This window comes from Empedobacter sedimenti, from assembly GCF_030005555.1.
Lineage (GTDB): Bacteria > Bacteroidota > Bacteroidia > Flavobacteriales > Weeksellaceae > Empedobacter > Empedobacter sedimenti.
In genome coordinates this window covers 1-57,671 of sequence record NZ_JASCQG010000009.1, presented here as the reverse complement: position 1 = coordinate 57,671, position 57,671 = coordinate 1, and the positions used below count along the sequence as shown (strand labels likewise).

56 protein-coding genes and 1 riboswitch are annotated in these 57,671 nt (G+C 32.6%); of the genes, 14 read left to right on the top strand and 42 right to left on the bottom strand.

Annotation, left to right across the window (positions count from 1 at the left end; genetic code table 11):
• Positions 1-148: 148 nt before the first annotated feature.
• Complete coding sequence (locus QHG34_RS09740) at positions 149-1,399, top strand: site-specific integrase (protein WP_282629992.1); 1,251 nt, start codon at positions 149-151, stop codon at positions 1,397-1,399.
• Between the two features lie 110 nt (positions 1,400-1,509).
• Here the strand turns inward: QHG34_RS09740 and QHG34_RS09735 are convergent, their stop codons facing one another.
• The 4 genes from QHG34_RS09735 to QHG34_RS09720 form a co-directional block, all read right to left on the bottom strand.
• Entirely contained in the window at positions 1,510-1,791 is a 282-nt protein-coding gene (locus QHG34_RS09735; RefSeq protein ID WP_282629991.1) for a helix-turn-helix domain-containing protein, read from the bottom strand.
• On the bottom strand, positions 1,788-2,084 hold the full coding sequence (locus tag QHG34_RS09730) for a helix-turn-helix domain-containing protein (RefSeq protein WP_282629990.1): 297 nt from the start codon (positions 2,082-2,084) through the stop codon (positions 1,788-1,790). Before QHG34_RS09730 ends, QHG34_RS09735 begins: the two co-directional genes overlap by 4 nt.
• A 100-nt stretch (positions 2,085-2,184) precedes the next feature.
• Positions 2,185-2,619: a hypothetical protein gene (locus QHG34_RS09725; RefSeq protein ID WP_282629989.1), complete on the bottom strand. Its 435-nt coding sequence runs from the start codon at positions 2,617-2,619 to the stop codon at positions 2,185-2,187.
• A 456-nt stretch (positions 2,620-3,075) separates the two neighbouring features.
• Positions 3,076-3,570, bottom strand: a complete 495-nt coding sequence (locus tag QHG34_RS09720; RefSeq protein WP_282629988.1) for a DUF3408 domain-containing protein — start codon at positions 3,568-3,570, stop codon at positions 3,076-3,078.
• A 547-nt stretch (positions 3,571-4,117) separates the two neighbouring features.
• Here QHG34_RS09720 and mobA point away from each other — a divergent pair.
• The 9 genes from mobA (at position 4,118) to QHG34_RS09675 (ending at position 14,610) form a co-directional block, all read left to right on the top strand.
• Entirely contained in the window at positions 4,118-4,552 is a 435-nt protein-coding gene (gene mobA, locus QHG34_RS09715) for a conjugal transfer protein MobA (RefSeq protein ID WP_282629987.1), read from the top strand.
• A 4-nt stretch (positions 4,553-4,556) separates the two neighbouring features.
• Positions 4,557-5,822: a conjugal transfer protein MobB gene (gene mobB / locus QHG34_RS09710; protein WP_282629986.1), complete on the top strand. Its 1,266-nt coding sequence runs from the start codon at positions 4,557-4,559 to the stop codon at positions 5,820-5,822.
• A 354-nt stretch (positions 5,823-6,176) separates the two neighbouring features.
• Positions 6,177-7,787 (top strand): hypothetical protein, encoded by a 1,611-nt coding sequence (locus QHG34_RS09705; protein WP_282629985.1) that lies wholly within the window; start codon positions 6,177-6,179, stop codon positions 7,785-7,787.
• A gap of 10 nt (positions 7,788-7,797) precedes the next feature.
• Complete coding sequence (locus tag QHG34_RS09700) at positions 7,798-8,751, top strand: hypothetical protein (RefSeq protein ID WP_282629984.1); 954 nt, start codon at positions 7,798-7,800, stop codon at positions 8,749-8,751.
• A gap of 24 nt (positions 8,752-8,775) precedes the next feature.
• A complete protein-coding gene (locus tag QHG34_RS09695) occupies positions 8,776-11,313 on the top strand; it encodes an Hsp70 family protein (protein ID WP_282629983.1) in 2,538 nt (845 codons plus the stop codon).
• Positions 11,314-11,323: 10 nt separating this feature from the next.
• The gene (locus QHG34_RS09690; RefSeq protein WP_282629982.1) at positions 11,324-12,001 is read left to right on the top strand and encodes a hypothetical protein; all 678 of its coding nucleotides are present in this window, start codon (positions 11,324-11,326) and stop codon (positions 11,999-12,001) included.
• Positions 12,002-12,289: a DUF6804 family protein gene (locus QHG34_RS09685; protein ID WP_282629980.1), complete on the top strand. Its 288-nt coding sequence runs from the start codon at positions 12,002-12,004 to the stop codon at positions 12,287-12,289. It abuts the gene before it with no gap.
• On the top strand, positions 12,286-14,091 hold the full coding sequence (locus QHG34_RS09680; RefSeq protein WP_282629978.1) for a protein kinase domain-containing protein: 1,806 nt from the start codon (positions 12,286-12,288) through the stop codon (positions 14,089-14,091). Before QHG34_RS09685 ends, QHG34_RS09680 begins: the two co-directional genes overlap by 4 nt.
• Positions 14,092-14,103: 12 nt before the next feature.
• Complete coding sequence (locus tag QHG34_RS09675) at positions 14,104-14,610, top strand: tellurite resistance TerB family protein (protein WP_282629977.1); 507 nt, start codon at positions 14,104-14,106, stop codon at positions 14,608-14,610.
• Between the two features lie 225 nt (positions 14,611-14,835).
• Here QHG34_RS09675 and QHG34_RS09670 read toward each other — a convergent pair whose 3' ends face one another.
• From QHG34_RS09670 to QHG34_RS09510, 33 genes are all read right to left on the bottom strand, one after another.
• Positions 14,836-15,855, bottom strand: coding sequence for a phenylalanine--tRNA ligase subunit alpha (locus tag QHG34_RS09670; RefSeq protein ID WP_282629976.1), 1,020 nt, complete (start codon positions 15,853-15,855; stop codon positions 14,836-14,838).
• 149 nt (positions 15,856-16,004) lie between these two features.
• Positions 16,005-17,141: a DegT/DnrJ/EryC1/StrS family aminotransferase gene (locus tag QHG34_RS09665; RefSeq protein WP_282629975.1), complete on the bottom strand. Its 1,137-nt coding sequence runs from the start codon at positions 17,139-17,141 to the stop codon at positions 16,005-16,007.
• A gap of 78 nt (positions 17,142-17,219) precedes the next feature.
• Positions 17,220-17,771 (bottom strand): sugar transferase, encoded by a 552-nt coding sequence (locus QHG34_RS09660; protein ID WP_282629974.1) that lies wholly within the window; start codon positions 17,769-17,771, stop codon positions 17,220-17,222.
• 3 nt (positions 17,772-17,774) lie between these two features.
• A complete protein-coding gene (locus QHG34_RS09655; protein ID WP_282629972.1) occupies positions 17,775-18,677 on the bottom strand; it encodes an NAD-dependent epimerase/dehydratase family protein in 903 nt (300 codons plus the stop codon).
• Positions 18,674-19,882 carry a glycosyltransferase family 4 protein gene (locus tag QHG34_RS09650; protein ID WP_282629971.1) on the bottom strand — a complete coding sequence of 403 codons (1,209 nt, stop codon included), beginning with the start codon at positions 19,880-19,882 and terminating at the stop codon, positions 18,674-18,676. Before QHG34_RS09650 ends, QHG34_RS09655 begins: the two co-directional genes overlap by 4 nt.
• 5 nt (positions 19,883-19,887) lie before the next feature.
• Complete coding sequence (gene wecB, locus QHG34_RS09645; protein WP_282629970.1) at positions 19,888-21,027, bottom strand: non-hydrolyzing UDP-N-acetylglucosamine 2-epimerase; 1,140 nt, start codon at positions 21,025-21,027, stop codon at positions 19,888-19,890.
• Positions 21,028-21,042: 15 nt separating this feature from the next.
• Positions 21,043-22,161, bottom strand: a complete 1,119-nt coding sequence (locus QHG34_RS09640; protein WP_282629969.1) for a polysaccharide biosynthesis C-terminal domain-containing protein — start codon at positions 22,159-22,161, stop codon at positions 21,043-21,045.
• 2 nt (positions 22,162-22,163) lie between these two features.
• Complete coding sequence (locus QHG34_RS09635; protein WP_282629968.1) at positions 22,164-22,580, bottom strand: WxcM-like domain-containing protein; 417 nt, start codon at positions 22,578-22,580, stop codon at positions 22,164-22,166.
• Positions 22,581-22,595: 15 nt separating this feature from the next.
• The gene (locus tag QHG34_RS09630) at positions 22,596-23,630 is read right to left on the bottom strand and encodes a polysaccharide biosynthesis protein (RefSeq protein ID WP_282629967.1); all 1,035 of its coding nucleotides are present in this window, start codon (positions 23,628-23,630) and stop codon (positions 22,596-22,598) included.
• On the bottom strand, positions 23,630-24,913 hold the full coding sequence (locus QHG34_RS09625; protein ID WP_282629965.1) for a lipopolysaccharide biosynthesis protein: 1,284 nt from the start codon (positions 24,911-24,913) through the stop codon (positions 23,630-23,632). Before QHG34_RS09625 ends, QHG34_RS09630 begins: the two co-directional genes overlap by 1 nt.
• Entirely contained in the window at positions 24,903-26,057 is a 1,155-nt protein-coding gene (locus QHG34_RS09620; RefSeq protein WP_282629964.1) for a hypothetical protein, read from the bottom strand. Before QHG34_RS09620 ends, QHG34_RS09625 begins: the two co-directional genes overlap by 11 nt.
• Positions 26,058-26,253: 196 nt before the next feature.
• Positions 26,254-27,492, bottom strand: coding sequence for an O-antigen polymerase (locus tag QHG34_RS09615; protein WP_282629962.1), 1,239 nt, complete (start codon positions 27,490-27,492; stop codon positions 26,254-26,256).
• Positions 27,493-27,699: 207 nt separating this feature from the next.
• Complete coding sequence (locus tag QHG34_RS09610; RefSeq protein WP_282629961.1) at positions 27,700-28,803, bottom strand: N-acetyl sugar amidotransferase; 1,104 nt, start codon at positions 28,801-28,803, stop codon at positions 27,700-27,702.
• A 28-nt stretch (positions 28,804-28,831) separates the two neighbouring features.
• On the bottom strand, positions 28,832-29,581 hold the full coding sequence (locus QHG34_RS09605; RefSeq protein WP_282629960.1) for an SDR family oxidoreductase: 750 nt from the start codon (positions 29,579-29,581) through the stop codon (positions 28,832-28,834).
• Positions 29,566-30,480 carry a Gfo/Idh/MocA family protein gene (locus QHG34_RS09600; protein WP_282629959.1) on the bottom strand — a complete coding sequence of 305 codons (915 nt, stop codon included), beginning with the start codon at positions 30,478-30,480 and terminating at the stop codon, positions 29,566-29,568. Before QHG34_RS09600 ends, QHG34_RS09605 begins: the two co-directional genes overlap by 16 nt.
• Before the next feature lie 3 nt (positions 30,481-30,483).
• Positions 30,484-31,209, bottom strand: coding sequence for an acylneuraminate cytidylyltransferase family protein (locus tag QHG34_RS09595; RefSeq protein ID WP_282629958.1), 726 nt, complete (start codon positions 31,207-31,209; stop codon positions 30,484-30,486).
• 5 nt (positions 31,210-31,214) lie between these two features.
• Positions 31,215-32,264 (bottom strand): nucleotidyltransferase family protein, encoded by a 1,050-nt coding sequence (locus QHG34_RS09590; RefSeq protein WP_282629956.1) that lies wholly within the window; start codon positions 32,262-32,264, stop codon positions 31,215-31,217.
• Positions 32,261-33,415 (bottom strand): UDP-N-acetylglucosamine 2-epimerase, encoded by a 1,155-nt coding sequence (gene neuC / locus QHG34_RS09585; protein ID WP_282629955.1) that lies wholly within the window; start codon positions 33,413-33,415, stop codon positions 32,261-32,263. The genes QHG34_RS09590 and neuC overlap by 4 nt, the downstream gene beginning before the upstream one ends.
• Positions 33,412-34,422 carry an N-acetylneuraminate synthase gene (gene neuB, locus QHG34_RS09580; protein WP_282629954.1) on the bottom strand — a complete coding sequence of 337 codons (1,011 nt, stop codon included), beginning with the start codon at positions 34,420-34,422 and terminating at the stop codon, positions 33,412-33,414. The genes neuC and neuB overlap by 4 nt, the downstream gene beginning before the upstream one ends.
• Positions 34,422-35,039 carry an acetyltransferase gene (locus QHG34_RS09575; protein ID WP_282629953.1) on the bottom strand — a complete coding sequence of 206 codons (618 nt, stop codon included), beginning with the start codon at positions 35,037-35,039 and terminating at the stop codon, positions 34,422-34,424. Before QHG34_RS09575 ends, neuB begins: the two co-directional genes overlap by 1 nt.
• A gap of 3 nt (positions 35,040-35,042) precedes the next feature.
• Entirely contained in the window at positions 35,043-36,185 is a 1,143-nt protein-coding gene (locus QHG34_RS09570; protein ID WP_282629952.1) for a LegC family aminotransferase, read from the bottom strand.
• A gap of 3 nt (positions 36,186-36,188) precedes the next feature.
• Positions 36,189-37,376 (bottom strand): UDP-N-acetylglucosamine 4,6-dehydratase, encoded by a 1,188-nt coding sequence (locus QHG34_RS09565; RefSeq protein WP_282629951.1) that lies wholly within the window; start codon positions 37,374-37,376, stop codon positions 36,189-36,191.
• A 1-nt stretch (position 37,377) separates the two neighbouring features.
• Positions 37,378-38,238 carry a glucose-1-phosphate thymidylyltransferase RfbA gene (gene rfbA / locus QHG34_RS09560; RefSeq protein ID WP_282629950.1) on the bottom strand — a complete coding sequence of 287 codons (861 nt, stop codon included), beginning with the start codon at positions 38,236-38,238 and terminating at the stop codon, positions 37,378-37,380.
• A gap of 20 nt (positions 38,239-38,258) precedes the next feature.
• Positions 38,259-38,807, bottom strand: a complete 549-nt coding sequence (gene rfbC, locus QHG34_RS09555; protein ID WP_282629949.1) for a dTDP-4-dehydrorhamnose 3,5-epimerase — start codon at positions 38,805-38,807, stop codon at positions 38,259-38,261.
• Complete coding sequence (locus QHG34_RS09550) at positions 38,807-40,108, bottom strand: nucleotide sugar dehydrogenase (RefSeq protein WP_282629948.1); 1,302 nt, start codon at positions 40,106-40,108, stop codon at positions 38,807-38,809. Before QHG34_RS09550 ends, rfbC begins: the two co-directional genes overlap by 1 nt.
• The gene (locus QHG34_RS09545; RefSeq protein WP_282629947.1) at positions 40,108-41,121 is read right to left on the bottom strand and encodes an NAD-dependent epimerase/dehydratase family protein; all 1,014 of its coding nucleotides are present in this window, start codon (positions 41,119-41,121) and stop codon (positions 40,108-40,110) included. The genes QHG34_RS09550 and QHG34_RS09545 overlap by 1 nt, the downstream gene beginning before the upstream one ends.
• Position 41,122: 1 nt before the next feature.
• Complete coding sequence (locus tag QHG34_RS09540) at positions 41,123-41,542, bottom strand: adenylyltransferase/cytidyltransferase family protein (protein WP_282629946.1); 420 nt, start codon at positions 41,540-41,542, stop codon at positions 41,123-41,125.
• Positions 41,543-41,644: 102 nt separating this feature from the next.
• Positions 41,645-42,637 carry a mannose-1-phosphate guanylyltransferase gene (locus QHG34_RS09535; protein ID WP_282629945.1) on the bottom strand — a complete coding sequence of 331 codons (993 nt, stop codon included), beginning with the start codon at positions 42,635-42,637 and terminating at the stop codon, positions 41,645-41,647.
• Positions 42,638-42,770: 133 nt separating this feature from the next.
• The gene (gene pyk / locus QHG34_RS09530; RefSeq protein WP_282629944.1) at positions 42,771-44,213 is read right to left on the bottom strand and encodes a pyruvate kinase; all 1,443 of its coding nucleotides are present in this window, start codon (positions 44,211-44,213) and stop codon (positions 42,771-42,773) included.
• Between the two features lie 31 nt (positions 44,214-44,244).
• Entirely contained in the window at positions 44,245-44,703 is a 459-nt protein-coding gene (locus QHG34_RS09525; protein ID WP_282629943.1) for an IPExxxVDY family protein, read from the bottom strand.
• A gap of 4 nt (positions 44,704-44,707) precedes the next feature.
• Positions 44,708-45,460, bottom strand: coding sequence for a ribonuclease III (rnc, locus tag QHG34_RS09520; RefSeq protein ID WP_282629942.1), 753 nt, complete (start codon positions 45,458-45,460; stop codon positions 44,708-44,710).
• Positions 45,460-46,713: a beta-ketoacyl-ACP synthase II gene (gene fabF / locus QHG34_RS09515; protein ID WP_282629941.1), complete on the bottom strand. Its 1,254-nt coding sequence runs from the start codon at positions 46,711-46,713 to the stop codon at positions 45,460-45,462. Before fabF ends, rnc begins: the two co-directional genes overlap by 1 nt.
• A 16-nt stretch (positions 46,714-46,729) precedes the next feature.
• Positions 46,730-46,966: an acyl carrier protein gene (locus QHG34_RS09510; protein WP_038336002.1), complete on the bottom strand. Its 237-nt coding sequence runs from the start codon at positions 46,964-46,966 to the stop codon at positions 46,730-46,732.
• Between the two features lie 228 nt (positions 46,967-47,194).
• Here QHG34_RS09510 and pckA point away from each other — a divergent pair, with 228 nt between their 5' ends.
• The 4 genes from pckA to QHG34_RS09490 all read left to right on the top strand — a co-directional run bounded on the left by pckA (position 47,195) and on the right by QHG34_RS09490 (position 51,123).
• A complete protein-coding gene (gene pckA / locus QHG34_RS09505) occupies positions 47,195-48,766 on the top strand; it encodes a phosphoenolpyruvate carboxykinase (ATP) (RefSeq protein WP_282629940.1) in 1,572 nt (523 codons plus the stop codon).
• A 106-nt stretch (positions 48,767-48,872) separates the two neighbouring features.
• On the top strand, positions 48,873-49,409 hold the full coding sequence (locus tag QHG34_RS09500; protein ID WP_282629939.1) for a GNAT family N-acetyltransferase: 537 nt from the start codon (positions 48,873-48,875) through the stop codon (positions 49,407-49,409).
• A gap of 72 nt (positions 49,410-49,481) precedes the next feature.
• Positions 49,482-50,174 (top strand): hypothetical protein, encoded by a 693-nt coding sequence (locus tag QHG34_RS09495; RefSeq protein ID WP_282629938.1) that lies wholly within the window; start codon positions 49,482-49,484, stop codon positions 50,172-50,174.
• 7 nt (positions 50,175-50,181) lie between these two features.
• On the top strand, positions 50,182-51,123 hold the full coding sequence (locus QHG34_RS09490) for a hypothetical protein (protein WP_282629937.1): 942 nt from the start codon (positions 50,182-50,184) through the stop codon (positions 51,121-51,123).
• A 94-nt stretch (positions 51,124-51,217) separates the two neighbouring features.
• Here QHG34_RS09490 and QHG34_RS09485 read toward each other — a convergent pair whose 3' ends face one another.
• From QHG34_RS09485 to QHG34_RS09465, 5 genes are all read right to left on the bottom strand, one after another.
• Positions 51,218-52,087: a DUF4465 domain-containing protein gene (locus QHG34_RS09485; protein ID WP_282629936.1), complete on the bottom strand. Its 870-nt coding sequence runs from the start codon at positions 52,085-52,087 to the stop codon at positions 51,218-51,220.
• Between the two features lie 80 nt (positions 52,088-52,167).
• Positions 52,168-53,304, bottom strand: coding sequence for a PKD-like domain-containing protein (locus QHG34_RS09480; protein ID WP_282629935.1), 1,137 nt, complete (start codon positions 53,302-53,304; stop codon positions 52,168-52,170).
• 9 nt (positions 53,305-53,313) lie between these two features.
• Positions 53,314-54,450 carry a YncE family protein gene (locus QHG34_RS09475; protein ID WP_282629934.1) on the bottom strand — a complete coding sequence of 379 codons (1,137 nt, stop codon included), beginning with the start codon at positions 54,448-54,450 and terminating at the stop codon, positions 53,314-53,316.
• Positions 54,447-56,444: a TonB-dependent receptor gene (locus QHG34_RS09470; RefSeq protein WP_282629933.1), complete on the bottom strand. Its 1,998-nt coding sequence runs from the start codon at positions 56,442-56,444 to the stop codon at positions 54,447-54,449. Before QHG34_RS09470 ends, QHG34_RS09475 begins: the two co-directional genes overlap by 4 nt.
• Positions 56,445-56,538: 94 nt before the next feature.
• Positions 56,539-56,723: riboswitch (cobalamin riboswitch) on the bottom strand.
• Positions 56,724-56,802: 79 nt separating this feature from the next.
• A complete protein-coding gene (locus QHG34_RS09465; RefSeq protein WP_282629932.1) occupies positions 56,803-57,249 on the bottom strand; it encodes a cytochrome c oxidase assembly factor Coa1 family protein in 447 nt (148 codons plus the stop codon).
• Positions 57,250-57,671 lie beyond the last annotated feature (422 nt).

Sequence of the window (57,671 nt, the reverse complement as noted above, 5' to 3'; positions counted from 1 at the left end):
GAGGTTTGGCAAAAGTAGGGTTACTAAAACGTTACTTTTAAAAACAGAAGATAATATCATTAAAATACTGTATTTCAGCTTTCTGCATAGTTTTTCATATTGTTCCGTAGCTCACATAGGTTTAATTTTATCATTAAGAATTGTGAGTATGGAAACGACAAAAAAATCAACGTTTAAGGTATTGTTCTACCTTAAAAAGAATGCCCCGAAGAAAAACGGAAAGGTAACGGTTATGTGCAGAATTACCGTAAACGGTAAGCAGTCTGCATTCAGCACCAAGTTGGATATTTCCGCAACAAATTGGGATTTGAAGTATGGCAGGGTTTTAGGAAAGAGCCGAGAAGCCCAAGAGGTAAACGACAAGCTTGATAAAATCCGTTTAGGTATTGAGGAATGCTATTCAAAAATCCTAAAGAATGAGGGAGCGGTAAACAGTGCCAAACTTAAAAATGCTTTTCTCGGTATGGAAAGTGGAGAACTGACCTTTTTCAAGTTCTATGAACAGTTCCTTTCCGATTATGAGAAAAAAGTAAACAGTGGACTTCGTGTAAATGGCACACGTAGTAAGTACAAAATACTTTTAAAACACCTGCGAAATTTTGCACTGACAAAATACGGTTACTCTGACTTATCATTCAATGACCTTACATCTGATTTTGTGCAGGATTTTGATTATTACCTGCGTGACGACCAAAGCTTAACACACAACACTATTTGGCTTTATATGATTGGATTTACCACGCTTTGCCGATTGGCAATGAGCAGAAAGCATCTTGCTTTTAATCCGTTCAGCGAATACAAGAATACCAAAAAGGACAAAGACAGAGGTTATCTGCTACGAAATGAGTTAGAACATCTTGTAACGTTTAACTGCGAGAAAAAGAAAGATGAATTGGTTAAAGATTTGTTTGTTTTCAGTTGCTTTACAGGGCTTTCCTATTCCGATATGAAAGGGCTTAGAAACAGTAATCTTCAGGATTTCTTTGATGGTAACCAGTGGATTATTGTACGCAGAAAGAAAACGGCAACATCATCAAACGTGATGCTCTTGGATATTCCAAAAATGATTATCGAAAAGTATGCAGGATTTGCAAAGGACGGAAAGGTATTTCCCGTACCATCAAATACAGTTTGTAATGACAGTCTAAAGCGAATATCCCAACAAATCGACTGCCTAAAAGAAAAGAAAGTTACCTTTCATCTGGCACGGCACACTTTTGCTACGCTGTTTTTAAGCGAGGGTGTTCCGCTCGAAAGTTTAAGCAAAATGCTAGGACATAAGAATATTGCCACCACACAGATTTATGCAAAAATTCTCAACGAGAAAGTTGGTAAGGATATGCAAAAGGTATCGCATAAATTTAAGGGTATGGAGCAGTCTTTCGTGGCAAGCCTGTAACATTAGATCACAATTCCTTAAAACAATACAGCCCACCGTTTTTTAAGCAGTGGGCTGTTTTTTTCATTGACCGATACGGTTACAGTTTCAAAGCATTCTTTTTTTAACGGCTAACGCTGATAACCATCTTCCAACACCTTGATAATATCGCTTTCACGGAAAAGAATTTTCCGTTCGAGTTTGATAAACGGTATAAGTCCGTCATCTCTGTACTGTTGCAATGTCCGTTTGCTGATATGCAACATCTCGCAGACCTGTTCACCTGGCAGGTAGATTTCCCCTTTCAATAAAGGGTGGAAATATTCCCTGATATACAGCAGTTCATTTTTGATGCCTACCACAGCTTCGAGCAGGGCAAGCATATCTTCGTTTGAATCTCCAATCTGTTTCATTTCTTTTGCTTTTTTAATGGTGGCTCTCCCTGCATCAGTAATTCCACTTCGGACAATCTGAAATACGTTTTCCGATTGATTTGCGTTGCTCCAAGAATACCTTTTGCCCTGTACGTTTGTAAAGTTCTTTTACTAACATTTAGCAATTGGCAGGCTTCCTGCTGGTCGAGCCATTTCGTTGCCTGTTGCAATGCTCTGTAGGGTGCAGTGATTTCCTTAATCAATAGAGAAACTTCCTTTACTTCCCTATGCAGTGCTTTTAAAATCTGAATGTCTAAAACCGTTATTTCCATATCTGCATCATTTAAACTTCGAAAATAAAAGCTATTCACATAGGTTATTGTAATGTTGCGTTCAGTGGCGGTATTTGGCGTTCAGTTGCCAAATACTCGGCTATAATCCTAACTTTGGTTTGCTATTTTTCGTGCGAGCCTGTTGCGTTTTGATTGTATTACCTATTCTCAAAGCAGGCTTTTTATTGACTTGTACGGCTTTACTCTTGTCAGCGTTTTTGTAATCCGTACGGATAACCGTTTTTGATGCACCTATCACGCTTTCGGGTTCGGTAGGTAGTTTTGGCGGTTCAGTAAGTTTGCTCCCGAACAGCTTGCCCCAATTTAGTAAGCCTTTTGCTTCCCTGAACTGGCGTTTGAAATTGGCGATAAAATTGGAAATCGGGTCGCCCTGCTTATCAACCTGTATCAGGGAGCTACTCTCTTTTTTCTTTATTTGTTCTTTCTCTTTCCGCTCTTTGTCGGTTGCTATTTTTTGTTCCATAGGTTCAAAATTTTGCCCAATATAGAAAACAGGGCAATGCTTTGCTTTCATTTGGCATTATGTGGCAGTCTTTGGCTTGTGTTGGCACAATATAAATGGAAACCAATCCTCAAAACACTTTAAATTTTTCTCGCAAAGCCCCTTCACATTTAAAAAGTTTTGTACGGATAAGGGAAAGCATACCAAAAACACCCAATACTTATCCCATACGTGTTTTTAGTAACCTTTCATTTATTGGAATGGGATTAAAAAAAGAACAAAAGGTAGCAAAGATAAGGCGTACAGCCACCGCACCACCCCACCAAAAGCTTACGGCATAATGGCAGGGCAAATATGGTGGTTTCCCCGAGTTATTGTGTTTGCCCAGCCACCCTTCGGGACTTATTCCGTTTCCTTTTGGTCTTTCCTGTCCGCCTTGTTAGAATGGCTTTCTTTTTTTTCTGTTTTTTTGTTTTGGAAAATAATTTTAAAAGGGAGCAACACACCACAGCCGACACCGCACCACTATCAAAACAACGGTTTGTGCTTATCGTTGTAGATTTCGCTAATCAATTCCCCGAACTCCTGAAAATGGTATTCGATAATGTTATCTAAATACGCATAAATCGTCAGTTTATCAATTCCCATAATGCTTGTAAGCCTGTTAAATGTTTCGTGGTGTTCCTGCCGAACATAGACAGATTTTCCTTTGCTTGCCGTTGTGGTCGGGATTTTGAAAAACTGTCCGCAGTAGTCCTCTTTGGTCAGCCTCTTTGGCTTGGAGGTCGTTTTTGGGGTATTTCTCACAATGGGTTTTGGCTGTTCCGCTTCGGTTTCCGCAGGTTCGTTCCCTGCTATTACCTGCATAAGGGCTTCCTCGTCTACTTCGGGTTTGGCAAAATCTGCCCGATGTGTTACAGCCTGTTGTTCCGTCAAAGGTTGTTTCTTTTCATCAGTTAGGAAATTTTCAATAGAAAAATCCTCTTTTTCGGGTTGCTGATTTTTGTTTTCTTCGTGTATCATATTTCTCAATTTTAATGTTATATCTAATTAGCTGTTTCCCTAGTTAAGTATTCAGCTGTATATACTGTTGTATATATGTAACCACCTATTTATCTACGCACCTGCATACCCTTAATTGGCTAGCTCATTAACTCAAAAAACTTTAATTCGTCTGCATTCAATCACGCAGATTAGCTGTCGGGATTTATGCTGTTTAGTTACTTTAATAAGGATATAACCAATCAGCCAGCTAACCATACACAAAGGAAATAAAAGCAGTCGCAATCTGCATTAAGGCGGCACTATTTGGCGTTCATTGGCTTTATTTGGCGTAATTGTAAGTGACTGTTATTCAAATAGTCTTATCGAACTTTGTAATCGGAAGCAATGGATTTTCCCTGCTAACTCCAATCCGTTTGCAAAACGGATTTTCTGAACTCCTGTTCAGAGCAAGTTATCTCTTGAGGTCCTCGAAATGAATTTCGGCACCTCAAAAGCACTTGCCCTTGCAGGGAGCTGGAAACGGCTCCGAAGTCGCCCGTTTGTTTAAAAATTAAAATGGATTATTATGGAAGAGAAAGACAGAAAACAGATTAAAAAAACAGGAAGAAAACCGAAGATTGACCCTGCGGTACATCGGTATTCCTTTAACCTGAATGATGAGGACAATGCCAAGTTTCTTGCACTTTTTGACCATTCGGGAATGAAAATAACGGCACATTTTATTACAGCCTGTATCTTTCAAAAGACGGTAAAGACCGTGAAAATTGATATGGATGCGGTAGAATACCACGCAGGATTGACCAAATTTTTCGGTCAATTTCGAGGAATAGCAACCAATTACAATCAGATTGTAAGGCTTTTGAACACCAATTTTTCGGATAAAAAAGCATCTGCATACCTCTATAAATTGGAAAAACAAACCGCAGAAATGAAAGATCTGTTGCTAAAGGTTTTAATTCTTACCGATGAATTTGAAAAAAAATACCTGAACAAAGAGTGAAATTATGATTGCAAAAATCGGAAAGGGAAGCAATATGTACGGAGCAATTTTGTACAATCAGCAGAAAGTGGATAATGAGAATGGAGCGGTTCTGTTGCTGAATAAAATACCTGACACAATGAACGGCAGGTATTCTGTAGCTTATTTTAATAAATGCTTTGAACCGTACCTGTCTGCCAATATCAAAACAGAAAAGACGGTTCGGCATATATCGCTGAACCCAGATCCTGCGGATAAGGTCAGCGATGAGCAGTTTACCGATATGGCACAGGATTATATGGAGCGTATGGGCTACGGCAATCAGCCGTATATCGTTTTCAAGCATACGGATATTGACAGAACACACATACACATCGTTTCGACCTGCGTGGGAATTGACGGCAAGAAAATCCCCGATGATTACGACCATCCTCGCTCAATGGCTATTTGTCGGGATTTGGAAACTAAATATAACCTGAACAAAGCCATCGAGCAGGAGCAGAAACAAGTCAACAAAGTTTTTAAGCCTGTAAATCATAAAAATGGAGACATCAAAAGTCAGATTGCTTCGGTAGTACGGCATCTACCCAAGTATTATAGTTATTCTACTATGGGTAGTTACAATGCGTTACTCTCTCTATTCAACATCACAGCAGAAGAAGTCAAAGGCGAGCGGAACGGTCAAACCGTAAACGGATTGGTTTATGTGGCATTAGATGAAAACGGCAACAAGACAAGCAATCCGTTCAAAGCATCACTTTTCGGAAAAGATGCAGGAGTAACACAGCTTCAAAAACATTTTGGGCAGTCCAAAGAAAAAATGAAAACCAATCCTGTAAGGTCTGTCCTAAAGAATACCATTGAATTAGCGATACATACCACAAACAGCGAAACGGAGTTTAAAAAGCAACTTGTAGAGCAAGGTATTAATACGGTTGTCCGCAGGAACGAAAGCGGGCGAATTTACGGAATGACTTTTATCGACCACGAAAGTAGAACCGTTTGGAACGCTTCACAGTTGGACAGAAACCTGTCGGCAAATGTATTTAACGAATGGTGGCACAACGGCAACAAACCCGAACTAAAAATACAGGACAGCCTTGTTTCCAATATGAACACACTAGACCACCAACCGACCAAAGACCTTTTCGAGTTTATCTCACAGGAAAATTCGGAGAGTTCAGATTTGGGATTGTTCAGCCTACTACCAGATAGACAGGGCGAGGATTACGAAGAAGAGCAATTTGCTAACCAAATGAAAAAGAAAAGGAAGAAAGGGAGAAGAATGTAGGATAGCCTTTGAGTACCTTACAGATAAAATCCGAAAGGTATTTTTCATATATTTGCAGAAGAACAAAAAAAGTTTTAATGAGTTAAGCAAAAGAAAAATAGATATATAAAATTATAGCGTTTCGCTTTATAAATTCCTGTATCTGAAAGGTCGAAAATTTCAAATAGCACGGGAAAGTAAAAGTGGAAACGCCTACGGTAAAGCGTGGGCGTTCCTTTTTGCTTTGTGCTATCGGTATTCGACCACCGCAGATACGAACAAAAGGAATTAGCTCACGTTATTTTTTGCTCTTTACGGAAACCCGTAAAGAAGTTAAATAAAATGCATTTAAATTGCCAGACCGTAGAAATTATAATGAAATCAATACTAAACAATCCTTACCGAATTACAGGGTTACTCGTTGGAGCAACAGCAAGAGAACAAGACCGACAGGTAAGACGGCTTAAACAATATATAGAAGCCGAACAAGAACCTGATGAAGATTATAGCTTCCCAATACTTGGGGAACTACCCCGAACAATTGCAGATGTAGAAAATGCAGTATCAAAATTGAATTTGGACAGCGATAAAATGTCTGCATCACTCTTTTGGTTTTATAAAGGAAATGCTATAACTGATGAACCTGCTTTTGAAGCCCTAAAAGACGGCGACATTGAAATTGCTAATCAGATTTGGGATAAATTAATAACTGACACCAAAGAAGACGGAAAAAGATTTTGGAAACCAGTAACCGAAAAAAACTATTCTGCTTTTCATAATTGTGCTGTTCTCAACATAGTCAGACCAAATGGAAATCTTAATAACGCAATCGCAGGAGGAATATTTTTTCTCGAAAGTGATTTGGTTCATAATTTCGTTTCAAATGTAGCAGACTCCACCTATAAACCAAGTAAAAAAGATTTACAACTTTCGTTTCTCAATCAACTTTTTTCGGACATAGAATATAGTAAGAAAATCTCGGTAATTAAATTTGTTGAAATAGTAAGCAAACTACAATTTTCTGCAAAACAAGATTTCCTGAAAAGTTTTGTACAGAAACCCATTGAACAGGTAGAGAGATTGATTGAAGAATCCAAAACCAAACGAAAAGCTAATAAAGCCAATGCGATAAGTGATGGGAATACCTTATATCAACAAAGCATTGAAAATGTCAAGCAACTGAAATCCATTTTGGGTGCTTCTGATATTAAGTTTTCTTCTGTTTCAGACAAAGTTGCAGACGAAATACTACAATGTGGAATAGACTATTTCAAACATTACAGAGATAGCAATACCGACCCAAGTAGTGCAACAATGGATTTATTCCGAAAAGCGAAATCTTTAGCTTTGGGAAGTGTCGTCAGTCAAAGAATACAGGAAAATACTGAAAGTTTGCAAGAATGGATTAACGACAAACCCGAAAGAGAGAAACAGAAAAAGATTGCGGATGATTTATCTTTTGTCACTTCCAAGCTCGAACGATTTCAAAATCTTTCAGATACCGTTTCAAATGCCAAAGACCTTGTTGATAGCTGTAAACCACGATTAATTAGTATAAAAAACACACTCGGCTCTACGGATGATTTTTATCTAAAAATTAGTGGTGCGGTGGCTAACAATGCTTTAGGAATGTTAATTTCTGTAATTAATGAACAGCAAAACAGTATTGAAGTTCAATTAAGACAATTTACAACACTCCGCTCAACTATTCGCACCGCACTTGAAGTATCTAATAATATTGGTTCTTTAGATATGTCACCTGAACAGAGGTCGCATTATAATCAAAACCACTCAACACTTAAGTCTATTGCTTCACAATTAAGTGTAAGCAGTTCAAGTTACAGCTCATCATCAAGCAGTTCAGGGTCGTACAGACCAAAAACAACGACTTCAAGCAGTTCAAGCAATAATGAGGGTTGTGCTCCGTGGGTGTATTGGGTTGTCGGAATTATAATTTTAATAATATTAATAAGAGCTTGTGATTAAAACAATTGAAATGAGAAAATATCTACTAACATCAATATTCTGTTTAGTTGGCATAATGCTTTTTGCCCAAAACGGAAACATTACCAAAGATGATTTGGACAAGGAACTGAAACCTTTGAAAATTCAAATGGAGAATTTTCAGAAAGAAAACAGTTTATTAAAGACCAATATTCAAAATCTTCAAAGCGAAAACACCAAATTGAAGACGGAAATTGGCAATTTGAATACATTATTTTCAGATGCTACCGCCAGTATTGATAGTTTGAAAAACCAAACGGAAATAAACAGAAAATCTATTACAGAAACGGCTGATAAACTTGGTATTGAAATTAAAGAAACAAACGATAATAGCCAAAATAAAATATCCGAAATATCACAATCATTAAGTAAGAAGTCACTCTACGGAATTATCGGAGTGCTTTTGGCAATTCTTGTTTCAGGGATTATCTATTGGCTATTAAGCAGAAGACAGAAAACTGATAAGAGCGAAGTGATAGAACAATTGAGCCAAACCAAAACATCTATTGAAGAAAGTTTGGTGAAAGAATTCGGTAAACAAACCGACTTAATAGAAAGTCAATTACAGCTACTTGAAAAGCAAAAAGCCGAAGCTCCTGCCAATCCAAATGCCGAACCTGACCATTCATTAGCCCTGAAAGTAGCAAGTGAAATTAATTTGATTGAAAGAAATATCAATCTTATGGATGCAGGAACAAAAGGATTAAAGCAATTGTCACGTTCCGTAGGAAAACTCAAAGACAACCTTGCTGCTAACAGCTATGAAATGCCTGAATTATTAGGTAAGCAATTCCATCAAGGAATGAAAGTAATTGTAGCGAGTTCAATTCCTGATGAAAATTTGGAAAAAGGCTCTGAAATCATCACAAAAGTACTGATTCCACAAGTAAATTATAATGAAAAAATGATACAAACCGCACAGATTGAAGTTTCTGTCGGGATTTAATACTCTATAAAAGCATAATCAATAATGAGAAATAAAATAGACTACGGTATAGATTTAGGAACGACCAATTCGGCAATTGCAAGAATGGAAAACGGAATACCGACCATTAAAAAATCAGATACCTTAAAAGATACAGTTCCGTCTTGTGTCCATTTCAACAAAAGACAGGATATTTTAGTAGGCGATACGGCTTTCAATGTGATGAAAAATGATAACACGAGAGCCTTGAAAACATTTGAAAAAGGGAAAACCAATACTTTTATTGAGTTCAAAAGAACAATGGGAACAACACATACTTATGAGTGTTCCAATATGAAAAAGGATTTCTCTTCAGAAGAGCTATCGAGTGAAGTATTGAAGAAATTAAAATCATTCATACAGGATGAAAATATTTCATCAATCGTGATTACCGTACCTGCAAAGTTCCTAAATCCGCAAAATGAAGCAACAATGCAAGCCGCTAAATTAGCAGGCTTCCAACATATCCAGTTATTGCAAGAGCCTGTTGCAGCAGCAACGGCTTATGGTTTAGATGCCAAAGCTAAAGACGGTTATTGGTTAGTGTTCGATTTAGGAGGAGGAACGTTTGATGCAGCATTAGTAAAATCAGAAGAGGGAATATTATCTGTAAAAGATACAGACGGAGACAATTGGTTAGGAGGAAAAAACTTAGATGAAGCCATTGTTGACCAAATCATTATTCCAAACCTACAAGAAAATTATTCTATTGATAGTGTTTTAGAAGATGTTACTAAAAGAGAAATTTTAAGAAATGCGGTTAAGCCTTTTGCCGAAGAAGCTAAAATTCAATTGTCATTCAAAGATTCGCATAACGTATTATCAAATCTTGGGGACTTGCCTTTTGAGGATGATAATGGAGAAGAACCCGAAATAGATGTAGAAGTTAGTCAAAAGGATATGGAAAGTGTGTTAGCTCCAATTTTTCAAAAAGCTATTGACATTACAAAAGAACTTTTAAAAAGGAACAATTTAAAAGGTTCGGATTTAGGTGCATTGATTTTGGTAGGAGGTCCGACTTATTCGCCTATTTTAAGAAGAATGCTTAAAGAGCAGATTACCGACAATGTAGATACCTCTGTTGACCCAATGACAGTTGTTGCCCGTGGTGCAGCTTTGTTTGCTTCTACTATCTCTGTTTCTGATGAAGTAAAGGAAGCTACAAGAGATAAAACAAAACTTCAATTAGAAATAAATTATGAAGCTACGAGTGTAGAATTGGATGAAATGATTAACCTGAAAGTTTTGAAAGACAAAACAGAGGGGCAAATTCCCGATAAAATATATGCTGATGTAGTGAGAGGAGACGGAGCTTGGAGTAGTGGTAAAAAGCTTATTGGAGAAAAAGCAACCATTCTTGATGTATTATTGGTAGAGGGAAAATCTAATGCCTTTGAAATCAATGTTTATGATGAAACAGGAAACAAGTTAGATTGTCAGCCTAACCAATTTACAATTATACAAGGAATTGGAGGTTTGGACAAAATGCAGGTTTTGCCTTATCATATCGGTATCGGAAAATGGTTTGAAACCGAACAAAAGGATTTATTCCAACCTGCGAAAGGTTTAGAGAAAAATAAACAAATCGGAAAAGGGATTGTGGGTGTTATTGATAACCTATATACCCGTAGCGATATAAGAGCAGGAATGCGAACAGATATTATAAGAATTCCGATATATCAAGGAGATTATAACGCAGAGGGAACAAATCCGCTTTTAAATAATTTTGTAAACGAAGTGGTTATCACAGGAGAAACCTTGCCAAAAGTTTTACCAAAAGGAAGTCCTGTAAATATTACGATTAGAGTTGACGGCTCATCTTTAATGAAATTTAGTGCAGAATTTCCGACTATTGAGCATCTTGAAGAATTAGAGGTAGAAATCAAAAATACAGAAGCTCCCGAAGAAGTATTTTTGACTAAAGAGATTAGTAAAGCCAAACGAACTGCCCAAAAAGTAAATGCTGATGATGTTTCTCAAAAGCTCGAAACATTAGAGGAACAACTTGAAAATGAAAAAGGAAGTGCAGACGGAAAAATGAAAATTCTTGACGGATTACGTAAAGAGCTTTTGAAATTAGACGGAGCAGAAAAAGCAACGGAGTGGCCTAAAGTAGAGCAAGACCTGAAAGATGCGTTTTATAAGTTGGAAGATTTAATTGAAAAAATCAGACACAATAGTGATGACGGAGATTTGAATTTGGAAAGCGTAAATGCTCATATTCAGGAGTACAGAACAAAAATCGAATACATCATTAAAGAGAAAAATGCTAAAGATGCTAAAGAACTTACAAGAGAAATCGGGCAATTAGATTTTGAACTTCGTAATGCTGTTACTGGGAATGCTATGGATGTTCAGTTTTTACGCCACCTGAATGATAGCTTTGGAACTTACCATTGGAAAGATACAACGAAAGCTCGTCAACTATTAAATCAAGGATTACAAATGGCTACAAATGGCAGAACTTCGGGAATTCGACAGATACTCGTTGAACTGATTTCTTTGATGCCTGAAAACGAAAAACCTAAAGAAACATTGGGCTAAACTTGAAGCTATGAGAAAAATTATCATCCCAACTTTGGTATCTGCATTGCTTTTGATTTCTTGTGAATCCGAACAGGCTAAAAAAGAACGGTTGGCACGTGAAGAAAAACAACGTATTGAGTATGAACAACAACGTGCCGAAGAAGAAAAAGCCGAAAATATCCGTTTGGAACAAGAGCGAATTGAACAGGCTCAACAAGCAGAAGCAGACCGTATAGAAAGAGAAATCCAATTAGAAAAAGAGCGAGTAGAGCAAGAGAATTACAATAAGTATATCTCTAATTCGCTAAACACAGGAGCAACTCCCTATGCAAGATATTATGGAGGTAATTCGTCTTGTAATGATTACGGATGCTCACAAATAAAAGTCAGAACAAGTAACTCTGATGTTTTGGTTACTATCAAGAAGAATGATAAGGTTGTAAGACACGCTTTCATTCAGGCTGGCGATAGTTACACATTCTCATTTCCAAATGGAACATATCAGGCTTTTTTCTATTACGGAAAAGGGTGGAATCCCGAAAAGGAAATGAAAAACGGAGAATTAAAAGGAGGTTTTATTGCTAATGAAGATTTTGGGAAAGATGACCCGCAATATTTAAGCAATAATGTATTGGAATATGAGCTGATTATGCAACAAAACGGAAATTTCAGTACCAGACCAAGCAATCCCGAAGAAGCCTTATAGATGATTAAAGTAATAAAAATAGCATTAGCCGTTCTTTTACTCGGTTGCTTGTTAGATATGCCTTATGGCTATTACCAATTAGTGCGTTTCGGTGCATTGATAGGTTTTGCATTATTAGCTTACCAAGCAAACAAAGAGGGACAGAAAACCGAAATGATTATTTACGGTGCTTTAGCTTTATTATTTCAACCGTTTATCAAGATTGCTTTAGGAAGAGAAATATGGAATATTGTGGATGTAATAGTAGCGGTTGGGTTGATGATTAGTTTAAAAGGAAAAAATAAATGACAAAATACAAAGGCATATTACCAAAAGGGTTTTCTGTTGATGAAAAGTATAATATTATGCTTTTCATCAAACAAGGAACTAATGCCGAAACCTATCGTGCAAAAGGTAAAGACGGGAAATTATACTTCTTGAAACTATTCAATTATTCAAAATTACACCGTTCAGCTTTTGATAATGAAAGTAATTTGTTGGAGATTGAGTTTTTGAAAAAAATTCAACACGATAATATTATTGAGTACAAAGACAGTGGAGAGCTTATATTTGAAAACAAAAAGTTTGCCTTTTTGGTCTTGAACTTTATTGCAGGAGAAACATTAGCAGAAAGAATAAGCCGAGAAACATTTACCAATTATTACGATATTCAACAAATCATTACGGACGTTTTGAAAGGTTTAAATTATTTGCATAAATTGTCCGAACCTATCATTCACAACGAAATCACACCCCAAAATATAATGTTGGATTTGTCAGAAGATATTCCGAAAGCCAAAATCATTGATTTTGGTTATGCAAGGTCTTTTCATCAATCAACAAAAGCATACAATAAAGAAAATTTAAACTTCAATTACGTTGCATCGGAGTGTTTAAATGGTTTGTATTCGCCACAAAGCGATATATATTCTGTTGGAGCAGTAATGTACCAAATGCTCTTTGGTTTGCCACCTTGGTTTAAAGATATTTCAAATTTTCAATCAAATAAAAACAGAACAGAAGAATTACTAATTGATGAACGAAAAAAGACTTTGTCTTTTCCAAAATTGACTAATGAAATAATCGGCTATTCAAACGATATAAATCTTATTTTGAAAAAAGCATTAAATCAGAACATAGAAAACCGCTTTCAAAATGTCAGTGAATTTGTTCAGGCTTTAAATGGGGAAATAGCGATTGAAGATATTGATAGAGTTCAGCAAGTAACATCAGAGGATAGACCTGAAAAGAAAATTCAAAGTAAGAAAGCAAAAGGCAAAGGGTTTTCTGCTATCGCAGGAATGCACGAACTTAAAGAACAATTGCGATTGGATGTTATTGATGCTTTACACAATCCCGAAGAGTATGCGAAATATGGTGTAACTATACCAAACGGAATGTTACTTTATGGTCCGCCAGGTTGCGGTAAAACCTTTTTTGCTAAACATTTTGCCGAAGAAGTCGGATTTAATTTTATGTTGGTCACACCTTCTACTTTAAAAAGTAGATACGTGAATGCTACACAAGAAAACATAGCAAAAATGTTTCAAGAAGCGGAAAAAGACGCTCCCACTATTATTTTTATTGACGAAATCAACGAGTTAGTTCCTAACAGAGATTCGGAAGTTCACGAAATGAGTAAAAGTGCGGTTAATGAAATGCTTGCACAAATGGACAGAACAGGAGAAAAAGGAGTTTTCATTATTGGAGCAACCAACTATCCGAATATGATTGACCCTGCAATTTTAAGGGCAGGAAGATTGGATAAGAAATTCTATTTACCGCCACCAGATTTCGAAGCGAGAAAAGCAATGTTCGAAATGTATTTAAAAAATCGTCCTTTAGATTTTGGTATGGATTACGTCCAACTTTCCAATTTGACAGAGAATTATGTTTCGGCAGATATTGAATTATTGGTTAATGAAGCATCAAGATTGGCTTTGAAAACAAAAACAAGAATTTCAATGAAGATTTTGGAAGAGGTAATCAAGAATACAAAAGCATCTGTTCCATTAAAAGAATTAAAGAAATATGAATTGATAAGGGCAAAAATGGACGGGGAAAATACCGAAAACAAAACCGAAAGACCAAGAATAGGATTTAAAACTTAAAAATCGAAAAGTATGGATATAATAACATTTGATAAGCTATTATTGAAAACAGCTTTTTGCTGTATGGCATCGGACGGAAACATTGACAAAAGAGAAATTAAAACGCTTCAATCTTTATGTCAAAATTCGGACTTATTTGAAGACTTTGATTTTCAGGTTGAAATAAACAAACTTGTAGAGGGAATTAATAAGAACGGAAATCAATTCATTAGGCATTATTTGGATTTGTTAAGTAATGCTAATTTATCCGAACAGGAAGAACTTACAATAATTGACTTTGCCATTCAAACAATTTATGCGGATGAACAAGTAGATTATTCTGAAGTAAAATTTTTCAAAAATATTCGTCATAGACTAAAAATAAGTGACGGAAGTATATTATCAGTTTATCCTGATATTGAACAATTCTTGGAAGAAGACATATTAACCGAATCCTTTCTTGATAAGATTACTAATCAATATTTTAATACAGCCGAATTACCAAAGTTTAGCGAGATAGATTTCAAATTTGATAAATAACTAATCCTCAACTCGAAGTAATTATTATAATTCGTATCTTTGCTAAGAGCGAACGGAAACACGTTGAAAAGCAAAGCAGTAAGCACCGTTACCAAATCGTTACCTGACTTTTTTGATAATCTTTATAAAAGCTTAGTATTCAACCGATACAGCTTTTTCCTGAAAACTTTAAAATAAAAAATCCTGCTCAATTGAACAGGATTTTTTGTTTATATTCTATTAATCTTAAAATAATTCTGATTGGAATTGCTCTAAGAAACGTTTATCATTTTCTGTGTACAAACGGATATCACCAATTTGATACAACAACAACGCAATACGCTCAATTCCCATACCAAAAGCATAACCTGTATACTTTTCAGGATCGATATCTACATTGCGCAAAACATTAGGATCTACCATTCCACATCCCATAATTTCTAACCAACCAGTCCCTTTTGTCATACGATAATCAGTTTCGGTTTCTAATCCCCAATATACATCAACCTCCGCAGAAGGCTCTGTAAATGGGAAATATGAAGGACGTAAACGAATTTCAGATTTACCAAATAACTCAGTTGTAAAATAACTTAATGTTTGTTTCAAATCTGCAAACGAAACACCTTCGTCGATGTACAAACCTTCGATTTGGTGAAACATCATGTGCGAACGAGACGAAATAGCTTCGTTACGGTAAACACGACCTGGCGCTAAGAAACGCATTGGCGGTTGATTCTTCTCCATATGACGAATCTGCGTAGACGATGTATGCGTACGCAACACAATATCTGGATCAGTTTCGATGAAAAATGTATCTTGCATATCTCGCGCAGGGTGATGCGCTGGTAAATTTAACGCGGTAAAATTATGCCAATCATCTTCGATTTCTGGACCTTCAGAAACGCTGAATCCAATGCGATTAAAAATCTCGATAATACGATTTTTTGTAATATTGATTGGATGACGAGAACCCAATGTAAAAGGCTCTCCAGGACGCGTCAAATCTAAAGAAGAATCAGTTTTTCCTTCGTTTGAGATTTCATTTTTAAGAACAGTTGATTTTTCAGTTGCCAATGTTTTCAAATCATTTACAACTTGACCAAATTCCTTTTTTTGTTCGTTCGGAACCGATTTGAACTGTGTAAACAAGTCCGTTAAAATTCCTTTTTTTCCTAAAAATTTAATTCTGAATTCTTCAATTTCAGCAGCATTTGTTGAGTGGAAGTTTTTTACTTCTTCAATATATTGTTTGATTTGGTCAATCATAATTTCTGATCAATTTGATTACAAATTTAACCGATAATCAACTTATAACAAATTATTCGGGGACTTTTATTATAAACGTCTAATTCTTGTAAATAAAAATCCTCTCAAGAAAACTTAAGAGGATTTATTAGATATTTTAGATTTAAAAATTATTTTCCAAAAACTTCTTTTACTTTGGCAGCGATTCTCTCGCGTTCTGCATCTGTTAAATTAGAGCCAGAAGGTAAACATAATCCGTTTTCGAATAATTCTTCTGCTACTTTTTCACCATAATAAGGTGCATCAGCAAAGACAGGTTGCATATGCATTGGTTTCCATAATGGACGAGATTCGATATCATCTTCCAAGAAAGCTAAGCGCAAATCTTCGCGTGTTTTTCCAGATACTTTTGGATCGACTAAAATCGCAGACAACCAATGATTCGAGAAATAATCTGAAGTTGGTTCTACAAAAACAGTTACTCCATCGATATCAGCAAATAACTCTTGGTAAAACTTGTTCATAGCACGACGAGCCTCCACTCTATCTGCCAACACTTCCATTTGTCCACGACCAATTCCTGCCGTAATATTACTCATACGATAATTGTACCCAATGTGCGAATGTTGGTAATGTGGCGCATTATCACGCGCTTGAGTCGCTAAAAATACTGCTTTATCTTTATCTTCTTGCGTGTGAGAAACCAACGCTCCACCACCAGAAGTTGTAATAATTTTATTCCCGTTGAATGACAACGCTCCAAAACGACCGAACGTCCCACAAGCTTTACCTTTAAACGTAGAACCTAAGGCTTCTGCAGCATCTTCGATCACAGGAATGTTGTATTTCTCAGCAATTGCATGAACTTCATCAATCTTGTAAGGCATTCCGTATAAATGCACCGCTAAAATTGCTTTTGGCAATTTTCCTTTTGCGATACGATCTTTGATTGCAGATTCTAATGTAATTGGACAAAGATTCCAAGTGTGTTTTTCTGAATCGATGAAAATTGGAGTTGCTCCGCAATAGACGATTGGGTTAGTAGATCCACAAAAAGTTAATGTTTGCATAATAACCTCATCATTAGGTTTAACACCTAACATGATAAGAGCTAAATGTAAAACAGATGTACAACTATTTAATGCAACAATTGGATTTGATGTATTCAACGCTTTTTGAATATCAGATTCAAATCCATCAATATTTTCACCAATAGAAGTTATCCAATTTTTATCAAAAGCATCTTGAATGTATTTCATTTCATTTCCTGAAAGATGCGGAGATGAAAGCCAGATTTTAGTTTGCATTAAATGGTTAGATTTATTTCAAATATAATAAAAAAAGAGCCTTAAAATAGACTCTTTGTAACTTGTATATTGTTTAAATTACTTCTTCACGGCATCTCCCTGTCCTTTTCCAGAAACAGTTCCGATTATATATTTAAAATAATTAGAAATTGACATTGTTTGATACATTTCAGCATCTAATTTCGCTAATTTCTCAGGTGTCGACATGTCGACATTATTAATTTGTCCTAAGCCTGTTATTCCTGGTAGATAATTGTAAACCCCTCTTTTTTCCCTTTCCTCAATTAACTCTGTTTGATTGAATAAACATGGTCTTGCTCCAACCAAACTCATATCCCCTATCAATACATTAATTAATTGCGGTAATTCGTCTAATTTAGATTTTCTTAAAAACGCACCAAATTTTGTTACTTGTGCTTGACTTGCTAAGTGTGATGCAACGGATTTTGTATTGATATCCATCGTACGAAACTTAAGTAAATTGAATGCTTTCTTCCCTTTTCCTACACGTTCTTGTACAAAAATTGGTGCACCTGTATCAAAAAGCCCAATGATAAAAAGAATGACTCCTACAGGCCATAAAAATAGTATACCGAAAAAAGAGAATAATATATCGAATAATCGTGTCATAGTTTAATTTTGTTTAAAGCTTTTTATTGTTTTAATAACTCCTTCTTCTGCAGACAAAGGTAAATGTTTAATGTTTAAAGCTGTTTTAATTTTTTTGTTGGAAACCACATAATTTTCAGTTAACTTTTTAATTCGTTCAGAATTTAATGGCAATCGAATTATATCTCCACATTTTGCTACAGCTTGTATTAAACCTTTTGGAATAGGTAAAAACTTTGCTTTACGTTCCAAAGCTTTATTTATTGCAATAATCAACTCATTTGTAGATAAGTACTGATCATCTGAGAAATTATAAATACCAGATTGTACATCTTTATTAATTAACATTTCTTGAACTAAATAGGATAAATTATCAATACTCAAAAACGAACGACTATTATCAAATTTTGATAGCGGCCAAGGAATACCTTTTTCGACAATTTTATATAATAAGTTTAAGTTTCCTTTATTTCCTGGACCATGTATCATACAAGGACGTATAATAAATAAACGTTTCTCTTTTGGTAAATTTTGAGTCATCAAATACTGTTCTGCTTCAAATTTAGATTTTCCATAAGGCGTTAGTGGATTTGGCATAATATCTTCTTTCACTATATTATCTGCTGTATCCGCAACTGCTTTTACCGAACTAAAAAAGAAAAAGTCTTTAATATCTGATTTTAAAAAATCATTAAATAACTCAATGGTTAAATCTCTATTAATTTTAAAATATTCTGATTCATCCGAAACATTTTCTAAATCGTGAGCTTTACCTGCAAGATGAATAATAGCATCAGCATTTTTATCTAATTTAGATAACCAATTTCCTCGTAAAGAAAGTGATTCAATAGAATGATGGTTATTTTTTAAATATGATGAGAGATTTTGACCTACAAAACCTGAAGCTCCAGTAATAGTTATTTTCATTTTTTAACTAAAATTCTTTCCAAATTATCTATACATGATTTTAATGTGAATCGTTCAGAAAAATATTTTTTTCCATTTCTTCCTTTCTCTTCCAATATAGCTTTATCAAAATTAGCTGCCTTTTTAATAACATCAGCTAATTTAGTTTCGTCTGATGATGGCACAGTAAAACCACAATCAGCTTCATTTATTGTCTCAGCTCCTTCTCCATTTAACATCGCTAATATTGGTTTACCAGATGACATATATGCCTGAACTTTTGCAGGAACTGTTAAGTTAAAAATAGGATCATCTTTAAGACTAACCAACAACAAATCTGCTTCTGCAAAGAAAGTAGCCATTGCTTCAACTGGAAACCGTCCAACTGTATGCACTGTTTCTTGCAATTGATGTTCCTTAACAAATTCTTGCACAAAAGGCATCTTTCTTCCATCGCCAACAATTATGAATTTTATTTCTTTATAATTTTTCAATAATAAAGCTGCTTTCATAATTGTGTCCATATCTTGTGCTTCACCTACATTTCCAGCAAATAAAATTTTAAAGCCTTCTGGTAAGTCAGGAATTGGGTAATTTGTTTCACCTTCTGAAATACTTTCTTCTGCCCAGTTTGGAAAATACTCAATTTTATGACCAAACTCTCCTTTCTCTAATATTGACTTTCTAAAACCTTTTGAAGTAATTAAGAGTTTTTCAGATTCTTGATAAAAGCCTTGTACAACACGTTTATAATAATTTAGAATGCTTTTATTCTTAACGCCTCCTGCTATCTCCAAACTTTCAGGCCATAAATCCATTACCCAAAAGTAAATAGGTATTTTTTGAATTTTCTTAACTGTAAGTGCTGGGTAAAATTGAGTGATTGGAGAAGGTTCATGGACAATAATTGCATCATATTTTTTCTGACGAGCCAATTTACGAGCCTTTAAAGAAGCAAAAAATGCAAAAGAATAATAATTCAAAAAAAGACGAATTCCTCCTCCTTTTCCACGAGGAAGTAATAATGATCGAACTATTTCAACCCCTTCTATGTTTTGATTCCTCTTTTTTTTATAACCATAACCATCATAAATTTCTCCTTCAGGGTAGTTTGGAATACCTGTCAGAACTGTTACTTGATGCCCACGCTTTTGTAATTCAAAAGCTAAATCGGTACTTTTAAATGTTTCTGGATAAAAATATTGGGTAACAATAAGAATATTCATTCCAACTAGATTTCCTCAGACCAAACAGTTCTTTTAATATAATCAGCGTATGAAATAATGATTCTCACCACTTTTTCAGAGACATTCGGCATCGAATAATCAGCAACTGGGCGGAAGTTTCTTTCATCACCTACTTTTTGTTGTAAAACCTGTGTTAAACCTTGCATAATTCTATCTGGTGAAAGTCCAACCATCATTACAGATGCTTCTTCCATCGCTTCTGGACGTTCATGCGCTTGACGAATATTCAACGCTCTAAAATTTAAGATCGATGATTCTTCAGAAATTGTTCCTGAATCTGAAAGACAAGCGTATGCATGCATTTGTAACGCATTGTAATCGTGAAAACCAAGCGGTTTCAAAAACTGAATCTCAGGACGCATCTCAATTTGCATCTTGTCAATCATGTTTTGTGTACGTGGATGCGTAGAAACAATAATTGGATATTGATATTTCTCTGCAATAGCATTAAGTGAAGTCATTAAACCACGGAAATTTTTCTCAGAATTGATATTTTCTTCACGATGAGAAGACACAACGAAGAATTTACCTTTTTCAAGATTTAATTTTTCTAAAACATTAGAAGCTTTAATTTCTGGTAAATAATGATTTAAAACCTCAAACATTGGAGAACCTGTTTTGATGATTCTATCCGCAGGAAGACCTTCCCTCAATAAATACTCACGAGCAATATCCGAATACGTTAAGTTAATATCTGATGTGTGGTCTACAATTTTACGATTCGTTTCCTCTGGAACACGTTGATCAAAACATCTATTCCCTGCTTCCATGTGGAAAATAGGGATATGTCTTTTCTTCGCAGGAATCGCACACAAACAAGAATTAGTATCTCCTAAAACCAAAAAAGCATCAGGCTTCAATTCTTCTAATAGAGGATCAATTTTGATTAAGATATTCCCTACCGTTTCGGTAGCTGTTTTACCCGCTGCTTCAAGAAAGTAATCAGGTTTACGAAGCCCTAAATCTTCAAAGAAGATTTGGTTTAACTCATAATCGTAATTTTGTCCAGTGTGGACGATAATATGTTCTACAGCTTCAGAATTATCTAATGCCATTAATACTCTTGATAATCTTATGATTTCAGGTCGTGTTCCCACAACCGTCATTACTTTAAGTTTTTTCATTGTTATGTTTAGTTATTAAACCGTTTCAAAATATGTATCCGCATCTTCTGGATTGAATGGTTCATCGATCCAAAAAATGGTATATAAATCTTCAGTCCCAATATTTTTGATATTATGTGTATACCAAATCGGCATATCGACGTAAGCTGGTTCTGTTCCGTCCAAGTAAAAATCTAACACTTCATCCGTATCAATTTTTCTTAATTGAATCAAAGCTTCTCCTTTAATTACGGCAAATCTTTCAATTTTTCGTGTATGGTAATGATTTCCTCTTGTAATATCAGGAACCGTTGTAGAAAATGAACATTGTCCACCAATTCCCAAACGAATTACTTCTACAAAAGCACCTCTTGGATCTGTATGTTGTGTGAATTTAACAGGAAAATGTGTTTTGTAGTCTATGTACGAACGATAAGTATTGAACAAATTGTGTTCGAATTTATCTGTCAAAACTGGGATTTCGCCGCCATTAAAATATTTAGTTTTATAATCATTTAACAATGCTAAAACTTCTGAAACTTTTTTAGTTGAAGTTGGCTCAACAACTAATTCTGGTTGACTTTTTTCAGAACGAATTTCGTTAACAATCGTCATCACCAATTCTTGAACGTAAATCAGTTTTACTTCTCCATCGTTGGCAACGGTTGGTGTTTCCCCATGCGTCAATTGGTGACAAAACGTTGCGATAAATGAGTTGTAAAAAGGCTTCCCGAATGCTCCAAAAACATTAGGGATAATTAATCCTGTAACTTTTCCTCCTGCTTCATTAGCCCAATTAACAATCGCTTCACGACCTTCACGTTTTGATTTTCCATAAAGGTTATCACGCTCTTCTTGAGTTGAAGATGAAATTAAGACATGAGCTTTAGAATTTGTTCTTTTTAATGAATCTACCAATTGATTCGCCAAACCAACGTTGGTTTCGTAAATAAACTGTTCTGACTCATGACGATTCATTGCTGCTAAATGAACAATTACATCACACTTTGCTGTAAATTCATCTAATTTGGTTTCATCTTCAAAGAATTCCTTTTGAAAATATATTCTTTCAAATTCTTCTGGGAATAAACCTAAAGTATTGTATAAATGTTTTCCTACGAAACCATTTTGTCCTGTAATTCCTACTCTTTTCATAGTTAATTTTTAAAATAATCTAACGGAAAACGGTATTCATCTTGCACTTCTCCTATTGCGAAATCAGCCAAAACCAACAATTTATTGTTAGAATCTTTAGCTTGAATCGCTGTGATACATCCCGCAGGAACATGAAGATAAGTTAACGCTTCATCAGATAATTCATATGTATTTACGGTTAAATTTTTTGAAGGATTTTCGAAATCATCAACCTTAATGACTGAAATTTCGAATCGACCTTTCATAGCAGCAAACCAACGTTGCTCAACTTTATGCCCTTGCCAGCCTCGAATAAAATCTAAAGAATGATTCTCTATGGTGTAAATACGTTTGATTTCAGAAGCATCAAATTCATTATTAAATGTAATGATTCCTCTTTCGTCCTCATGTTTTTTACCTTCAAAAATCAGATCATTCATATCTCGATTTTTTACTTAGTAAGGATATTGCATTACATCTTCACCGAAAATCTCTTTACGGATTAATGGCAATTTTGAAATCAATTTCTTAAGACCTTCAATACCTTGTTGCTCTGTATTGTGAGAATGGTAATCTTCAATTTTAGAAACATCTTCTTCTCCTTCTGAGAAATATTTGGCATAATTAAGATCACGATTATCTGCAGGAACACGGTAGAAATCGCCCATATCTTCTGCTTTCATCATTTCTTCACGTGTACAAAGTGTTTCGTATAATTTTTCACCGTGACGTGTTCCAATTACCTTAACAGGAACTTCTTTACCTGTCATTTCGATTAAAGCTTGCGCTAAATCTCCAATGCTTCCTGCTGGTGCTTTGTTGACGAATAAATCTCCAGGATTTCCGTTTTCAAAGGCGAACAATACCAAATCTACAGCATCTTCCAATGACATGAAAAAACGCGACATATTAGGATCAGTAATTGTAATTGGTTCTCCTTTCTGAATTTGATTTAAAAACAACGGAATCACCGAACCGCGCGATGCCATAACGTTTCCATAACGTGTTAAACAAACCACAGTATCCGTAAGATTTCTTGCTTCTGCCACAGCGACTTTTTCCATCATCGCTTTAGAAATCCCCATGGCATTGATTGGATAAGCTGCCTTGTCCGTTGAAAGACAAATTACTTTTTGTACCTTGTTTGCCGCAGCAGCACGAATAACGTTTTGGGTACCTTCAACATTAGTTTTTACTGCTTGCATCGGGAAAAACTCACAAGATGGCACTTGCTTCAACGCTGCCGCATGGAAAATATAATCTACTCCACGTGTTGCAGGCTCTACGGAACTATAATCGCGAACATCGCCTATGTAGTATTTTATTTTTTCATTTTTATAAAGGTTACGCATGTCATCTTGCTTCTTCTCATCACGAGAAAAAATGCGAATTTCTTTAAAATGATCTGTCGCTAAAAAACGATTAAGAACAGCTGTCCCAAAAGAACCTGTTCCACCTGTTATTAGAAGTGTTTTATTTTTTATTTGCATTAGGTTATAATTAAAAATATGATAGATACAAAAATAATAATAAGAATTGTAATAAATATTAACAAAATATCTTTGTAAATATTATTATATATTTTTTTTTCAAATTTAATAGAATAATAAATACAAACAATCAAATAGAAAAAGTAAACGATAATTATAGAAATAGAAGCTCCTAAAATATTAAGATATCTAATCATAAAATAATTAACAATTATTGAAAACAATGATATTATTAGTGTAATTATTGATAATAATTTATTTTTCCTTAACGCAAAAAGAATGTTTGAATAATAATAATAAAATCCTAATAAATAAAATCCTATAAAATTTGAAGTAAATAAAAACAAATAATCATTTTGATTGAGATTGAATATTTTTAAATAATAAAAATCAATTTTTATAAAAATTAGAGTAGATATAAATAATAAAATTGAAAAAAGTGAATAGTAAGTATAAAACTTTAATCGATAACTACCCTCAACCCACTTATCATATTCTTTAATTAGATATTGAGGCATAATAATACCAATACCACTATTAAAAATCATCAAAATCATTGATAAATTAAAAACTTTACTAAATATACCTAACTGCTCTGCACTTAGTAAATTTTTAATAAAAAATCGCCCTGCTCCAGTTATTACCCACTGAGCTACACTATGAGGAATTAAAATAATAGAAAATAATATTGCTTCTTTTATCGGAAAATATGTTTCACCATTTTTTTTAATTAAAAAACTGAAAACAAAAAATATTAATACAACCCAAATAATCTGTAAATAAATATAATCAAACAGATTATGAGATGAAGTAAAATAAAAAAATATAATAAATATTAAAATTAATCCAAAAGTTTTAACTGTAGAAAAAGTAAAATATTGGATGTGTTTATCCATGCAACGTAAAGCATTGAGTTGCATATTATGTAATGCTTCTATACCTCCTAATATCAAACCTAACAAAATAAGACTCTTAGAAGATAACATACAGTACAAACACAACAACAGTAATACAACTCCAAAAATCCAATTAGAAGATTTATTTAATATATAGTTACCAAATTTATAATTAATAGCTCCTTCTCTACTTATTGATGTTGCAAGATTTAAACCTAATAAAGGACTAAAAAATTGAAATATTATCTGAATATAATTATAATTTCCAAAATCGCTTGTTGAAAAAATCATTAACAAGATTGGCATCAATATAAGAATTGCTCCTCTATTTAAACCTGTTGAAATACTATAAAGTAAAATTTGAGATTTAATACTATTAATTTTCATAAAATTTCTGAAATAATTTTTTATAAAAAACCTCTTTATCATTCTCATAAAATAATACATCAACTCCAGCCAATGAGTATTCTAAAGCAAGGGTTGAGTTATATCCCAAAACTAAATTGACTTTAGGAAAGAAATTCTTATCTTTTATTAGATTAAATTTTAAGTTCATTGACATATTATCATAATAATCAATTGGTTGATTAGGGTGAGGTTTTAAGTAAATATCTACTTCTAATGTATTTAATTTTTCAATGATTTCTTTTTCTAAATCTCCATAAATTGCATAATTTCCAATCATTAAAATAGAAAATTTATTAGTCTCTGTTAAATCTATTAGATCTATTGAAGTTGGTAATATATTTAGTTCATAATCACAATCAAGAATGAATTTATCAAAATAAAATTTCTGATCTGTATTGAATAAAAAAGCTTTTTTTACATTAGATATTTTTACTGGAGGATTCAAACTCCCATCTTCTATTCCGTGTTGTATTAAAATATTATTCTCATTTATATTATCAATTAATACAGCCCATCTATCACAATGATTGCCATACCATATTTTATTAGGGTTAATTTTTTTTAATGTAAACCAAACACATAACCATTCAAAACTTGTATATGTTTGTAGAATATGTTCTTGTTTTTTTATTCTATTTCGATAATTAAATGGTAAATAAATAGAATAAAAATATATTTTTATTATGTCTTTAAAGTTTAAAAAATCATATATAGTATAAGATTTTTCAACAAAAGCAGATTTATTCTTCTGTAAAGAAATGTAAGTGTTTGGAAGATTTACTTTGACATTTTTTAGTCTTGGTAATAACATTGGAGTAAGATCTAAAATAATATCATCTTCTTTAATAATTCTTGAATTCTTCTTAAAGATTACACTTATCAAACAACGCGTTTGATATAAAAAATTAAAAAACTCCCAAAATAAAAATAAAAATTTATAAAAGTATAAAAAACGTTTACCAAATCTTTTTAAATACTCAACACTTTTTTGAGGACGAATAAGCTCATATTTGTTTGAATCATCAAATTTTAGTTGATCTGATATTAATTTGTCAAGGTATATTTCATTCTCTAAACTTTTGTAATATAATTTTCTTGCTAAAGAGAAATTACTTTTTTTCATAATTTAATAATAAATACCATAGGATATAACTTGTAGGCCATAAATAAAAAATATTAATAGAGAATCCCGCTATTAATAATGATAAAACGAGACTTTTAATCTGTATGTTTTTACACGAAACATTAAATTTAAAAGCTTTTCATTAAAATAATTATATCTAAGAATATAATTATTAAAGTTTTAATCTTGTCATTTATCATTTAAATCTAAATATTAATCTCGTTAAAAATAAAAACAAAAAAGGAAAATATAAACCACCAAATCCTGAATAAAATATTGATACTAAGGGGATTATTAATAATAATATTAATACAAATAATTTTTCCATTGATATATTCATTTTACTTCTAACATATTTCTTTACAATAAAATAATAAATAATACTTATTAATACTGTTATTATATATCCAAAATTATAAACCATTTGAGCTGTATAGCCTCTAAATGCACCACCATCATAATTGTAAGCTTTTTCTATATTTTCATCAGCTTTCTTACCATCCCACTCTATAACTCCAAAAAAATCTAAAAATTGATATATTGGTCTAAATAAGTCTTGCCCATAAAGCAACTTATTTTCTTCATATTCTTCTAACTTAATAAACCCATTTGGAAAACTTTGTGATGCATAGTCAACAAAACTATATAAAATTGGATCTTTTATCATAGATTGTTTTGGTATTCTATCTCCATAATAATCCATTGCTGAAAATCTTATAATAGTAATTATTACAAAAATTACTACAACGATTATACTTGCTTTTTTAATAAACTTCCATATCCTATCTCGAATATTTTTGTTTAAAGTAAACTTAATTAATAAAAAATAACTAATAAATACTAATATATAGGTTAGCATTTGAGCTCTCGAATAAAATGCTAATCCAGATAGTAAGGAAGAAAAGGACAAAAATAGAGCCCATCTTGATTTTTTTTTATTATTATTCCCTAAATAATAGAAATAAAAAGGAATAGCTAAGTAACCTAAATTTTGTGTCACATATGCATATCTAAATATATTTCCAAAGCCAGGAATTAGATCATAAAGTTTTAAGTATGCACTTTCTGCTTTAAACTCAGAAATATTTGGTATAAAAGTATAGACAATTATTAAAATAAAACTATTTACTAATAAATTAATGATTAATAAAAAATACAAACATCTTTTTAAAAAAAGAAAGTATTTTTTTTCTTTTACATATACATGAGTAAATCTAATATTTTTCCATGGAGAAATTATTAAATATGTATTTAATGCTATAAATAATAAATTTAAAACAGAAGTAAAGGTTTCAATTAAATTACTATACCCTACAAAAAACTGTAGGAAAAATGATATTGATTGTAATAATATAAGAAAAATATAAGTACTTAAACCTCCTTTATAATAAATTAAAAAAATTATTAGCAATATTATTTGTAAAAAAACATCCATTATTCTATTAAATTCTATTAAATTCTATTAAATTCTATTAATCTCATATAAACAGCACTTTAAATACATATCAAAATATCTCTATTTAATGAAAGTTACGATTTATACAAGTTTTTATTTACATAATAAATAAAATATCAGGTTCAATACGAAGTTTATATGTATCAAACCTGATTTTTTTAATATTTTTTTATAAAAGATACTTAATTATTTTAGCAACCATCTACCAATTTTATCTTTCTCAAACAAATCGGTGTTGTACTGTTTTTCAATAACATCCCAAAATTCGTTTTCAGAATACCCCATGAAATCACAAAAATCTCTTACACATAATGGATCTAATGCATGATCGTGTTGTTCTACAAGTTTGAAAGCCTCATCTCTATCAAGAAGACCATATCTTACCATTCTTGCAGCATAATCTGTTGCTGAAGCATGTCCAAATTTAGGATATTTCATCCAAGAATGCACTAAGTAAGCTCTTGAGTCAATTTGATCAAAATCTTCAATATGATGTGTTCTTCTCCATTCGTGCGTTAAATCATGAAACCCTTTAGATTTAGCTACATTATAATTTTTGAAACTATTCCACTCAATAAAGTAACTTACATAGATAGGATCTAATTTATCTAAATCAGCAGCAACTGGAGGTTCAAAAAAGTTAAGATCTTTTGCAGACAATCCATTTGCTAATAGTTCTTCAGTAGGAATACCTGCACCAACTCCATTGCTAATTTGATCTTTTGCCGAATATGTTTCAACAGCTCCTTCACCTGCACCTCCATATTCGTAACCTACATTCTCACCATAAACTAACAATGGCGTATTAAACTTAACCGCCATATGCAATGGATAGGTATAGATGTAACGATCAACAAAATAAGTTGGCTTTCCATATTTCTCGAACGTATACTTCATTGCAACCTTTTGTGCTTTAATATTAGGTTTCATACTAATTATATCACAACCAAAAGCTTCTGATATATTTTTTAAGTTATGAATTCCAGCATCTGTCATTGGGAAATTATCCTCAACTGTTACAAGAAGGGGATTCATACCTAAGACTTCTTTAAACAAATAAACTTGAAAATGAGAATCTTTTCCTCCACTTACAGCAATCATACAATCATAGCCATTAGGACCATTACTTCCTCTGTATTTATCACACAAAGTTTTTAATTCTTCAAATCTTTTGTCGTAATCAACATTTTTTCTGTTTTCGTATGCTTGGCAAGCTGCACAAACTCCTTGTTCGTTAAACGTAATTCCAGGTCTTGTATCTGGCATTACACATTTAGTACAATAATTCATTTTTTTAAAATTTTATTAATATTGGTTATTAAATACTTGTCCAACCTCCATCTACCATCAAATTATGTCCTGTAATGAAGGATGCGTCATCTGATAATAAAAATGTGATTGCTGGTGCCATTTCTGTGGGATTTCCCAATCTTTTCATTGGCGATTTATCGCTGTATCTTTTTATAAAAGAAGGATTCTGATTTTTTTGATCTAAAACACCCCCAGGAGACATACAATTAACTCGAATATTATACTTCCCGAAATAAGAAGCTAAATATCGTGTAAAATTAACAATTCCGCCTTTTATAGCTGCATAGGCAGCAGGAGATGTTCCTCCATATTCTTCATATAACGTGAAATCGTTACCTACAACACCATAAATTGAAGCTATATTAACAATCGAGCCACTATTTTGGTGTTTCATTATCTCTAATACCTTCTGACAAATGTAAAAGACTGCATTCATCTGCATATCTACATTATTTTGCCACGATTCAAACGGAATATCTTCAAATTTATTACCCCAATCGGATGTTCTCGGATAAGCAAGGTTTACTAATCCGTCAATTCGACCATAGCGATTAAGAACTTCTTTTAGTAATCTATCGATTTCTTCAGTTTTAGTAACGTTATATGTCAGAAAAAGATCTGCATCGCTTTCAAATTCATTAATATCAACCGCAACAACCTTCGCTCCATTTGCAACCAAATGTTTCAAAGATTCTCTTCCTATCAAGCCTCCAGCACCTATTAAGATTACGATTTTATCCTTTAGTCCTGCATACATAATTCTAAAATTTTATTAGCTTCCGCAATGGTATTAAACTTTCCATTATTTCCTAAAACCTCATCAATGAAAAATTTCATTTGATTATAGTAAGTATCAACTATTCTTTGTTCTGATGAGAAAATTAGATTATTGTTTTTATAAATTTCATTTTTAAGCAAATTTACATAATAAGTATTATCCGAAGTCAAAATTTCAATACTTCGTTTACTATCTTTTCGATAATAATTTAAAACAATAGATGCTGCAAACGTATCATATTTCCATAAATAATTGGCATAATCGAAAGCAGAAATATCTAATGATGAATCATTTGAAAAATAGGATCTCGTTTGCTTGGGTTCTCCAAAAAGCCAGTATACATAATCTAATTCGTGTATTAAATCTATATGAACACCGCCGCCCATTTCTTTATTGGCACTATACACCTTTCGGAAATCCACGCCTGTTCTCCAATTAGGAAGATATGAACCACAATAAGCATTAACCTCATTAATTATTTTATTGGTAATCATATTTTTAAGTTCAGTTAGTGAATCTAAAAAACGGAGGTTGCAAGCAATATATGTTGGGATATTTTTTTGTTCAATCTCTAAAACTAAATCTTGGGAGTTCTTAGTAATCTCAGAAAACAACGGCTTTTCTATGAATAAAGGTTTAGAAAATTGAATCAAATCTTTAATAGTAGAAAAATGCTGCGCTGTAGGATTAGAAATAAGGATAAAATCTACTCCTTTAACATCAAAATCTTGCAAATCATAAATGTTATGAACTCCGTCAAATTCTTCACTATTTTTATTACTTCTCAACGCAAAAATAGACACGTTCGAATCTATTTGTCGTAAAGCTGCAATATGCTTTTGGGCAATAGATCCTAATCCTATAATGAGAACTTTCATTGATTAATAATTAAAATTAAAATCAAGTTTTTTATTTTCTAAAAGAAAGGACATGAACTCAAAATCTATTTGATGGTCAAGGTCAAAGCAAAGATGAGGAACTTCATATACCAAACTTCGATCTGTAACTACTGTCGCATGTTTCTCATCAAAAAAATCTTTCTTAAATATATAATATGATGCATTCATATCATATACTTTTGGTGCCGATTGTCGTGTTAAGAATTCTCCTTTTTTGCATAAACCTACAAATCCGTCTCCTTTCTCTTCCACCATATTGAAATATGGATTGCGATTTGCTGGACTTACAGAAAAAAGATTAAGCGCTTCTTCATTTTCAAATAAAAGCTTTATCGAATTTAAAAGATCCTCACTCGTTCTCAAAGGTGAAGTAACATCTAAATCTAGTACAAAATCGTATTGAATGCTGTTCTTAGCTTCTAAATATTTTTTTGCATCTATAATTGCATCTAATTTTCCTGCTGTATCATTTGCTAAAAAATCAGGTCTTGTATAACTCGTATCGATTGGTAAATCTAATGCATCAACTACATTTTTAATCTCTTGAGAATCTGTAGACAAAACAATATCTAAATCAAAATTAGTAGATAACTGGTTTGCCACTTCTATAGAATATGCGATTAATGGCTTACCATTAATAGGTTTTATATTTTTACCAGGAATACCTTTAGAGCCTCCTCTTGCACAAATCGTAACTAATCCTTTCATTATTTCTACAATTTTATATGTTTAATATCCTCCTGCGCCTTTTTGAAATCCTCATGTTTACCAACATCTAACCAATATCCATTAATTGGATATGTAACAAGCTTTAAGTTCATCTCTAAAATTCGTTCCATTAAATCTGTTATATCGAAAAATGTTTCTTGTGGAATCATCTTCAACAATTCCTTTTTAAGAATATAAATACCCGCATTTGAATAATAAGTATACCTTGGTTTTTCCTTTAAAGACCTAACCTCTACACCATCATTTACTTCTAATACAGCATAAGGAACATCTACATGATAAGAAGTTGCGGCAACAGCCATATCAGCTTCCGTTTCTTTATACATTTTGAAGAAATCTGCAAAATCAATATTGGTTAGTAAATCACTATTCATTACAATAATATCATCATTGTGAAAAGTATCTACTAACAAAATAGAGCCTATAGTTCCTAATGGTTTATCTTCCTTAACATATTTAATATCTATTTCCTTTTTACTTCCATCTCCGAAATAATCAACCAGCTGTTCCCCTAAATAATTTATACTAAGATTAATCGTTTTAACTCCAAAATTAATTAGTCGGTCAATATTATATTCAATAATTGGTTTATCACCAACTTTTAAAAGCGGCTTTGGTGTTGTTTCTGTTAATGGACGTAAACGTTTTCCTTCTCCACCTGCCATTAAAACTGCATCAGCTGGAATTAATGTTTTGCGAAGACTGAAGTCTAAAACGTCTACAATTTTTAAATCATCATTTACAATCGGAATAATTTTAAGCAAATTTTTACGGTACTTTTCGATCTTATTTAGATCAATATTTCTTTCATTTATAGAAATTGGTGAGGGTTGTACAAAATCTAAAATTTCGTTATCAAAACCTAAACCTTTTATAAATCCTCTACGTAAATCACCATCTGTAAGCGATCCTAATAATTTGTAATCTTTATCTACTACAAAAAGAATAGAAGATGGCGCAATTTCATCAAGTCTTATCAAAGCGTCTCTAACAGACTGATTAAAAAAAATGGTATGTTTTTGTACTAAATTCATTTGATATCGTAAAATGTTTTGTTGGTACTTTTTATTATATTTCTTTCTATTTCATTAAGAATGTTAACAGCGGTATTTTTCTGTTCATAAGGATTAACAACCGTTTGTACTTTTTCTTGAAATTCTACACTGATTAACTCTTCAAATCCTCTTTTTATTTCTGATTCAGAACAATCAACATTAATAATACTTTTTGCTTGAACGCGACCATCTTGTCTATTACCAATATTTAAAGTAGCGGTTTTTAAAGAAGGTGCTTCCAATATTCCACTTGAACTGTTACCAACAATTGCTGTACAGTTCTTAACAACAGATAAGAAACGTAATGTTCCTAATGAGGAATAAGCTTTTGCTTTAGTTGGATGGTCTAAAACATATTTATCAATCATTTCATTTATAATTCTTCCATCTGTATCAGCATTTGCTTTTGTAAAAATAAAAAAACTATCTTTTTGTAGATCAATAACATTTAGCAAGTTTTGAAATTGCTCTTGAGAAGATATATTTCCCAATGTTTCCGGATGAAATGTTACTTGATAATTAAATTTATTAAATTTAATATTTAAATCTTTTTCTAATTCTTCTTTAGTTAGAAGTTTTAAGTTATTTACATTATCTAAACCAATCGCTCCTACATTGAAAACCTTATCAGGTTGCTCACCTAATTGTATCACTCTATTTCGGTATTCTTTTGTTGAAGTAAAATGTAGACTACTCATTTTTGAAATAGCATGTCTAATTGCATCATCATAAGCTCCTGCTGTTAATTCACCTCCATGTAAATGAGCAATAGGTACTGTGAAAATTGTTGCAGCAGATGCAATAGCTAGCATTTCATATCGATCTCCTAAAATAACCAAAAGGTCTGGTTTTAATCTAGTGAAAACATCAGCCATGCCCATCATAGCTATTCCCATTGTTTTTACAATACTTGAAGAGGTGTCTGCAGACAATAGAATTTCTATTTTCTCATCGATTTTAAAGCCGTCACTTTCAATTTGTTTATAAGTTAACCCAAACTCTGGTGATAAATGCGCTCCTGTTGCTATAATTTGTAACTGTAAATTATCTGAATCTTTAATTAACCCCATTAAAGGTTTCAACAAACCATATTCAGCACGGGTTGCTGTAACTACACAAATTTTTCTCATAGTACAATTAAATCATCTGTTGAAAAATCTTGCTTTGCTTTTTTACCAATAACATCATCCCACTTCATCGGCGAAATTCCAGTTCCTGGTCTTTTTGCAGTTATATTATCTTCTGAGAAAATTTCGCCTTTTTTGATATCAATTTTTGCAATGATACTTTTTCTTGCAATATCCATGTTTTTACGCTCAGACTCGCTAGGTTCTTTGATTCCATTTCCAGAAATAGCTTCGTCAATGTTTCTAATAGCGTTAACCATTGCCTTTAGTTCAATTGGCTCTAAAGAAGCTGCATGATCTGGACCAGGCATTGTATTATCTAATGTAAAATGTTTTTCAATAATAGTGGCACCTAAAGCAACAGCAGCTATTGGTACTTCGATACCTAAAGTATGATCCGAATAACCAATCTCTACATCAAATTTCTTCTGAATTTCTAACATTGCCAAAAGATTTACATCTTTCATAGGAGTTGGATATTCTGTATTACAATGAAGGATATTGATTTTTTCTTTCTTTATACCTTCATTCAAAAAAACTGTCAATGCACCTTCAATATCTTGCATCGTACACATACCTGTTGATAAAATGACTTTATCAAATAATTGTGCTGCTTTTCTTAAATAAGGTAAATTGGTAATCTCTCCTGAAGGAATTTTCACTAAGTCTAATCCAATTTCTTTTAAATAATTTAAAGACTCTAAATCAAAAGCTGTAGAAAAGAAACGAATGCCTTTATCATTACAATAATCAATTAACTTTTGATGATCATCATGAGATAGTTCAAGCTTTTTTAACATATCGAATTGGCTATCATCATGATTCCCCGTGTTTTGAATTTGATAATCAGCTTTTTTAGCAGATTTAGAAACCAATTGATCAGCTTTAAAAGTTTGAAATTTTATATAATCTACACCTGCTTCGACTGCTGCATCGATTAATTTGAAAGCATTTTGTAAATCACCATTATGATTAACACCAGCTTCTGCGATTATTAGTGTTTTTTTCATTATTTTATTTTTTTTGCTGGATTACCTACCCAAATTTCTCCATCTGGTATATTCTTCAACACTACACTTCCTGCTCCAACTGTTACATTATTACCAATAATCACTCCTTGTTTTATTACACTATTTGCGCCTATGAATGTTTTCTCTCCAATCCTAACATTTCCTGCTAATACGGCTCCTGGTGCAATATGCGAAGCTTTTCCAATTATACATTCATGCTCTATAATAGCACCTGTATTTATAATACAAAAATCAGCTATTGTAGCTAAAGGATTAATGACAGCATTACTTGCTATAAATACTCCTTCTCCTATTTTAACAAAATCATTAATAACTGCAGTAGGATGAACTACAGTTAATATTGGTAAATTATTGGTTTTAATAAATTCAGCTACCTTATTACGTATAGTATTATCTCCAATACCTAATACAAAAGCATTAACATTATTCCAGTTGAATTTATCATCTGATTCATTACCCAAATAATCTAATTCATAAATATTATTATCGTTAATAAAACGATCACAGTAGGCATTGATTGTAATATTAGCCTTTTTACAGGCATCTAGTACTACGAAAGCGTGACCTGAGTAACCAATGATAGCAGTATTATTCATCAATTATCTTACTCCACTTGGTATATTCACAATTCTTTCTTCTAAATATGCTGCATTTACCTGCGCATCACGCTGACAATGTTCATACATAGGCAAACGATACATTAAATTCCAAATTGGACGTGTCATAATACCTTGATCATTTGTTTCTTTTAAGAATAATTCACGTTCAGCTTTATTTTCTAACTCTACACACATTAACCAATAATTTGCTTTTGTATCTTCTAATTCTTCACGAAAAACCACATCATGCGATTTAAAGAATTGTGCATATTCTCTAGCTAACTCTCTCTTGTTTTCAATAAATCCGTTTAATTGCTCTAATTGAGCACAAGCTAATGCAGCATTAAGATTAGGCATTCTGAAATTATACCCTAATTCATCATGAAAAAACTCATAAGGATGTGGCTTTTTTGCAGTCGTTGTTAAATATTTTGCATGAATACCTAAATCTACATTATTAGTTATTATAGCACCACCACCACCACAAGTAACAGTTTTATTCCCATTAAACGAAAAACCTCCTAATAAACCCAAAGTACCTGTATGTTTTCCTTTATAACTACTCCCTAGAGATTCAGCAGCATCTTCTACAACAGGTATTTGCCATTTTTCACATACCATTAATAATTCATCCATACGAACAGGAAAACCAAAAGTATGCATTGGCATAACTGCAGAAATCTTGCGACCAGTAGATTTATTATAACAACCATCTTCTCTAATATCTCCAAACTCTTCTAAGAAAACTTCGACAGCCTTTGGGGACAACCCCATTGTATCTAAATCAACATCTACAAAAACAGGATGAGCATGATTATAAGCAATAGCATTTGCTGTTGCTATGAACGTTAATGCTTGAGTAATAACCTCATCTCCGGCCTTAACTCCAGCTAACCTTAGAGATACTTGAAGTGATGATGTACCATTAACTACAGCTACCGCTTTTTGAGCACCTGTAATCTCTTGCATCATATTTTCAAACTGATCCACATAAGCACCTACTGAGGAAACAAAAGTGGAATCAATTGTATCATTTAAATATTTTTTTTCATTACCACGAAACCTTGGTTCATGTAATGGTATAAATTTATTTGTATTGTATTCGTTTCTTACAAAAGAAACCAAATCATTTACTACTTTCATGGATTACATTTTAGAGTCTAAGTACTTACCAGTTTCTTTATGTCCAAAATCTGGTATCATCATGTGAAATAGGTCTACTATTTCTTCTTTATTCCATTTCTTGGCATTTCTCATATCTAAAATTCTAGACTCAAAAGTATTTAGCTTTTCTTCTTCAAGAATTAAATTATTCTTAATTACGCCCAAATTTTCAAAACGATCCATATCAATCACTTCTTTATCTGTAAAGAACTCTTCAAAGTCTTTTTCGCCTGTTGTATCACTTTTTGTAAACAAACAAGGCCACTTACCTTCTTGAGGCAATGTATGAACTAAACCTCTTGCTTCCTCCTCAGATTCACATAGATATGGTTCGTAACCTATTTCGGCTAAATATTTAATTGCTATTTCAGCAAACGTAATTAAATGAAGGTTCTCGCTTAATTTAGGAAAAAAGATATCTCTATTTTCTCCAAAAACACAAGACATTAAGCACAGTTCTCCTGATTCCTTTGGAACGACAAAGTATCTTTTGATATCGTTTGGAGCTACGATAGGTTGTTTTTTTTCAATTCTTTTATTAAAACCATGCAATAATGAACCGTCTGAAAATGCAACGTTAGCAAAACGCGCCGTTGAAATTGTAATCTCTTGGCTTTTACGCATCAAAAACATTTCCATAATACGTTTTGAAGCACCCATCATATTCACAGGATTCGCAGCTTTATCAGTAGAAACGCAGAAATATTTTTTTACACCTTTTTCAATGGACTGTTGGATCGTTTTATCTGTATTAAAAACATTTACATCAATCATTCTCATTAAAGTAAAAGGATCTTTTTCGCTTCGAACGTGTTTTAATGCAGATAAATTCAAAACATAATCATAATCTCCATCTGCTTCCCAAAATGCATCGTATTCAACAGAGCCAATATCCAAAGCAAAAGTTTGGAAATCTCCATTAATATATCCATAAGAGCTGCGGATATCACGAACAAGCTCAACCATGTTATTTTCACTGATATCTACAACGTGAAGTTTCTGAGGATTTCTTTTAAAAATCTCTTTTGTAGTAGCTGAACCGATAGAGCCAGCTCCACCTATAACTAAAAATTTAGACGACGAAACTATTTCTCCTAATTCATCTTCAAATTGTTTTATGTCATTCGTAAAAAGTTCCTGCTTTCTACCAATTAAATTCAATATATTCATATTATTTGCAAATCTTTATTAAATACTCACCATAGCCACTTTTACGTAATGGTTCCGCTATTTTTTGTAATTGTTCTTTGTTGATATAGCCCATTCGGTAGGCTACCTCTTCAATCACACCAATTTTCATTCCCTGACGCTCTTCGATCACTTGAACAAATTGTCCAGCTTGCATCAACGAATTGATTGTTCCTGTATCTAACCATGCTGTACCGCGATTGAAAACACCAACTTTCAATTTACCTCTTTTTAGGTATTCAGCATTAATGTCCGTAATTTCTAATTCTCCTCGTGGAGATGGTTTAATTTTTTTTGCAATCTCCACAACATCATTATCATAGAAATACAAGCCCGGAACTGCATAATTTGATTTAGGTTCAGTAGGTTTTTCTTCAATTGAAACCACTTCGTTATTCTCATTAAACTCAACTACACCATAACGTTCTGGATCAGAAACTTGGTAAGCAAAAACCACTCCTCCATCAGGATTCGCAGAATCTTGTAATAATTTTGACATTCCTGAAGCGTAGAAAATATTATCTCCTAAAATTAAAGCTACTTTATCATCACCGATAAACTCTTCTCCTAAAATAAAAGCTTGTGCTAAACCATCTGGACTTGGTTGTTCTTTATAAGAAAATTTACATCCTATTTGTGATCCATTACCTAATAATTTTTCAAAATGTGGTAAATCATGAGGAGTAGAAATAATTAAAATTTCATTAATCCCTGCCAACATCAATGTTGATAATGGATAATAGATCATTGGTTTATCATATACTGGCATTAACTGTTTACTAACTGCTAATGTCAAAGGATGAAGTCTTGTACCTGACCCTCCAGCTAAAATTATTCCTTTCAATTTATAGTATTTTAGTTTAGTTACTTATTTCTAAATGTCTGAAATGATTGCGCTTCTTGATCTTTATCAGAGATAATCATTTTCTCTAAAGGAATTCCCCAATCAATTCCAATTTCTTTATCTAATGGATTTACTCCATCTTCAGAGGCTTTATTATACCCGTTATCACATTTATAAAAAAATGTAGCTGAATCAGAAATAACAGAAAATCCATGTAAAAATCCTCTCGGAATAAACAATTGTTTTTTGCTATCTGCAGATAATTCAACTGCCACTGATTGACCATAGGTTTCAGAATCTGGTCGAACATCAACCGCTACATCTATAACTGCACCTTCTACAACACGAACCAATTTTGCTTGTGCATGTTCTCCCGCTTGCATATGCAAACCACGCACAACGCCGTAAGATGAATTAGACTGATTATCTTGAACAAAAGTTGGTTTGTAACCCAAAATTTCTTCCAATTTATTCTCGTTATATGATTCGAAGAAATATCCTCTCGAATCTTCAAAAACTATCGGTTCTAAAATAAAACAACCTTTTAATTTAGTTTCTGTCGCTTTCATTATAGTCGTTTATCTACTTCTGATTTAGGTAAAACTCCTTTTACATCATAAATCACTCCATTTTCATTCAAAAGATTATTTAAATCTAAATCTAAAAACTCTTGGTGTGAAACGGTCAAAATTATTGCATCAAATTTTTGAGATTTAATCTCCGAAGCTGAACAACAATTCACTTTATATTGTTTAGAAATTTCTTTATCGTTAATCCAAGGATCAAAAGTTGTTACATCCAATCCATATTCTTCCAAAGAATAAATGACATCAATTGCTTTAGAATTTCTGATATCAGGACAATTTTCTTTAAAAGTTATCCCCAAATTAAGCACTTTAGCACCTTTAATTTTGATGTCTTTATCAATCATCAATTTCACGACTTGAGATGCCACAAATGCTCCCATCGAGTCATTTAATCTTCTCGCTGCTAATATCAATTCAGAATAATAACCAATTTCTTGCGCTTTTTGCGCTAAATAAAAAGGATCTACTCCAATACAGTGTCCTCCAACTAAACCTGGTTTGAATGGTAAAAAATTCCATTTAGTACCAGCAGCTTCCAGAACATCAGTCGTATCAATATCCATTAGCGAAAAAATCTTCGATAGTTCGTTAATAAAGGCAATATTGATATCTCGCTGAGAATTTTCAATCACTTTTGAGGCTTCTGCAACTTTAATTGTTGGTGCTAAATGCGTTCCCGCTACAATTACAGACTTATATAAATCATCTACAACTTTACCTATTTCTGGAGTTGAGCCTGAAGTTACTTTCAAGATTTTCTCAACCGTATGTTTTTTATCTCCAGGATTAATCCTTTCTGGCGAATAGCCAGCGAAAAAATCTACATTAAACTTCAATCCAGAAACTTGCTCTAAAACAGGAATACACTCTTCCTCTGTAACACCGGGATAAACTGTTGATTCGTAAATAACAATATCTCCTTTAGACAAAACTTTACCAACTGTTTTAGACGCTTTTTTAAGCGGTGTTAAATCTGGTCGATTATTTTTATCAACTGGTGTAGGAACAGTTACAATATAAAAATTAGCATCTTTTATATCTTCTGAATTTGTTGAGCAAAACAATCCTTTTTTATCCTCTATAAAAGGATTATTATTGATTAAAACAGCTTGTAATACATCATTTTCTACTTCTAAAGTAGAGTCTTTTCCTTCATTTAATTCATCAATTCTATCTTGATTGATGTCAAATCCTACTACTGGATATTTAGTCGCAAATAACCTCGCTAAAGGCAATCCTACATAACCTAATCCTATTATTGCTATTTTTTGTTTTAAACTCATTACTTATAATATTCTTTGTACCATTTTACAAAGTTATAAACGCCTTTATCTACTGGAAAATTAGGATTGTAACCAAATTTGCTTTTTAATTCTGTCACATCTGCCCAAGTCTGATTTACGTCACCATCTTGCATAGGATACATTTCTAACTTCGCTTCTAATCCTGATGATTTTTCAATTTCTCGAATAAAATCCATCAATTGAACAGGTTGACTATTTCCAATATTATAAAGTTGATATTTTTCTGTTTGATTTTCACTTTCAATTACCCTTTCGATACCTTGAATGATATCGTCAATGTACGTAAAATCTCTTGATAAATCTCCGTTATTGAAAACTTTTAATGGTTTTTTATTGATAATAGCATCTGTAAACAAAAACATTGCCATATCTGGTCTTCCCCATGGTCCATAAACCGTAAAAAATCTTAAACCGATAGTTTCAATATGGTATAAATGACTATAGGTGTGCGCCATTAATTCGTTCGCTTTCTTTGTTGCCGCGTATAAACTAATTGGATGATTAACATCTTGGTCCGTAGTAAAAGGTACATCTATAGAATTACCATAAACACTTGAACTACTTGCATATAGTAATCTTGAAACATTATGATGACGACAACATTCCAATAGATTTAAAAAACCGATAAGATTACTTTGTCCATATGCCATTGGATTCTCGATACTATAACGCACCCCTGCTTGTGCAGCCAAATTAACAACACAATCAATCTGATTATTTGCAAAAAGACTTGGTAAAGCTTCCTGATCTTCTAAATTCATTCGAAAGAAAATCAATCGTTCACCATATTTTGAAGAAATTGTTTTTTGAAGAAAATGTTGAGCTTCATTTTGATCAATTCCTAATTCTTTAAGACGATCATATTTCAGTTGAACATCGTAATAGTCATTAATGTTATCAATTCCAACTATATTGAACCCATTATTAACTAATTTTTCAGCAAGATGATAGCCAATAAAACCAGCTATACCTGTTATAACAATGGTTTTCATCTTATTTTTCTTTTTCAGAAGTAGCAACTACTTTTCTCAATCCAGAACTCGAAAAACGATGCGTTCTCTTATTGTAATAAATTTGGATATTATTATCTAAACAATATTGTTTTCCCGTAAAATCAATATTACGATACTCTTCACCAATAACTCTTACATTAACTGGTAAAGCGCTTAGCATATCAAACAAATCTTGTTCTGTTTCGTACGGAATTATTTCATCTACGTAACGACAACCTTCTAATTGAATGTATCGTTCGACTATAGACTGAGTGGGATGATTTTTCGAAGGATCTACAAGAGTTGGATCCGTATTAAGACCTACGATTAGGTAATCACATTGTCTTTTTGCTTCTTCGAGCATCATGATATGACCTGCATGTAGCAAATCAAAAATACCGAAAGTTATTCCTGTAGTCATTCTTTAGTAATTGTAGTTGGAAATGCAAATTTAATGAATATTATGTTATCTATATATGAAATATAAATAAAAAAGCACTCCATAAAACAGAGTGCTATTATCTTAAATTAATTCGGAATTTCTTTTTTCGAGATGCGTATAAACGTTTTTTACTTCTTGAGAATACTCTTTTTGTAGAATTAAATTCGCTGTTGGAGTATTAACAAAAATGGTATTTTGAAGCCCAACAAAAGAAGTATAAACTTCTGTCCCTATTACCATGTTTCCATTTCTATCAACATAATGTCCATTCATCACAAAATAATCATATAACGACTCGAAAGAACCTAAATCATTCCAAATAAACTTTGCAGGAACTACTTTTATTTTTTTACTTCTTTCCATCACTGCATAATCTATACTATTTGACGGAATTTCCATCGAAAGTACCTCATCTAATTCACCATTAACAGCAGCTTCCCAAGCTATCTTTGATTTTTCGTAAATTTCTTTCTCAAATTTTTTCAACTCTTTTAGCAAAACTTTTGCTTTGAAACAAAACATTCCACTATTCCACAGAAAATTACCTTGCTCTATAAAATCTTGCGCTGTAATATGATTTGGTTTTTCACGAAACGAAATCACTTTATCTGCTTTATGCTCAATATAGCCGTAACCCGTTTCTGGTCGAGTTGGTTGTACACCAAATGTTACAATAAAATCATTTTTAGCTAAATCTATTGCGCGTTGCATTGCAACTTGATAAGCTTCCATATCTTCAATCAAATGATCAGATGGAGTAACGATTAAAATATCATTCTCGTCAACAGCCAAAGCTGCAAATGCAATAGCGGCTGCGGTATTACGAGGTACAGCTTCTACAATTTTTAAATAATTAACATCTAATTTATCTAAAACTTCTTGACTCAAATGATCATTATCTCTGTTCCCTATAACCATCAATTTATCAGCAATAGGACGATTACGTTGAATCGTTAATTCAAACAATGATTTCTCTTGAAACAAAGGTAAATATTGTTTTGGATGACTTTTTCTCGAAAGTGGCCATAAACGACTTCCTACTCCTCCAGACAATATTACATTATATATACACATATTTTACTCTAATTCGAACTTACAAAGTTATTAAATCTATTTAAAGTTCGATTTATTATTTAAGGTTTATCACAAAAAAAAGTCCTTTCAATAATTTTGAAAGGACTTTTTTATATTATTTATAATTGATCGATTAAATCATCGAAATACGTAACGTATTCGTAATTCCTTTTTCAAATGCTGGCATTGCATTCAAATTGATAATATAATCGCCATAATCTACATAACCTGCATTTTTTGCTAAGATATTTACCTCCGTTACAGTTTGATCTGTAGAAGTATCACGAGGATCGTAATTAATTGCTTTTACGCCCCATAATAAATTCAACATACGATTAATTCGTTTACTTGGATTAAAAACCAAGATAAATGAATTTGGACGATGAGAAGAAATTTGGAAAGCTGTATAACCTGAATAAGTTAATGTAGCAATCGCTTTAGCTCCTGTATCTTCTGCCATTTTTCCTGCATTATAACAAACCATGTCAGTAACAAAGCGTTCGTTCTTAATTTTCGGTTTGTGCTCTGGTACATGTACGTGTTCATCATCTTCAACTGTTTGAAGAATTTTTGTCATTTTCTCAATAACCTGAACAGGATATTGCCCCACAGAAGTCTCTCCAGACAACATCACAGCATCCGCTCCATCAAAAACTGCATTCGCAACATCAGAAACTTCTGCTCTAGTCGGCGTAAGACTAGAAATCATAGTCTCCATCATTTGTGTTGCAACTATAACTGGTTTACGTGCTAATTTAGATTTATCAATTAATTGCTTTTGTGCTTTAGGAACAATCTCAAATGGAACTTCAACTCCTAAGTCACCACGAGCAACCATTAATCCGTCAGAAAACTCTAAAATTTCATCAATATTTTCTAAAGCTTCTGGTTTTTCTATTTTAGATATAATTGGAATTTTTAATGTTCCATTTTCTTTAATAAAGTCAGATAAATCTTTAACATCTTGCCCAGAACGCACGAAAGATAATGCAAACCAATCCACACGATTTTCAATTGCGAATTTTGCATCTTCTTTGTCTTTTTCTGTTAAAGCTGGTAAAGAAATATTTGTATTTGGTAAGTTTACTCCTTTCTTAGAACGTAACGGACCTCCTTGAATAGTCTCAGCTTTTACAGTATCTGTTCCATTCGTCTCGATTACTTTGAAGATTAATTTTCCGTCATCAATCAAGATATTTTCTCCTACTTGTACGTCTTGAGCAAACTTTTTATACGTCATAAAAACTTTTTCTTTAGTTCCTATAACATCCTCGTTTGTGAAGGTTAAGATCTCTCCTGGATTGATAATAAAATCTTCATGTTCCATTTTACCAATACGCAATTTTGGACCTTGTAAATCCGCTAAAATTGCTGTATTGTATCCATGATCATTATTTAATTGATGAATCGTTTCAATTTTACGTTTCACATCTGCATAATCTGCATGTGAAAAATTGATACGGAACACATCTGTTCCTTTTCTCATCATTTCTAAAATAATTTCTGGACTTTCTGTTGCAGGCCCTAAGGTTGCAACAATTTTTGTTTTTTTAAGATATTGTTTATCGTAAATCATAATTTTTTCCCTTTTTATGCACAATATTTTGTTAGAAAACCAACTGTTCAGCCATGCTAATCAAATCGATATCTATTTTTTTGATCTGTTTTATAAAATCTTTTTCTTCGAAAGGAAGATCAAGATTTTGAATATCATCTTCCCAACCAGAGATTTTTACAACATAGTTGCAATCTTTATAATTTGGCACTAAAATGATACTTTCCTTGAAAAGATTTGATAAATCTACTTCATTTTTTTTAGATTCGGATTGATTTGGAGCATTTTTAATGATATGATAATCTATTTTATTCGCAACATCTAACCATGCATACGTTTCAAAATAATACATATGGTCATCTAACCAAATATCTAAATCTTTAATACGCTGAAAGTGCGTTTCGAAAGTAGAATTGAGATGGAAAATAAATTGTGTAGAAGTGTCAAAGCTAGAATTTACGCCTATCAGATGAAAATCAATAAAATCTTCACATAAGAGTAGTTCTGCCATGGATTTATACTTTTTCTATTTTCTTTTGTAAGGAATAGTAAGCACGTTTTGCAGCGCTTTCTTCGGCTTTCTTTTTAGATGTGCCTCTTCCTTTTGAGATAACTTTGTCGTTGAGACGAATAACTGATACAAAAACTTGTAAATCTTCTGCGTTTTGCTCCTCAAAAGTATTGAATCTTATCGAATTTCTTGTTTTTTGACTCCATTCCAAAATCAACGATTTGTGACTTGTAATAGTGTGTTCTAAACGATCTAAATCCGCATAAGGGTCAATAATCTTGACTTGAATAAATTTTTGTACAGCGTCTATTCCTCCATCAACATATATTGCTCCTACCAATGCCTCTAACATATCTCCATTCACATCTTCTCCCAAATTGGAGTGGTTGTTCATTGGATCCAAATAATCTAAAAGTCCCAATTGTTTCGAAACATCATTTAGTTGTCTACGTGAAACAATCTTTGATCGCATTTTTGTTAAATAACCTTCTTGCTGATCTGGTGCTTTAAAATAAAGGTGCATTGCAGCAGAAGCACCAAGTAATGCATCTCCTAAAAACTCTAATCTTTCAAAATTTATACTGTTTCCGTTTTCGTCTTTTTTCTGAGCTGATCTATGGGTAAATGCTTCTTTAAACACCTCGATATCGCGAGGAGTATAACCCAAAATCGACTTCAAAAATTTCAAAAAAGGATCTGATGAATTTGAATCATCTCGATGATTTTTAAAAGAAAATAACTTTTTTAAGAAAGACATTACTTATACTTCTTAAATATCACACAAGCATTGTGACCACCGAAACCAAAAGTATTACTCAATGCGTAATCTACATTTTTCTCTTTTGCTTTGTTAAATGTATAATCAATTTTAGGATCAAGATTTTCATCATCCGTAAAATGATTAATTGTTGGTGGAACGATACTGTTATTGATTGCTCCAATTGCCGAAATCGCTTCAATAATCCCTGCACCACCTAATAAGTGACCTGTCATTGATTTTGTTGAATTGATTTGAATATTGTAAGCATGTTCTCCAAATAATTTTTGAATTGCTTTAGATTCTGCAATATCTCCTAATCCAGTAGATGTTCCGTGCATATTGATATGATCAACATCTTCTACATTAATATTTGCATCTAATAAAGCTTCTCTCATCACATTTAGTGCTCCTAATCCTTCTGGATGTGGTGCTGTAATATGGTGAGCATCTGCTGTCATTCCTGTTCCTACTAATTCAGCATAAATTGTAGCTCCACGTGCAATTGCATGTTCGTATTCTTCTAAAATAATACATCCAGCTCCTTCTCCCATAACGAAACCATCGCGGTCTTTGTCGAATGGACGAGAAGCAGTTTGTGGATCATCATTTCGTGTAGATAACGCATGTAACGCATTAAAACCTCCAATACTTGCAGCTGTAATAGCAGCTTCTGATCCTCCTGCAACAATTGCTTCAGCTTTTCCAAGTCTTAACAACATGTAAGCATCAATAATTGCATTTGTAGAAGAGGCACAAGCCGAAACAGTTGTATAATTAGGCCCCATAAGACCAAATTCCATCGAAATATGACCAGGCGTGATATCTGCAATCATCTTAGGGATAAAGAAAGGATTGAAACGAGGCGTTCCATTTCCTGTAGCGTAATTAGAAACTTCTTCTTCAAAAGTTTTAATTCCACCAATACCAGATCCCCATATAACGCCGATACGCTCTTTGTTTACATTTGTATCTTCTAAGATTCCACTGTGTTTTATTGCCTCTCTAGCTGCAATAATCCCCAATTGGGCACAACGGTCAATTTTTCTTGCTTCTTTACGATCAAAATGATCTTCGATATTGAAGTTTTTAATCTCACAAGCAAATTGTGTCTTAAAAAGAGTTGCGTCAAAAAGCGTAATAGGCGCAGCGCCACTTACACCATTCACTAATCCATTCCAGTATTCTTGGTATGTATTTCCGATTGGTGTTAGCGCGCCTAAACCTGTTACTACTACTCTTTTTAATTCCATAAAAATTAAGGAACTATTACTTGTTTAAGTCTTCGATGTATGTTACAGCTTGACCTACTGTAGAAATTTTCTCAGCTTGATCGTCTGGAATTTGGATATCAAATTCTTTTTCGAATTCCATGATTAATTCTACTGTGTCTAATGAATCAGCTCCTAAATCGTTAGTGAAACTTGCTTCTAGCGTAACTTCGCTTTCGTCAACTCCTAATTTATCTACGATAATCGCTTTCACTCTTGATGTAATGTCAGACATAATTTTCTAATTTTAATTGTTGTAAACTAGTGCAAAAATATAAAACTTATATTAAATACAAGCTTTTTTTTATATGCACGCATAAGAACTAGTAAATATAATGTGAATAATTATACGAGAAAACGTTTGAGTTAATGATATAAGTCAAATTTTTAACGTCTTAATTTATTGTAATTTTGTACAAAATTTTTACCTTTATTCTTTTAAAAGTACTTTAAAATCACAAAAATGAGCATAGAATTGGCATCTTACGGAATAAAAAATTCCAAAATTAACTATCAATTATCTCCGGAAGAATTAACTAAAAAAATGGTTGAAATTGGACAAGGAGAAATTACATCTTCTGGTGCAGTTAATATGTTGACTGGAGAATTTACTGGGCGTTCGCCACAAGATCGTTTTATCGTTAAAGACGAAATCACGGAAAATAACATTTGGTGGGATGGAAAAACAAATATTCCATTTGATTCAGAAAAATTTGACGCACTTTACGATAAAGTTGTAGAGCACTTAAGTAACAAAGAAATTTATGTACGTGATGCATTTGCGTGTGCAGATGATGCTTACAAAACAAAAATTAGAGCAATTACTGAAACTCCAGCTGCAAATTTATTTATTTACAATATGTTTATTCGTCCTACAGAAGAAGAGTTGAAAAACTTTGGAGATTCTGAGTGGACAATTATCAATGCTCCTACTTTTACAGCAGAAGCTGATGTAGATGGAACAAGACAACACAATTTCTCTATCTTAAACTTTAAACGTAAAATTGTTTTAAACGGTGGTACTGGTTATACAGGAGAGATGAAAAAAGGTATTTTCTCTGCATTAAACTTTATCATGCCAGTTTTCAAAAACACTTTACCAATGCACTGTTCTGCAAACTCTGGTGAAAACGGAGACACAGCTATGTTCTTTGGTTTATCTGGTACAGGAAAAACAACATTATCTGCTGATAAAAACAGACGTTTAATTGGTGATGACGAACACGGATGGACTGCTGATGATTCTGTTTTTAACTTTGAAGGAGGTTGTTACGCAAAAGTAATTAACTTATCTGAAGAAGGTGAACCAGAAATTTATGCAGCAATCAAAGAAGGTGCTTTATTAGAAAACTGTAAATTAATTCCAGGAACTAACGAAGTAGATTTTTCAGATACATCAATCACAGAAAACACACGTGTTTCTTACCCAATTGATTATATCGAAAATATTGCGGTTCCTTCTGTAGGAAAAAATCCTAAAAATATTTTCTTCTTATCATTTGATGCTTACGGAGTTTTCCCTCCTATCGCTAAATTAAATCCAGACCAAGCGGCTTACCTGTTTATCTCAGGATATACATCTAAAGTAGCTGGAACAGAGGCTGGAATTACAGAGCCACAAACAACTTTCTCTACATGTTTTGGTGCGCCATTTATGCCATTACGCCCAACAAAATACGCTGAAATGTTAAGCGATAAAGTTGAAAAAACAGGTGTTAATGTATGGTTAATCAACACAGGATGGAACGGACAAAAACAACGTATGTCTCTTAAAGATACGCGTGCGGTTATTAACGCTGCTTTAAACGGAGATTTAAACAATGCTGAATTCAAGAAAGATCAATATTTTGGATTCGATGTTCCTGTTGCTATCGAAGGTGTTGATGCGGAAAAATTAAATCCTGCAACTTCATTTACTTCTGAGGAAGCATATGAAGCGAATGCAAAATTATTAGCTTCTAAATTCAAAGAAAATTTCAAAAAATTCGAAGAATTTGCTACAGCAGATATTTTAGCAGGAGGACCTATCATTTAATTTGATAATATTCAATAAAATAATTAGAAACGCTGAGCTTTGCTCGGCGTTTTTTATTTTGAAATATTAAACCAAAAAAATTAACTTTACTCAAAATCATTCAATAATGAAGTATTTACCAACACTAGAAACAGAACGATTAATAATAAGACCTATTACGCTTGACGATTTACAGGATTTTTATGAAATGGATTCTCAACCCGAAGTTCATATTTATCTAAAAAATCAACCTATCAAAACCATTGATGAAACAAAAGAAATCATCGAAAATTTATTGATTCAGTACAAAGAATTAGGACACGGACGAGTTGCTGTGGTAGAAAAAGAATCTGGAAAAATGATTGGTTGGACAGGTTTTAAGTATATGACCGAAAAAGAAGCGATGAATAATCGATTTGACTTTTTAGACTTTGGTTATCGTTATCGCAAAGAAACTTGGGGAAAAGGCTACGCAACCGAAGCTGCGAAAGCTTGCATGGATTTTTATCGTGAAAATATGACTGATTTCAAATTAAATGCCATAACACATACAGAAAACGCTGCATCAAGAAATGTTTTGGAAAAAATAGGTTTCGAAGTCACAGAAACATTTCATTTTGAAATATGGGATTTGGAGTGCTTTTGGTATGAATTGAAAAAATAATTAACTTCAAAATAATCTTAGTTTACGCAACCTTTTAAGTAAATGATTCTCTTTCTTTTAAACACTGTTTATATGAAAAAGAATTTTTTACTTTTTTTGTTCGTTATTGGTTTTGGGCAATTGATTTCTGCACAAGGAAAATCAAACGATGAGCGCAAAAACGTCATCACTTTTAGCGTTCTTTCAGCAGCATTATCACCTCCAAGATGGACGTTTGGATACATGTATAAACTGAACGAACGTTATTGGATTGGCTCTGAAATTGGCTACGGAAGTTATCATAGCATTCCTGTTAGCCATAAACCAAAATATAAAATCAACGAAGATTATCAACTTTTTGAGATTCGACCAGAATTTTTTATCAATCTTAGCAAAAACAGACGAGTAAAACATCTTATTTCTTCTGAGTTTTTCTATATTCATCACACTGATCATCTTGAAAATGGTGAATATTACCGAAATGATGCTCAAAACTTTTCTTATTTATATTCGTATGACGAAGCCGATTATAAACGCGTAAAATATGGATTGAATATTAATTACAATATTTTTATTCCAACTCATAAAGGATTAGTATTTATTCCAAAAGTTGGTTTAGGTGTGAAAAATAGAAATGTAAAATATTCGAATGTTACAAATTTAGAAAGTGTTGATACTCGAATTTTTGATGATTTTATGGGCGGTTTAGAAAATCATTATAAAAAAGAAGGTTCTTCTACAGATTTCAATTTAAATCTTAACTTTAAGATCGCTTATCAATTTTAAACAAATCATGAAAAAAATAATTTTAACGACAATTTGTTTGGCTGCATCACAAGTTAATTTTGCACAAAAAATATCCACAAATGAGTATGAAGTCAAGACAACTTTAGCTGAGTTTAATCTAAAAGGAAAAGTAGAAAAAATAACTTCTACAGCTACAGAAGCAAACGGAAATTCGACAACATTACCTTTCTACGAAAACGAATATTATGATCAGGTTTCGTTAGAATTTAACCAGAAAGGTTTACTAGCAAAACGAACAAATTATTTGGATTATCGAGGAAAATTAGCTGTTTATAACTATGTTAATTACGACTACAATAACGCTAATTTGATTGATAAACAGACGAATGTAGTTATTAACAATGGTGAAGATCCTAAACGAATTGCATCGGATAAAAAATTTGTTTACGATAACAATAATCGGTTAATTAATTTGACTGAAAAAATAGAAGGAAAATCTTCAAAATCGAGTTATGAAACAGTTTTTAGTTACTCCAATAAATTAGATAAAATCATAACAAAAGTTGAGGGTTCTACGATTTCTGAAAATAGTTTGACTTACAACAAAAATGGTTTGTTGGTTTTGGATGAAATGACTTCATTTGATGGTAAAAAAGGTCGAAAATCATACTACATTTATGATGGAAAAATGCCTGTTTATAATGAAGAAATTGCCGGAAATTCGAGTAAAATATTATTTTTTGACAACGGAAATATTTCTAAACTTCAGTCTTTTGACAACAATAAAATGTTGGCTTATCAAGCTGATTTTGATTCGAGAAATGAAATTATCAACTTCAAAAAACAATCGTTTCGAAATGGTCAAACTGTTCTGACATCTTATCAAGTTTCGTATGAGTATGATTCGAAAAATAATTGGATAAAAGCTTCAATTACAACAAACGGAGCGTTAAAATACATTGTAAAACGTACAATTAGTTATTATTAAACATAAAAAAGGTTGAGCAATGCTCAACCTTACAACACAAATAAATAACACATACTACTTTTTAAGTCTCTTAAAAGTAGAATTGTTAATTTTTCTATTTTGTTATTCTTTCTACTTTCAACTTATCCATCGTAAAATACAAAGCTGTATTAGCTCCCCATTTTCCAGTATCAGTTGTTTCTAAAAAGAACATTAAATATTTTACTTCTCCTAAAGCAGAAAGATCAACATCTTGCCAATTTGTCGAAACGTTATTTACTCCATTTCTAAAATCAACAAAATAATGTGTCACTGGTTTTTCTGTAGTTAATTGCTTATTTGCCGAAACACCGTAAACATGAATCGCAAAATAATCTCCTTTGTCAAACTTTCTTGCATACGCATCTCCGTTCATAATTCCGTAATAAGACCAAGGGCTAATTGCTAATTTTACACTTTTTGCTTTGTATTTATTCGACATATCAAGAATCTCTACAACACTTGAGAATCTATCAATTTTTACTTCTTCTCCATATTTCAGCGCTTTTTCGGATGGTTTGTGATCTGCAAATGATACTAAAAATGGTGATCCTGCTCCGTTTGCACCACCTTTTGCCATTGTTCCCCATTGATTATCTAACCAACCTCCTTCTTTCTTTATTTGATCCGAATTATCGTTACTGTTAGATACCGTGAAACCCATCCATGTTAAATATTCTGGCCAAGCCGTGTGTTTAAACTTGAATATTCCTAAAATTAAATCTGTATCCTCTTTATATGTTCCTTCCCAAACTTTACCTCCAGAAGTTGAGATTCCTTTAGAAAGATCAAACTTAGAAATGTCTAATGTTTGGTATTTTTTTAACTCTGCTACTTCATTTTTATAATCATCATCATTACATGATGATAAAAATGTAATAGACGAAGCAATGATTAATAAATTAAAAAAAAGTTTTTTGGCAAATTGTAAATTTCTTGTTTTCATGTTGATGAAATAATTGTAATAAAAAAAACCGTCTCATCATCGCAACAAATCGACGGTTAATAATAAATATTTAGTGTTAATTATAGATGTAAATCGTAGGCTCCTGCAACTTCTGTCGAAATTTCACCTAACCTACCAGCTTCTTGGTTTGTTGCTGTATAAACTTTGATAAAATCAATTCCCATTAACTTAACTGGATTGCCATTCTTATCAACAGCCCAATCGATATCAATGTTAGAATCTTCGGAATTGTTAGCAGCATTATCTGCATAACCATAAGCCAATTGTTTACCAGTCCAAATACCATTTTTCTCAGTATAATTGCTTGCCAAAAGTGATCCTGAGAATTTTAACTGATTCTGTCCAAACCAAATTGGATAATACGGTTGTTTATGAAACGTATTTTTCGCTTTATAACCAGATTTTCCTTGGTTATCCTCCCATTTTATATATTCAGGAGTCGCGTTTGAATCTTCAACCGTAGGTTTGTGATATGTAATTGTATAATTTTTTATTGTAGTTGGATTTGAGTATTCGCTTCCTGCAATCTCGTACCATTCGTCTTCATCTGGTTTACCATTTTTATTTTTATCGTAAGCAACCATAATGATTCCTGGCTCTGAAGATCCTGCAAAACCATTTCCTAACACTTTAAAATCACGTTTATCTTTCTGGTTCAAAATTGTATGATCAAATCCAAAAACAACATAACCTCCGTAACCTCCAAGTGTAATCACTGTTGACTTTTCGCCTACTAATGCTTTTCCTGCTTTGGCTGTCATTTCTGTTTGTGTATCGCCATCAACATATGCTGGAAGTTTATTTGTAAACTGACCTATAGCTGGCAAAAAATCAAAAACTTGCGAAATATATTTACTATAAGTTGATGATTCTTGTACTACTTTAACTGTTGTTTTTAACGTTGATGTTTTAGTCAATGATTTAATTTCAAGGGTCAAATCGTATGATCCCGCTTTATCTGAAACAAAACCTAAGACTTTTTCGTTTCCAATAATTTCATTTCCTAATTTCCACGTATATGTAGCATTCTCAAAACCAGAAATTGTAGGTTCTATTGTAGTCGTTTTAAGACGAGTTGCATCATAAGAAGCATTAAGTGTTCCTTGATTTAATTCAATAATTTCATCATCATTATTACTACAGCTTTGTATAAAAGCTAAACTAAGTGTAGCAAGTAGAATTTTTGTAAATTTCATATGTAAGATTTATTTATAAACAAATGCAAAATGTGCAGGAATATTTCCTCCTTCGGTTTTCCATTTAAAAGCACCATTTTTATCAAAACAATAGACATAACCCATCGAAACATAATTACCTGCATCGGTTAAATAAAGGTCTTTAGTAACAGGATTAACGGCAATTCCGTATGGTGTTTCTATCTCTTTTATAACAGGATCATTCACCAAATTTTTATTGATAATTTCTTCGGTTTTGGTATCTATAACCCCAAAAGATTTTGTGTAATCAAACGTTGTATAGTTAAATTCGTTTGAATAGTAATACAGTTTATTATCAACAATAGTAAAGTTAGAAACTGGAATGTTGAATGTTTTTTTGATTTTATGCGTTTTTGAATCAATCACAAATAGATTAGACGAAACATCGTAATAATTACCTCTTGTTGTAACATACAAATCGCCGTCACTATCTTTTTTGATTCGATGTAAATTAACTTCTACATCAATTTTTTTGGTCTCTTTAAACGTCGCTAAATCAACTACAGAAACCGTCTTATCGTAATCAGGAAATCGATAACCACCAGAATTTGCTACATACAAATTGTTATCTACAACCTCTAATTCTTCTGGCTGGTATCCAACTGTTACTTGACGTGTAATAGATAAATTAATTGTATCGATTTCAACCACTTTTCCTAAAGGAGCTTTAGGATCTAATGAAACTGGTCCTGCATAAGATGTTGCATAGGCTTTTCCTTTATGAAAAGTGATATATCGTCCATTTTCGAGTGGAATAGTAGCAATATGCTTTGCCGTTTTAACGTCCATCACTTCTATAAAGTTCGAAACATTAATTATCGCATATAGCTTATTACCATAAATTTTAATATCATTTCCAACATCTCCCAACTCCTTTACCATTGTAGGGTTGGCTGATGCATAAATATTACGATGATATACACCTTCTGCATAATTAAAGTAATCTACAGTCGCTTTATTACTTCCCATGTTTCCTTCATTCAGTAAGTAAAACCCTGTAACCTCCGTTTTTTCTGGATTTGTAATATTATCACGCTCTTCATCTACGATATAAACATCTTGTTGACAGCTAAAAACTGAAAATAGAACAAGAAGACAACTTGTTATTTTTAGATAATTTCTCATAAGTTAATGCTCATTATAAATTTGAATTGACGCCCTGGCATTGGATAATTTAACACGACATCATATTGTTGATTAAGGATATTATTGATTTCGAAAGAAGTTTTGAACGAAAACTTATCGAACATAAACGTTTTATGAAGCCCTAAATCATTCGTAAACCAAGGATTGATATGATTGTATTTGATATTATCTTGATTGGCATCATATCGCTCTCCGACATAAATAAAACTGTAATTAAAATTCCATGTTTTGTATCGCGAACTCAATACAAATGAGCCGCTGTGTTTCGGGATATAAGGAATTTGATCTTTGTAATAAGACTTTGAAGAATTAGAATAATCTTGTGCTTGCTGAAACGAATAATTAATCATAGGATCAACGTCAATTCCTCCAATTCTGAAAGATGTTTTCAATTTAACATCTAATCCTTTTATTTTAACTTTACCAAGATTCATCATCATCCAACGAAACATACTTCCGTTTGGTGCTGCGATTATTTTATCTTCAACTTCGTTGTAAAAAGCATCTATTTGTGCAGAAAATGAATTTAAAAAATGATGATTTTTTAGAGCATAAGTAATTCCTAAATTATACTGATTCGTAAACTCAGGCTTTAGATTAGAATAACCAATATTTGTGTAGTACAAATCATTAAAAGTTGGCATTCTAAATACACGTTTATAAAAAGCTCTGATGCTAAAATCAACTTCATCAAAGGGTTTATAATTTGCGATAAAAGTTGGTGTCCAAATATTTTTATCAGGAGATTTTGTGTTTCTTTCTACTTTCTCTTTTACAAAAGTTCCTAACAAACTTCCTTGTAAATTAAGCTTTCCTAAACGATAAGTATAAGCAAAAGCGATAAGATTAGTATATCGTGTAGGATAAGAAAAGTTAACCAAATCTGCATCTAAATTATTATACTGAAAATCTGTTGCAACATTTATATCCCAATTTTGATTAATCGAATATAAATTTGCCCATGAAGCATAAAATTCTCTTTGGTAATATTTATTCTCCGATTTTACAGTAGAAACAGTGTCTGTATAATGCGTAAAATCGTAAGCGTATTTAAGATTTAATTTTGATTGAAAGTTTTTCCATTTCTTTTGATAACTTCCTTGTACAAAATAATTATTATCCACCAAAGTTTGTCCACGTCCTCCAAATCTTCCACGAACTATTGCTGCAGGAATTCCACGATCTGATAAATACAAATAACCTTTTACATTCCATTCGCTTTGATTTCCTCTTCCTAATAATCCTAACTCTAAACGCTTCGCTTCAATTTGACCATCTTTTCGCTTCGCAATAGTATCATAAGCTGTCGTACCATTTAGATTTAGACGTTTATAACGAAATTTATAAACTCCATTCGATTGTACATATTCTGAGCTAAGTGTGGCTGAGATATTGTCTGTAATACGTTGTTCTAATCGAATAGAAGGATTTATTAGTTGTATTGATCCTAACTTATAGCGAATAGTTGCGTTTGTACTTTTATTCGCTTTAAAAACAGGTTTCTTTGATTGAAGATAAATAGCTGATGAAGAAGCGTAATCTTTAGCTGACTGAAAAATAGTACTGCGTTGACCATTATAAAGTGAAATAACTTCAAAATCATCTAAGGAAAATTTACCCAAATCAACAACACCATTTTGTGCATTACCAATTTGGATACCATCATAGAAAACACCAACATGCTGGCTTCCCATACCACGAACATCAATTGTTTTAAGTCCGCCAACACCACCAAAATCTTTTAGTTGAACGCCTGCAAAATAACGAACAGCATCTGCTACCGAATGACTATTAAGTGCACGCAGTTGTTCGCCTTTTAATTCCTGAGAAGGAACTACAGAACGATCATCAAATTTTATAAGTTCTACTTGCTGAAGCTGTAAAATACTATCTTGGTTAATCTGCGCATTTGCACAATTAATTCCAAGCAAAAACAGGCTACAACAATAAATTAAGGTAAAAAAAAATCTCATTAGCTATAATCTATTGTTGCTAACGAGAGTATATGAAGTAAACGAGACAGTTTCCTATCCAAAATGTGTTCTTCAAGCTTTAGTCCCCGAAAGCATCTAACATTTCATTTTGGTAGGTCTTCTGACTTACTCCTTTTCTAGAAATCCTTCCCATTCTACGAACAGTGGATATAAAAATCTAAAAAATTATGGAGCTTACAGCAGCGGGTCTGTTCAGGATTTTCACCTGATTCCCTGTTACCGAACGATTAAGTTCGCACCAAATGTTGTTCAAAAGTAAAGTTATTATTTTGAATAAACAATTTATTCTTTATCAATAATGTAAAACAAAAAAGTTGATCGTTTGATCAACTTGAATTTAGTATTCTTTATATCGAATTAATTGAATGACTTCTCCTGTTTCAGCAATCTCAACAGCAATTTTTTCATATTTCCATTTATCAAATTCTTTTTCTCCTACAATAATTGCAGTACCAGAACCTTTACTTCCTTTAATCGGAACAGAAATATCTGCAACTCCAGTATTATTAGAAACAGAAATATTACCACTAAACATTCCGTCAGTTTCAATATTAGATCCCAACTTCTGTTGAAGCTCAGGATTATGATTGATAATATTAATAGCATGCTTTGTTACATCACTGTCCTTCGTGATCTTACTAAATCCCCAAAAAGCTCCACCAACTATAAATGCAATAAAAAGAATAAAAAATGTTAAACATCCAACTGGCACAGCCCATTTCCAATTTCGATTAAACCAATTACCTCTTGGTACTAATTGATTATCATACTGATTTTCTTCCATAATGTATAGGTTTTGAGTAAAGATAATAAAATTGGGCGTTCCCTCACTCTTTTACATCTTTTTATACAATCTATTGAAGAGCCATAATAAATCAGCCAAACGTAACGCTAAATCGCTCAGTCGGGCTATTCGCTGCAATCTTTTTGCTATGATTTCGACTTCGCTCAATCAACAAAAAAGGATTTTCACTGCTATCCCTAACGCGTGATAAGTGATAAGTTGTAAGTTTTGAGTAATAAGTGATAAGACGTAAGATTTTAGACTTACAGAAAAATTATCCCCTTGAGGGGATTATAGGGGTGTTTTCGAGTTATGAGTAGTAAGTTTTGAGTTCTGAAGGAAACTTACATTTTACAAAAACAATAACCACAAAAAAAGCCTCAAGTTATTCACTTGAGGCTTTCAATAAAAACTGGCGACGA

Bases quoted from the DNA above. Each gene is read 5' to 3' on its own strand.
- QHG34_RS09630 (WP_282629967.1), bottom strand. From the start codon at position 23,630: ATGCAAATAAAAAATAAAACACTTCTAATAACAGGTGGAACAGGTTCT.
- QHG34_RS09550 (WP_282629948.1), bottom strand. From the start codon at position 40,108: ATGAGTTTAAAACAAAAAATAGCAATAATAGGATTAGGTTATGTAGGA.
- QHG34_RS09595 (WP_282629958.1), bottom strand. From the start codon at position 31,209: ATGAAAGGATTAGTTACGATTTGTGCAAGAGGAGGCTCTAAAGGTATT.
- QHG34_RS09720 (WP_282629988.1), bottom strand. From the start codon at position 3,570: ATGATACACGAAGAAAACAAAAATCAGCAACCCGAAAAAGAGGATTTT.
- QHG34_RS09565 (WP_282629951.1), bottom strand. From the start codon at position 37,376: ATGAATATATTGAATTTAATTGGTAGAAAGCAGGAACTTTTTACGAAT.
- QHG34_RS09590 (WP_282629956.1), bottom strand. From the start codon at position 32,264: ATGAATTTAGTACAAAAACATACCATTTTTTTTAATCAGTCTGTTAGA.
- QHG34_RS09695 (WP_282629983.1), top strand. From the start codon at position 8,776: ATGAGAAATAAAATAGACTACGGTATAGATTTAGGAACGACCAATTCG.
- QHG34_RS09700 (WP_282629984.1), top strand. From the start codon at position 7,798: ATGAGAAAATATCTACTAACATCAATATTCTGTTTAGTTGGCATAATG.
- QHG34_RS09640 (WP_282629969.1), bottom strand. From the start codon at position 22,161: ATGAAAAGAGTAGGAATTACAGGACAAAATGGTTTCGTAGGAAAACAT.
- QHG34_RS09540 (WP_282629946.1), bottom strand. From the start codon at position 41,542: ATGACTACAGGAATAACTTTCGGTATTTTTGATTTGCTACATGCAGGT.
- QHG34_RS09725 (WP_282629989.1), bottom strand. From the start codon at position 2,619: ATGAAAGCAAAGCATTGCCCTGTTTTCTATATTGGGCAAAATTTTGAA.
- QHG34_RS09675 (WP_282629977.1), top strand. From the start codon at position 14,104: ATGGATATAATAACATTTGATAAGCTATTATTGAAAACAGCTTTTTGC.
- QHG34_RS09740 (WP_282629992.1), top strand. From the start codon at position 149: ATGGAAACGACAAAAAAATCAACGTTTAAGGTATTGTTCTACCTTAAA.
- QHG34_RS09485 (WP_282629936.1), bottom strand. From the start codon at position 52,087: ATGAAAACAAGAAATTTACAATTTGCCAAAAAACTTTTTTTTAATTTA.
- QHG34_RS09735 (WP_282629991.1), bottom strand. From the start codon at position 1,791: ATGAAACAGATTGGAGATTCAAACGAAGATATGCTTGCCCTGCTCGAA.
- rfbC (WP_282629949.1), bottom strand. From the start codon at position 38,807: ATGAAAGCGACAGAAACTAAATTAAAAGGTTGTTTTATTTTAGAACCG.
- QHG34_RS09690 (WP_282629982.1), top strand. From the start codon at position 11,324: ATGAGAAAAATTATCATCCCAACTTTGGTATCTGCATTGCTTTTGATT.
- QHG34_RS09670 (WP_282629976.1), bottom strand. From the start codon at position 15,855: ATGATTGACCAAATCAAACAATATATTGAAGAAGTAAAAAACTTCCAC.
- QHG34_RS09470 (WP_282629933.1), bottom strand. From the start codon at position 56,444: ATGAGATTTTTTTTTACCTTAATTTATTGTTGTAGCCTGTTTTTGCTT.
- QHG34_RS09685 (WP_282629980.1), top strand. From the start codon at position 12,002: ATGATTAAAGTAATAAAAATAGCATTAGCCGTTCTTTTACTCGGTTGC.
- QHG34_RS09475 (WP_282629934.1), bottom strand. From the start codon at position 54,450: ATGAGAAATTATCTAAAAATAACAAGTTGTCTTCTTGTTCTATTTTCA.
- QHG34_RS09620 (WP_282629964.1), bottom strand. From the start codon at position 26,057: ATGAAAAAAAGTAATTTCTCTTTAGCAAGAAAATTATATTACAAAAGT.
- mobA (WP_282629987.1), top strand. From the start codon at position 4,118: ATGGAAGAGAAAGACAGAAAACAGATTAAAAAAACAGGAAGAAAACCG.
- QHG34_RS09610 (WP_282629961.1), bottom strand. From the start codon at position 28,803: ATGAATTATTGTACTAAATGTGTAATGCCAGATACAAGACCTGGAATT.
- mobB (WP_282629986.1), top strand. From the start codon at position 4,557: ATGATTGCAAAAATCGGAAAGGGAAGCAATATGTACGGAGCAATTTTG.
- QHG34_RS09650 (WP_282629971.1), bottom strand. From the start codon at position 19,882: ATGAATATTCTTATTGTTACCCAATATTTTTATCCAGAAACATTTAAA.
- QHG34_RS09705 (WP_282629985.1), top strand. From the start codon at position 6,177: ATGAAATCAATACTAAACAATCCTTACCGAATTACAGGGTTACTCGTT.
- rnc (WP_282629942.1), bottom strand. From the start codon at position 45,460: ATGTCTTTCTTAAAAAAGTTATTTTCTTTTAAAAATCATCGAGATGAT.
- QHG34_RS09660 (WP_282629974.1), bottom strand. From the start codon at position 17,771: ATGACACGATTATTCGATATATTATTCTCTTTTTTCGGTATACTATTT.
- wecB (WP_282629970.1), bottom strand. From the start codon at position 21,027: ATGAAAAAACTTAAAGTAATGACGGTTGTGGGAACACGACCTGAAATC.
- neuB (WP_282629954.1), bottom strand. From the start codon at position 34,422: ATGAAAAAAACACTAATAATCGCAGAAGCTGGTGTTAATCATAATGGT.
- neuC (WP_282629955.1), bottom strand. From the start codon at position 33,415: ATGAGAAAAATTTGTGTAGTTACAGCAACCCGTGCTGAATATGGTTTG.
- QHG34_RS09655 (WP_282629972.1), bottom strand. From the start codon at position 18,677: ATGAAAATAACTATTACTGGAGCTTCAGGTTTTGTAGGTCAAAATCTC.
- fabF (WP_282629941.1), bottom strand. From the start codon at position 46,713: ATGGAATTAAAAAGAGTAGTAGTAACAGGTTTAGGCGCGCTAACACCA.
- QHG34_RS09510 (WP_038336002.1), bottom strand. From the start codon at position 46,966: ATGTCTGACATTACATCAAGAGTGAAAGCGATTATCGTAGATAAATTA.
- QHG34_RS09480 (WP_282629935.1), bottom strand. From the start codon at position 53,304: ATGAAATTTACAAAAATTCTACTTGCTACACTTAGTTTAGCTTTTATA.
- QHG34_RS09635 (WP_282629968.1), bottom strand. From the start codon at position 22,580: ATGAATGATCTGATTTTTGAAGGTAAAAAACATGAGGACGAAAGAGGA.
- QHG34_RS09625 (WP_282629965.1), bottom strand. From the start codon at position 24,913: ATGAAAATTAATAGTATTAAATCTCAAATTTTACTTTATAGTATTTCA.
- QHG34_RS09730 (WP_282629990.1), bottom strand. From the start codon at position 2,084: ATGGAAATAACGGTTTTAGACATTCAGATTTTAAAAGCACTGCATAGG.
- pckA (WP_282629940.1), top strand. From the start codon at position 47,195: ATGAGCATAGAATTGGCATCTTACGGAATAAAAAATTCCAAAATTAAC.
- QHG34_RS09605 (WP_282629960.1), bottom strand. From the start codon at position 29,581: ATGTATGCAGGACTAAAGGATAAAATCGTAATCTTAATAGGTGCTGGA.
- QHG34_RS09600 (WP_282629959.1), bottom strand. From the start codon at position 30,480: ATGAAAGTTCTCATTATAGGATTAGGATCTATTGCCCAAAAGCATATT.
- QHG34_RS09545 (WP_282629947.1), bottom strand. From the start codon at position 41,121: ATGAAAACCATTGTTATAACAGGTATAGCTGGTTTTATTGGCTATCAT.
- QHG34_RS09680 (WP_282629978.1), top strand. From the start codon at position 12,286: ATGACAAAATACAAAGGCATATTACCAAAAGGGTTTTCTGTTGATGAA.
- QHG34_RS09490 (WP_282629937.1), top strand. From the start codon at position 50,182: ATGAAAAAAATAATTTTAACGACAATTTGTTTGGCTGCATCACAAGTT.
- QHG34_RS09495 (WP_282629938.1), top strand. From the start codon at position 49,482: ATGAAAAAGAATTTTTTACTTTTTTTGTTCGTTATTGGTTTTGGGCAA.
- QHG34_RS09575 (WP_282629953.1), bottom strand. From the start codon at position 35,039: ATGAATAATACTGCTATCATTGGTTACTCAGGTCACGCTTTCGTAGTA.
- QHG34_RS09465 (WP_282629932.1), bottom strand. From the start codon at position 57,249: ATGGAAGAAAATCAGTATGATAATCAATTAGTACCAAGAGGTAATTGG.
- QHG34_RS09535 (WP_282629945.1), bottom strand. From the start codon at position 42,637: ATGTGTATATATAATGTAATATTGTCTGGAGGAGTAGGAAGTCGTTTA.
- QHG34_RS09500 (WP_282629939.1), top strand. From the start codon at position 48,873: ATGAAGTATTTACCAACACTAGAAACAGAACGATTAATAATAAGACCT.
- QHG34_RS09615 (WP_282629962.1), bottom strand. From the start codon at position 27,492: ATGGATGTTTTTTTACAAATAATATTGCTAATAATTTTTTTAATTTAT.
- QHG34_RS09665 (WP_282629975.1), bottom strand. From the start codon at position 17,141: ATGCAAACTAAAATCTGGCTTTCATCTCCGCATCTTTCAGGAAATGAA.
- QHG34_RS09525 (WP_282629943.1), bottom strand. From the start codon at position 44,703: ATGGCAGAACTACTCTTATGTGAAGATTTTATTGATTTTCATCTGATA.
- pyk (WP_282629944.1), bottom strand. From the start codon at position 44,213: ATGATTTACGATAAACAATATCTTAAAAAAACAAAAATTGTTGCAACC.
- QHG34_RS09570 (WP_282629952.1), bottom strand. From the start codon at position 36,185: ATGAAAGTAGTAAATGATTTGGTTTCTTTTGTAAGAAACGAATACAAT.